Raw genomic sequence first — 46,060 nt, forward strand, 5'->3', positions numbered from 1 at the left:
GTACCTCGTTCATCATCGCACACCGGCTCTCAACGATCAAAAACGCCGACCTGATCCTGATGGTTGACGACGGTAAGATCATCGAACAGGGCACACACAGGCAACTGCTGCGCCAAAAAGGCCGTTATTACGCCCTTTACAGCCGCCAGTTTGAAAACGAAGAACAGGGCAAGATTTTCGCCCGGGCTTAAAAAATTAGATATGTATAACGATATCAAAAACCGTGAGACCTTTTGCAGAATCGAACCGATCAGCAAAGGTTTGTCGGGTGATGAAAAATTCGCCGTCGAAACCAATGACAGAAAAAGCTGTTGCTTCAAATAAAAACCGAATGAATTCGATGCGGCTTGCGCGGACATCGAATTCATAAAGTTGATGCTAGGTTCGGTGCATTGGTTTAGTGGTGCTCGTCATAAAATTCGTCGTAATCTTTCAGCATTGCCTTTAAAAGCTCCGGCGTGTTCAGCCCGTAGGGGCAGCGCCCCTTGCATTGGCCGCACCCCAAACAGTTGTCAATCAAATGCATCTGCTTATAATATTCCTCGGTGATAAGGCGTTGATAAGGCGAGCGGCGTAAAAGCATATTCATTCGGGCGGCGTTGTTAATCTCGATGCCGACGGGGCAGGGCATACAATATCCGCAGCCGCGGCAAAAAGACCCCGCGAGCTCCGCACGGTCGCGGTCTATCAAAGCCCGGAGATCTTCGGTCAGTGCTAAATCCTCGCCGTCCAACCGAACCCACTCGTCCAGTTCTTCTTCACGTTGTATGCCCCAGATCGTCGCGACATTCGGATATTGCCGCATAAACGCGGCGCAGGCGCGCGCGTTGGTCAGCAGCCCGCCGGATAGCCCTTTCATTGCAATAAAACCGATGTCCAGTTCGGCGCACTGCCGTACAAGTGCTGTTTCGCTCTCGGCGGCAAGGTAGCTGAAAGGGAACTGCAGCGTCTCAAAATTTCCCGATTCAACGGCCTGTTTCGCAACCGCGAACCGGTGGTTGGTGAGCCCGATATGGCGGATGTACCCCTTCCTTTTTGCTTCCAGCGCCGCGGCAAATGCGCCGTCGGGATCGTTTGGATCGGGGATCACGCCCGGGTTATGAAACTGAAAGAGATCAATATAATCGGTTTTCAGGTGTTTCAAGCTCAGCTCGATATGTTTCGTAACCGTCTGTTTATCCGAAGCACCGCTTTTGGTTGCGATGACGATATTTTGGCGTTGTCTGCCGGCAAAAGCGTTACCGATTTTTTCTTCGCTGTCGGTGTAGCTGTTTGCGGTGTCATAAAAGTTGATGCCATAGTCGTATGCCTTGCGCAATATCTTTACCGCCTCATCCATCGGCACGCGCTGGAGCGGCAGCACGCCGAATGCGGTGCGCGTGACCATTAGTCCGGTTCTTCCCAAACGGAATTTTTCCACGATAAAAAGTCCTCTTTCTTGTTTTTACAACCGGCGTAAATACGTCAGCTAGATTTATTATAACGAAAAACTTCAACGGTTTCAATAAAAAGGAGCGAGAACGGTATGCCGAAACGTATTTACCCTTGTAAATAAAGAAAAAAGAGGTAAAAAATTATATGGAAAAAATGAATGAATTCTTTGCCGCACGCGTAGACAGTTATGAAGAACATATGCTCTCAGGCGTCGAAGGGAGCAAAGAGGCCTATATCAAGATGGCGCAGCTGCTCCCGAAGTCTTGCAAAAATCTGCTCGACCTCGGCTGCGGCACCGGCTTGGAACTGGACGAAATCTTCAAGTTATTTCCCGATCTCGATGTTATCGGAATCGACCTCACGCAGGAAATGCTCGATAAACTGATGCAAAAGCATCCCGACAAGCATCTCAATCTGATCTGCGGCAGTTATTTCGACGTCGACCTCGGCAAATCCGAATATGACTGCGCGGTCTCGTTTCAGACCCTGCATCATTTTTCGCATGAGATCAAAATCGGACTGTATCGCAAGCTCATAGATGCTCTTAAACCGGGCAGCTGCTATATCGAATGCGACTATATGGTCGAAACGCAAGAGGAAGAAGACCTGTACTATTCCGAGAACGCGCGTAAGCGAAAAGAGCAGGGCATCCCGGACGGAGAGTTTTACCATTACGATACGCCCTGCACGGTGCAAAATCAAATCGAAATGCTCCGAACCGCCGGATTTAAACATGTAGAAATGGTATTTCGCATCAGCTGCACGACCATTTTGGCCGCCGAAAATTTAATTTAGTAGTTTTTATAAACAATTGCCAATGAATAGTAAAGTGATTTTATGAAAGGAGTGAGAAGCATGATCAACATTTCCTATGCCGCGATCTGCGTCGGCTTTGTGAATGATGTGCTCCATGCAGGGTCTGTCAAGCAGACGGCGAGACCTGTATGGAGCGTAAAAACGGTGTAATTCTAAGTAATTTCGTCTTAGTCTTGCCGTCGTGTTTACCGACTCTGCATCCTTAAACCACAAAAACGATTAAGGAAGCGGGTCACATTATGACAAACACAAACACAATCAAACTCAAAGCATATAAAAAAGATTTCGATTATTCCTACACCTCCGACGCGTTTGCCACCAATGAGCTGCTAAAAACGCGTCCGGAACTTCTCGGTTGTGTCTATGTCCATTCCGAATATCGGGACACCGACGGCATCACCGCACTGTGTAAAGCCCAACAGGTTCCCTGTATTCAATCGGACAAGGCGTTTTCGAGCGTCAATCAAAAAGAAAACAGTTATATCCTCGGTGTTTTTCGCAAATACGAGAGTACTCTTTCGGACAGCGAACCCCATGTCGTACTGGTCAACTCATCCGATATGGGTAATCTGGGCACGATCATCCGAACGATTATCGGCATGAACGTGAAAAACCTCGTGGTGATCGAACCCGCCGCCGACATTTGGAACCCCAAAACGGTGCGGGCCAGCATGGGCGCGCTGTTTCATATCCGTCATGCGTCATTCAACGGTTTCGAAGAATACGCCGAGGCCTATCCGAATCACATGTTGTTTCCGTTTATGTTAGACGGAGAATTTTCCCCAGAAGAGACGCCGTCCTGCGGTCTGTTCTCACTCGTGTTCGGAAACGAAGCGACAGGATTGGACGCGAATTTCAAGCAACTCGGTCACAGCGTCAAAATCCCGTTAACCGACCGGATCGACTCGTTCAATCTAGCCTCTGCGGTCAGCATCGGCACCTACATCTTCGCCCGTAAAAACGGATTGATCTAAAGAAATTGTCATCAAATCGGCCCAAACATTCGTTCGGGCCGATTGCCTTTATTGAACCGTCAAACCTTTGCGGTGACTCTATCTTTTACTGCTTTGTTTTCATACAACCATTTCGCAGAATCGGTGAGGGTCTCAACTGCGCTTCGCGGGGAATAGCCGAGTTCGGTTTGAGCTTTGGTGATATTGTAATTGCAGTTGGAATTCAGCGTTTTGAGGGCAAATCGGGAAAACACCGGCTTTTTGCTGCGCACTTTGTAATAGAGCACACCGAGCTCGGAAAAGGCGTTCACAAACCAAAGAGGCAATTTTATCGGAATATTACGCCCGTAAAGCGGCGATAAAATCTCGAAAAGCTGAGTCACTGATACAACTTCTCCACCCAAGATATAGCCGTTTCCGAACTCAGATTTTTCAGCGATTTGTATCACTGCCTGCGCCACATCGCGGACATCGACAAAATTATAACACCCCTTAACCCGTGCCAATGTTTTGTTTGTAATAAAATCTAAAATCACTTGTCCGACATTTGAAATCTTGTAATCATACGGCCCGATCACTGCGGTAGGGTAGGCCACCGAGGCGTTTAATTTACCGTCTTTGGCAAGATCGAGAACATATTCGGTCGCCATTGCCTTGGATTTTCCGTAGATACCTTCGAGTTTTTCGGGATAAAAAGCACTGGGCTCGGTGATGGGTAAATTGGCATCGGGTTTGTAAATCGCATCCACGCTGCTTATGTAGACGAGCTTTTTTACTTGTTTTCGCACACAGATATCGGCGAGGATTTTCGTCCCTTCGAAATTGACCCGCATGACTTCTTCGGCATCCTCGTCGGTGATGGCGATCATACCCGCGCAGTGAATCACAATATCGTCTGCGGTCAGCAGCCGGTCGAGAAAATCCGGGTCGCAGAAACTGCCGACCGCGAGTTCTGCGTCGAGTCCCGCAATCGCTTCGTCGTCGTTTCGGCGCACGACTAAAATGACATCTTGATGGACGCCGCAGAGAATTCTCGCGACGTTGTTTCCGATATGTCCGGTTGCGCCGGTGACGACGAATCTGCTCATTTGAGTTCGACGACGGTCACACCGTCTTCCCCTTCTCCGTATTTTCCGAGCCGGAAGCTCCTGACATTCGGGTGATCTTTTAATAATTCATGCGTTGCACGCCGAAGCGTTCCGGTGCCTTTGCCGTGGATAATAGTAACCGTGGAAAGGTGATTGATTACCGCGTCGTCGATAAATTGTTCGACAATCGGCATGGCTTCCACTAATTCCATGTGTCGGATCATCACGCTGGTCTCGACCGAGCGGTCGGCCCGTGAGACACCCGAAAAACTTACATGTCCGTCATCTTTTCGCCTGAGCTTTTTATCAACAAGCCGGATTCGATTTTTTGCCACCTTGACCTTGCCCATGCCGATATCAACCGTGATTTTGCCTTTTCCTTCGGTGACTTCAACAACGGTACCATCCTTGTCGAAGTCGGGCAGATAAACGGCGTCGCCGACAGCAAGCGGGCGGGGCAGGGCGTAGTTTTCATCATAACGCGGTTTTTGCACCGGGTCGGCAATCTGCTCCATCTTTTTAATCTGGCTTGCGATCTCGTCTTTTGCGCGGCGGGCAAGTTCGTCGGGCTTGCTCTTATCCTCTTTACGGATAGCCTCGATCTCTTTTATCAGGCGATCATATTCAAAGCGCAGTGATTGGATGATGCGCAGTTGGTCGGCGCGTTGGCGCTCAAGCTCCTTGTCAAAATCGGCCTGCGCCTTCCTGAGTGCGCGGTCGTGGTTTTGCTTTTCGAGTTCGGCTTCGCGGCGGAGACGGCTCATCTCTTCGCTGTCGTTTTCAAGCTTTTGACGCTCGGTCTCGAGCTGTCGCATCACATTGTCGAGCTCAAGGGTCTTTTTGTCCATGACTTCTTTGGCGCGCTCGATGATTGAATCGCTGACGCCGAGTCGCGTTGAGATAGCGAATGCATTGGAGCTGCCCGGCACGCCGATCAACAATTTATAAGTCGGTTTTAAAGTCGCCACATCGAATTCGCAGCAGCCGTTGATCACGCCGGGATTGGTAATGGCATATTGTTTGAGTTCGGCGTAGTGGGTTGTCGCGACGATCTTTGCGCCTTTTTTGCGCAAGTCCTCCAAAATCGAAACAGCAAGAGCAGCGCCCTCCGCAGGGTCGGTTCCCGCGCCGAGTTCGTCGAGCAGTACCAAGCTCTTACAAGTGGCTTGTTCGAGTATTGAAACTATATTCGTCGTATGCGCGGAAAATGTGGAAAGCGACTGTTCGATGCTCTGTTCATCGCCGATATCGGCTAAAATCTTGTCAAACCAACTGATTTTGCTGTGTTCAGCCGCCGGTATCATCATTCCGCAGCCTGCCATCATACAGAAAAGTCCGACAGTTTTCAATACGACCGTTTTGCCGCCGGTGTTCGGTCCGGTGATGACCAGCGTATCAAAATCATCGCCGAGCCGCACATCGACCGGGACGACGATTTTTTTATCAATCAAAGGATGGCGTGCTTTTTTGATGTCAATGAGCCCGTCGTCGCCAAAGTCGGGCAGATAGCCGTTCATTGCAATACCGAGTTCGGATTTGGCGAAGATCACTTCCAATTTGACGGCGGCTTCGCAGCTCTGAATCAAATCATCGGCGCAGTCCCCGCAAAGACCGGAGAGTTCGGCAAGAATCCGTTCGATTTCGATCTGTTCTTTGCTTTCGAGAATCCGAACCTCGTTGTTGGCCTCGACCACCGCAGCCGGCTCGATAAAAAGGGTCGCGCCGCTTGCCGATACGCCGTGCACAAGTCCGGGAATATTCGTGCGGCACTCGGCTTTGACCGGCACCACAAACCTGCCGTCGCGCATCATGATGACTTGTTCCTGTAAGTATTTCGAATTGCCCGAGGAAGTGATCATACCGTTTAAACGGGTACGGACATTGTCTTGTGCGGTACGCATTTTTCGGCGGATATTGGCCAGTTCCGGGCTTGCTCCGTCGGAAAGGGTTTCCTCGTTGGCAACAGAGGTCTCAATCCGATCTTCAACATCTTTGTGGCTTTTCAGGGAAGAGAACAGCCGATCCAGAATGGTCTCAGTTTCGCCGCAGTTGCGCCGATAAATGATAAGAGTGCGCACTACGCGCATTGAAGCCGAAATCAACAATAGTTCGCGAATGGAAAGCGAACCGCCTGCTGAGGCGCGTTTCAATAAATCTGCGCGAAGAGACAACCCGTAAAAAGAAGGCGCTCCGAGCTTTAAAGACATCTCGTAAGCGCTGTCGGTCTGCTCTATCATCAGTTTTCCGGTCTCAAAGTCGCCGCAGGGCAACAAAGCAAGCGCCGCTTCCTTGGCTTCGGCGCTGGAACATTTTCCGGCGAGCATTCCGGTGATTTTATCGAATTCAAGAATTCGACTCTGTTTTTGTATGTTGTATATCATTGATACTCTCCTCAAACTCCAAAAGGGAGTTATAATAATCAAGCGCGGGGAGCTTCGCGTCGATGTAATATCGAATATAATATTCCGCAAGACGGGAAAAGCCCTCGGCGGCTTCACCCGTCAGTGTAAATGAAAACAGTCCTTTGGTATCATCGCCGATTGAAGCGCAAACCGCTTTTATTATCGGGGAACTGACCGCAACCGCACCAGCATGGGCAGCAGCGCATTTTTCACAGTATCCGCCGCCGTCCGCGACCGAAAATACCTTGATTTCAGAACTTTCGCAGCAGGCACAACGCTCAATTTCGGGTCTCCACCCGGCCAAAGCCGCAATTCGAAACTCCATCACGGCCTTGAGCAGCCGGATATCGCGCTTTTTGCCCGCAAGCAGGAACAACATATTTCCGAATAACGCATATAAAGAGGGGTCAACCTCACCCGAAAACACAGTCAGAATCAATTGTGCGATATACCCGGCAAGACAGTAGCTTTTTAATGACATCCGAAGTTCGAAAAATTGCTCCGTGATCTCGGCATCGTCAAGCGTATATCCCCCGGACGCGGCAAATAAGTCCATTTTTGAAAGCACAAAGGGCTCGGTTGCGGCGCAGAGTTTGTTTCGGGGATTACGTGCTCCGGCGGCATAAGCACGCAATAATTGGCCGTCCTCGCATATAATCCGAATCAAACGGTCGGACTCTCTGCGGTTTTCGGCAGTCAGAACGATTGCGCCGACGGTCCGTTTCATGAAAAGAATTTTCCTTTCTTGCCCCGAAGCTTGAAACGTATTTTCAAGTATTTAACCCTCAAAATTTAAGCCGAAGTTTTTAATCAACGCTTCATTTTCCCGCCAGTCGGGTTTGACTTTGACCCAGAGTTCTAAAGTGACAGAGACGCCGAAAAACTGTTTCAGTGTGTTCTGCGCAGATTTACGAATTTGTTTCAGCATCTGCCCGTTTTTGCCGATCAGCATGCCCTTGTGGCTTTCGCGCTCGCAATAGATATTGGCATCGGCGTCGATACCCTCGGGCGTCTCTTCAAAGCGCTCGATGACTACCGCAATACCATGCGGAACTTCCTGCTGCATGAATATCAAAATCTGCTCCCGGATGTATTCGGCGCAAATTACACGTTCCGGTTGATCGGTCAGTTCCTCGGGATCGTAAAGAAACGGGCCCGGCTTTGCTAACTTAGAAACGGCAGTGAGAATATCTTTCACCCCATAACCGGTGACGGCACTTACAGGGAGAATCTCGTTGAAAAGATACAATTTCGAAAAGACATCCATCTGAGGAATCATCAGCTCTTTTTGTTTCAAGAGGTCGATCTTATTAATCACCAGAATAGCGGGGAGCTTTTGCTTTTTCAGATTTTCGATAACTGAGATCTCGGCGGGCTTGGGCTTCTTTCCGGCTTCCACCACTAAAATCACGATATCGCTGCCCGAAGCGGCGTTTTGTATGCTCTTGACCATGTTGCGCGAGAGCGCGTCCTTGGGCAGCAGCAACCCCGGTGTATCAGTAAAGGCGATTTGGATGTTGTTATCGGTGTGAATACCTAAAATAGTTGTACGGGTCGTCTGGGGCTTTGGTGTGACAATGGCGACTTTTTGACCGAGTATGTTATTCAAAAGCGAAGATTTGCCCACATTCGGCGCTCCCGTGATGCAGGCAAAAGCAAATTTCGTTTCAGTTTGCTGTTCATTCATTTTATAATCATCCTCATAAATAGTAAAAGGTTTGCCTTTTATCTCGTCAGTCCCAGCCGTTCGAGGACTGCCTCTTCCTTTTCGCGCATCACGCGTTTATCCGCTTCGGTCATATGATCGTATCCGAACAAATGCAGCATTGCATGCACGGTTAAATAAGCGAATTCGCGCTGTGCGCTGTGGCCGAATTCCTCAGCCTGCACGAAAGCGTGATCTGCTGAAATCAAGATATCTCCGAGCATCAGACGGCCTGAAGCCGGGTTTGTGTCGAAGGTCTTTCCGTCAGACATGGGGAAGGAGAGGACGTCGGTAGAATTGTCGATGTTTCGATATTTATAGTTGACGCTTCGAATTGTCATATCGTCCATAAAGGTGAGGTTGACTTCAAACAACGCGTCATTCTTCTCAGCGGCTGCGATCGAACAGCAGCAGTCGCGTAAAAGAGCGCGCAGCGCCGCATCCGCCCGGAAAGTCGGATGGGTGTTATAAGTTGTTAAAATAACGTTTTTTCGCATGTCTGACCTTCCTTTCGCCGCTGCTATTTTTCTTCGTTTTGATATGCTTTAATGATCTCCTTGACAATCCGGTGGCGCACCACATCACTTTCATCGAATCTGGCCGAAGCGATACCGTCGATATTGCGCAGCAGCCGTATCGCCTGTAATAGTCCGCTGTTTTTGCGGTTTGCGAGGTCGATTTGCGTAATGTCGCCTGTGATGACGGCTTTTGAATTAAAACCGAGTCGGGTCAAAAACATCTTCATCTGTTCGCGGGTTGTGTTTTGGGCTTCGTCAAGGATGATAAAAGAGTCATCAAGAGTTCTGCCGCGCATATAGGCGAGAGGTGCGATCTCGATACTGCCGCGTTCAATATACTTGGCGCATGACTCGATACCCAGCATATCGTACAGCGCGTCGTTGAGAGGCCGTAAATAAGGATCGATTTTTTGTTGAAGATCGCCCGGTAAAAATCCGAGTTTCTCTCCCGCTTCGACGGCAGGGCGGGTCAGAACAATGCGTGAAACTTCATTTTTGGCAAACGCTGCGACCGCCATTGCAACAGCCAAATAGGTTTTTCCGGTGCCTGCAGGACCGACGCCCAAAACGATGGTATTGTTTTTGATCAGTTCGATATATTTTTTCTGACCGGCGGTCTTCGGGCGGACCGGTTTACCGCGCGGTGTGATGATGATGGTCTTATCGTCGGATAACTCCGTAAGCTGACCGGCTTTTCCCGCTGTCGTGACACTGATGCAATAATCGACCGTTTGATCGGTAATGGCTTGTCCTTTGGAAATCATCTTGTAAAGCGCCGAAAAGACATCGAACGCGTTGTCGACGGCTTTCTGCTCACCGGAGATTTTTAATTCTCCGCCGCGGTTGATGATGACGACGCCGAAACCCGATTGAACTGCCTGCAAATTGCGGTCCATTTCACCGCAAAGTGTCGAAACGCCTTCATAATGATCCATTGTAAAAACACGTTCGATGAAAAAAACCTCCCAACGACGTTTTCTGGGATTATTATATCATAATTCAATCATTCATACAATGGCCGAGCGGTATTATTTGCCCTTTTTGGAAATAAAATGAACGGGGTGAAACGGTATGAAAATGAGCGAAAAGACACAATCCATCACTTCTGCACTCGGAAAAGAAAGCGTCCAGATCAGCGTCTGCGGCGGGACGGTTGCTTTGATCGAGGGCTGTCTCGGCGTACTGGAATACAGCCGCGAAGCCATACGGCTTGCAACCGGAAAAAGTTCTGTCCGATTTTCGGGAGACGCTCTCAGCATCAGCAGTATGAATAAAAACTCGGTAGTGGTAATCGGAAAAATCACCAATATTGAGTTTTGCGGAGCTAAAAAATGTTGAAGTTAATTCGTTTTATCGTCGGTTATGTGGAATTCTCCGTCAAAGGGGGGTTTACCGAGAGGTTTTTGACGCTTTGTATAAATGCAGGAATAAAACTTTGGGGACTTACACAAAAAGATGATGAAATATGCGTTTGCGTACGGCGTTCATCGTTTAAAAAACTGCGCAAGCACCGTCGGATAAGCCATGTAAAAATCAAAATAATCTCCCGGCATGGTCTCTTTGAGATCTTGAGACGTTATAAACTTCGGGTAGGGCTCGCGGCAGGGGCGATTGTGTTTTTCGGATTGTTTTTTGTAATGTCACGGTTTATCTGGACCATCGAGATCAGTGGAAACAAGCTGTTCTCAAACGATGAAATACTCTATACGCTTGAACGATGCGGCATCACAACGGGAATGAAAAGAGCCGGATTTGATCCCAACACAGCAGTCAGTCACGTATATCTCGAAAACTCCGGCATTGCCTGGATCGCATTGAATATCAGGGGAACGACGCTCTATGTGGAACTGCGGGAACGCATATATCCTCCCGATATGCTGCCTCAAAATCGTCCTTGCAATGTGGTGTCAAATTTTACAGGTCAGATCATCCGAATGCGGGTATACGACGGGCTGCCGGAAGTTCATGAAGGTGACGCGGTGGTAAAAGGGCAATTACTGGTGTCAGGCGTTGTCGAAGACCGGGAAGGTAAGGTGCGGTATACCCATGCGAGAGCCAGTATCATCGGAACAGCGAGAATCGAAAAGCAGGTGACGATTAGTTATTCACAGACCCAAAAAACAATATCCGAAGACGAAAAAACGCGTTATGAATTCGGAATATTAGAATTGAAAATACCATTGTATATATCAAAACCGAATCTGACATACGAACGAAGCGAGACTGTGAAACGGCTGACCTTATTCGGAGCGGAATTTCCGATCTACATCCGAAAAATCACTTTTCACGAAGTGACCGTATGTGAATACACTCTGACCGAAGAACAGGCGCTTGCTTATGCAATGAGTGAGTTGGCATTATATGAAACCGGTGATTTGGCGGGCGCTGAAATTACCATGCGTGATATACAAAAAACCGAAACCGATCAAGGAGTGAACCTGTCGGTTATCTACACCTGCAAAATCGAAATGGCGGTTGAGCAGGAAATCAAGATTGAGTTTGAATGAGTATTTTCCAGGAGTCAATCAGTTTTTCAAGCGGCCAGGAGGCGTTTGCGGGACTGGTCGATGGAAGCCGAATGCTTTCAATTCCGGTTTTCGGATAGATTAATTTACGATACAGTTTACTTGATACAGTCCCGTTGGTGAATATTCTTTTTATCGGACAGCTTTTTAAAATCATACCGATATCGTTAGGGATAACTTTATCAATGCTGCTGTCGGACGAGCTCTCGATTTCGCACGAGGCAATTATATCCCACAGCGCAATATCGTGCGAGAGCAATAAAGACTTTTTTTCCGGGATTGTCTTCGGCGTTTCACACTCGAAAACAGCAGATATCACCCGCCAGAACCGATTTTGAGGGTGCCCGTAAAAAAAGCCCTGTTCCCGTGATTTCACCGACGGGAAGCTGCCCAGAAGCAGTATTGTTGAATTTTCACTGTATAAAGGCGGAATGGTATGAATTTGATTCAAATTGATGCCTCAGAAAGATTATTTGTATTTATTATATCACCGATGGTTTCCGAAATGAAATTTTACTTGATGTTTTTGACGGAAAATGTTATAATCCAGAAGCTCATAGTCATAAATCCTTTGATTGTGCGGTATTTGCGGAGGTGCGGTGTGGAATTCGGCCTAAAAGATAAAAAAGGCTTTCTGTGCGACATGGACGGCGTCATCTATCACGGTAATAAAATACTGGGGGGCGCATCCGAATTTGTCAAGTGGCTGTACCAAGCCGAAAAGAAATTTCTCTTTTTAACCAACAGCAGCGAACGGTCGCCGTTGGAACTGCGTCAAAAACTTCTTCGGATGGGGCTTGACGTAGGTCAGGAACATTTTTACACCTCGGCATTGGCAACCGCCAGTTTTATCGCTTCTCAGAAACCCGGCTGTACGGCATATGTCATCGGCGAAGCCGGGTTGATCAATGCGCTTTATGATCAGGGAATCACCATCAACGACATCAATCCCGATTATGTGATCGTGGGCGAGACCCGAAATTATAATTACGAAAATATCATCAGAGCCGTGCGATGCATTCAAAATGGCGCAAAATTGATCGGAACCAATCCCGATCTGACCGGACCGACGGAAGGCGGAGTCGTACCGGCGACTCGCGCGCTGATAGCGCCGATCGAGCTTGCGACCGGAAAACAGGCATATTTTGTGGGGAAACCAAATCCCTTGATGATGCGGACCGGTTTAAAACTGCTTGGCTGCGGAAACGAGGAAACTGTGATCATCGGAGACAGGATGGACACCGATATAATCGCAGGGATCGAATCAGAAATTGATACCGTGCTCGTGATGTCCGGCGTCGCTCAGCCGGATACCATTCAATCATTTGCCTACAGACCGAAATATATCTTTGAAAACGTAGGAGGAATTATTAATGCCGCGTGTGCCGATTGACCCCAAAACCCTGAAACCGATTATGCCCAAAACCAAAAAGAACCGAATCGGTTGGATAATTGCAGGCAGTGTTGTTTTATTAATACTGGTCATTGCCGCAATCAGCTATATCACTTTTGCAAATCGAATTCAAACCTACGATTTATATTTGAAATCTCCTGATTATTGTCAGCAGATTGCTGATGCGTTTGCTTCAAAAGCTGATTCGGCAGATGCCGTACAAATTGCGGCATACACCAATACCGCTTCTTACACCTACGGAACCGGGCATCAGGTAGACATCATGCTCCCCGGCGGAACAAAGGATGACGTCACGAGTTATAACAATTATAAAGATTTCTTTGATGCTAAAACAGCGTCACAAATCAATAAAACCTTCAGAACCTCAATCGCACAGATTATTTTATTTCAGCGTGATACAGCCAATAATCTTTATACTGTCAATTTTATTGAAGAGACGAATAAAATCGGATACAATATGATTCTTGTTTATGTGAGCCGGCCGTTGGGAGATCTTCAGGCAGCAAGAGATTATTTCGGGAATAAGGGCAAAAAGGTCTTTCAAATGATGTCCGATAACTGGTATTACGTACAAGATCTCGGAATTTCATGACTTTTCGCATGAGTTGATAATCAACAGAGAGATCGCGGAGAAAAAACAAACGCGATCTCTTTGCATATGAAAACCTAAACAGATTCACCTTAACCTTAAGAAGGATGGCAAAAAATGAATTATTCGCATATTGTATGGGACTTCAACGGCACAATTTTAGACGATCTTTGGGCCGGAATTATGAGTGAAAACATTCTTTTGCGCCGCCGCGGAATGCCGGAACTCAAAACGGTGCAGCAATATTATAACGTCTTCTGTTTCCCGATCAAAGCGTATTATGAAAAGCTCGGTTATGATTTTTCCAAAGAACGTTACGAAGATGTTGCCGAAGAGTGGATGAAAGAATACGAATATTTTAGTGGTTTTTCCTCCCTTAAAAACGGCGTCCTGGAAGCAGTCGGGCATTTCAAAGAACTCGGAGTGCCTCAATCCATTATTTCAATGAGCGAAGTGGAAATTATGAAGCGACAGATTTTTTCGTTTGGAATGACGGATTGCTTCGATGAGATTCTCGGCCTTGACAATAATCTGGCGCACAGCAAGCTTGAGCTCGCTCGCGAGTGGAAAGAACGCGTTAAGCCGCGAAAAGTCCTGATGTTGGGAGATACGACCCATGACATTGAAACCGCAAAGGTGCTCGGCGCCGACTGTATCCTGATTGCAGGAGGTCATCAGTCAAAAGAATGTCTTTTGCAATGCGGCGTACCTGTATTCGATTCTGCATCCGAATTGATTCAATATCTTTAATAATATAATCATACAATATAAAAAGCAACCCGAGTGAAATGATTTAGGGTCACTTCACAGACAGCTGCTTTTTCTGTATAATCAGTGTATAGTTTATTATAAGTTCCGTATTATATAATCCGAAAACTCGGCGCAGGTGGCGCCGGTGTCACGGCCTGTGATATTTATCTTTTTGTCGGTAAACATACAAAAATCTAAAGCTTTTTCAAGACGATCCGCTTCGGCTTGATAACCGATGTGGGACAGCAGCATGACCGTCGCGCGCAGCATGGAGCAGGGGTCGGCGTATTGTGCGCGTCCCTCATCGACCATACGGGGCGCTGAGCCGTGAATGGCTTCGAACATCGCATATTGCTTCCCGATATTCGCGCTGCCCGCGGTGCCGACGCCGCCCTGAAATTCGGCGGCCTCGTCGGTGATAATGTCGCCGTAGAGGTTAGGCAGAATAAAGACCTTAAAATCGGTGCGGCGTTTTTCATCTACTAGTTTTGCGGTCATGATATCGATGTACCAGTCGGTCACGCGGATATCGGGATATTCTTTCGCCATCTCCTGACACAGCCGTAAAAACTTGCCGTCAGTTGCCTTGATAACATTGGCCTTAGTGACGATAGCGACATGATCCAGATGATTGTTTTTTGCATATTCGAACGCGAGGCGGGCAATTCGCTGCGTACCCTGCGTGGTGGTCACGGTAAAATCAACGGCAAGATCGTCGCTGACATTGACACCGCTGGAACCGAGAACATACGAGCCCTCTGTATTTTCACGGAAAAAGGTCCAGTTAATGCCTTTATCGGGCACTTTGACCGGGCGGACGTTTGCAAATAAATCGAGTTCCTTACGCATGGCAACGTTCGCGCTCTCGATATTCGGCCACGGGTCTCCGGCTCTGGGGGTTGTTGTCGGGCCTTTTAAAAGGACATGGCATTTCTTCAGTTCTGCCATCACATCATCAGGAATAGCCTTGTTGACCTTGATGCGGTTTTCGATGGTCAAGCCCTCGATGGTTCTGATCTCGACTTTACCGGCCGCTACTGCCGGCGCCAGCAACTTACGGAGAACTTTTTCGGATTCGGCGGAAATGGTCGGGCCGATCCCGTCGCCTCCGCAGACCCCGATAATGATTTTATCAAGCTTGGAATACTCGATAAAACCTTGATCGGACTTCATTTGCTCGACTCTTGCGAGTTGCTTTACAAGAAGCTGTTCAAACTTGGCGCAGGCGTCTGTGATGGGCATTGTAAATATCCTCCGGACTTTGTTTTATTTTTTTACCGTGCTTTTTGACAAAAGAAGCAAATAGATTGTGCCGTCAGTTTCAACCATTTCGTTAAAAGTAAGAGTAATTTCAGCCGAATTTTTCAAATCAGTCGTGACGGTATTTCCGGTGACCGCACTTCGGATTGTTTTTAAAGTAGAATTATAAGCATCCTCTGTTGTAAAGATATCTCGATAAACATTGAATACGGCAGTGTATTTTCCGCTTGCGTCAGCAGAGAGGGATTCCAGCCGATAATAATAGGAATAACTCGGAAGCACGAAGTCAACATATAGAATGTTGTTGCCGCTGTTATAAATGAATCCCGTGATATCACTTGTAAAATTGATCTGAACTCCGAGATTTTTCTGTAAACTGTATTGAATTTCATGAAAATCAAAAAGATACATCGAGGCAGCAGAAGTTTGGGGATGACTTAAAGGTGTTGTTACACCCACAGCATAACTGATTAATTCATTTGCTCTCAATTTAGCCGGGCTTTCAAAATCAATTAACGGCAGAGTCGCCGAATGAAAGCGCGAAAGGATATCAAAATATTTTTCTCTCAGCGCAGTATCTACGGTAAACACAGACGCGGCTGAAGCTGCCGTCGGTTTGCCGGTTATCTCGTTTGAATTAATCATGGGAGCCAGTACTTTGTCTTCGGTTGCAGATGATGTTCCGGAAACTGTACTGACGGCTGATGAGCTTGCTTCGGAAGAATTCGGGGTACTTTTTTCTGAAGGTTTGCAGCCGATTAAAGCACTTGCAGAAACAATAAGCACCAAGACCGCACAAATAGTTTTTTTCAGCATAGGTTTACCTCCTGACTTTGGATGTATGATTGAGAAGCCCGCCGTCGACGAGAAGTTCTATATCACGTTCGGTAAATGACGGCTTTAATTCAATTTTTATATCGCTGCCTTCAACAGTCATGGTAATCGGTTTTTTTGCGATCAGTTCCTCTTTTAGATTTGGCATTGAGAGTATGCTGCCTTGCGATATTTTATCATAATCGTTCGGATTAGTGAACTCTAAAGGGAGAATTCCGCTGTTGATGAGATTGTCGCGGTGCATACGGGCAAAGGTTTTGGCGATAACAGCTTTGACGCCAAGATAGAGCGGCACAAGCGCCGCGTGCTCTCTTGACGAGCCTTGCCCGTAATTTTGTCCGCCGACGATGATGCTGTTTCCATACTCCGTCGCCCGTTTTGGAAATTCGGGATCGATTTGAGAAAAACAAAACTCCGACAACTTCGGAATATTGGAGCGGAACGGGAGAATTTTTGAACCGGCGGGCATGATATGATCGGTCGTAATATTATCCCTGACTTTCAAAGCGACAGCGGCTTTCAAAGCATTCGTAATCGGAGCGGATGTCGGCAGCGTTTTGATATTGGGGCCTTTGACGGTCGAAAGCGATGCAGCGTCTTTTTCGCTTTCGGGTTCTTCGATCATGTTGTCATCGGCGAGAAATCGTTCGGGTATTGAGATATCCGGATCAAATTGTAACTCAGTAGGATCGGATAAAACGCCTTCAAGAGCAGAATATGCGGCGGTCTCGGGACTAACCAAATAAATTCGGGCGTCTTTGGTTCCGCTGCGCCCCTCAAAGTTACGATTAAAGGTGCGCAGAGAGACGCCGCCGGAACTCGGGGATTGGCCCATCCCGATACAAGGTCCGCATGCAGATTCCAGAATACGGGCGCCCGAGGCGATCATATCGGCTAACGCTCCGTTTTGTGCAAGCATCGTAAGAACTTGTTTCGAGCCCGGCGCAATGCCGAGTGAAACCGTCGGGCAGACCGTTTTTCCTTTAAGAATCTTTGCAACAGTCATCATATCGGTATAAGAGGAATTCGTGCAGGAGCCGATCAAAACTTGGTCGATTTTAATCTTACCGATTTTTTTAACAGTTTCAACATTGTCGGGGCTGTGCGGTCTTGCTGCCGAAGGCATGACAGAAGAGAGGTCGATTGAAAGGGTTTCGTCATAAACGGCGTCCGAATCAGCAGAAAGCCGAATCCAATCCTTTTCGCGGTTTTGAGCTTTTAAAAATGCACAGGTGACTTCATCGGAGGGGAAAATCGATGTTGTTGCACCGAGCTCAGCGCCCATATTGGTAATGGTTGCACGCTGCGGAACCGAGAGTGTTTTGACACCTTCGCCGCTGTATTCAATGATCTTTCCGACGCCGCCTTTGACGGTCATTATGCGTAATATCTCAAGAATGACGTCCTTCGCGCTGACAAAGGGGCGAAGTCTACCCTTTAAAATAACGTTGACGAATTTGGGAACTACGATTGTATAGGCGCCGCCGCCCATGGCGACCGCGACATCCATGCCTCCCGCACCCATTGCGAGCATCCCAAGACCTCCGCCGGTGGGTGTGTGACTGTCCGAGCCAAGCAGAGTTTTTCCCGGAATGCCGAAGCGCTCCAAATGAACCTGATGACATATACCGTTTCCCGGTCTGGAATAAAGCAACCCGAATTTTTTGGCTGCACTGCGGATAAAAACGTGATCGTCGGCATTTTCGAATCCGGTTTGGAGGGTATTGTGATCAATATATGCGACTGAGAGTTCGGTCTTTACACGGTTTAGTCCCATGGCTTCGAATTCAAGATAAGCCATGGTACCGGTAGCGTCCTGTGTCAAGGTCTGGTCAATGCAAATACCGACACGGTTACCGGCCTTCATCTCCCCTTCAGAAAGATGGTTCAAGATGATTTTTTGCGCTATGGTATAACCCAAGAAAAACACTCCAAACGCGATAAAATACTTAAAAAGTATAACTGCGCGACTCCGTTTTGTCAATACGCGAAAGCGTGATTACAGCATAGCGCCGCCATGTGACAGAATCATGAAAAAATGATGTAATAATTGGGACCGATAAGGCTAAACAGACCATAAAATTAAAATAATATCTTCACAAAAACAACGCAAAGTGATATTATTATTTTAATAGTATTTTCGAAGGAGGAATTGTCATGAGCAATATTAACATTTTGATTGCAGACGACGAAGTACGTATTAGAAAACTACTCGCGGATTTTCTGCGAAAAGACGGATATATGGTTGTTGAGGCTAACGATGGGGAAGAGGCGCTTGAAAAATTCTCTTCGAATAAAATACATTTGATCATTTTGGATGTTATGATGCCGAAAATGGATGGTTGGGAGGCACTCACGCAGATTCGTAAAATATCGAGTGTTCCGGTCATCATGCTTACCGCTAAAACCGAAGAATATTATCAGCTCAACAGCTTCAGACTTGGTGTTGACGATTATGTTCCGAAGCCTTTTTCGCCCGGCGTTTTAATGGCAAGAGTAACGGCTTTACTGCGCCGGAGCGGTGCCATCAATAATTCGAAAAAAGTCTTCGGAACTTTGGTTATTGATGACGCAGCCCGAAAAGTCACATTAGATAATGAGGCAATTGACCTTACGCCCAAAGAATACGACATGTTGAATTTTTTAGCTTCAAATTCAGGCATTGCGCTGTCAAGAGAACAAATTCTCAATTCTGTTTGGAGTTTTGATTATTTCGGCGATCTGCGCACTGTTGATACCCATATCAAACAGCTTCGTTCCAAACTGGGTTCTTACGCCGATAAAATCTGCACCGTTAGAGGAATCGGTTATCGATTTGAGGTCGATAAGGATGCTTAAAAGCATACGAGCAAAACTCTACTTGCTTTTCATAGCGATGGTGTCATTGCTTGTTCTTTTGACGCTGTTGCTGAATACCGTACTTTTACCGAAATATTTTCAATCAAAACGCGAAAATGTTTTACGCGAAAGTTATATAGACACAATATTGGCTATTAATGACTATTCGATATCTGCAAAAATGCAATTAAGCGCATTAGAGAGTAAAAACGGCGTTCGGATATACATCACAGACCCTTACAGCAATGTCATTTACGGCAACAGGGATTCCTTCCTTTATACAAATATATATAATCCGGAAGATTTAATCTCTAAAAAAGATGCTTTCAATAATAAACAAAAGATTCAGGGTATAGATACCGATAATGCGCAGATATACATTTACAATGATAATAACAGTAAATTAAAACATTTGATTTTATTCGGCGTTTTTGATTATAGGTATGGCTTTTATATAGTGTCTATTGACACTACTGTGGAAGCGATCAACGAAAGCGTACAAATTTCTAACAACTTTTTAATATACAGCACATTTTTTACGATGTTCATCGCCGGGATTGCTTTTTACTTTTTGTCGAGCAAATTCGTCAAACCGATTCAGGAAATCAACGCGGTCGCCAAGAAGATCACGATTCTCGATTTTTCGGAAAAACTCAGACATAAATCAAAAGATGAAATAGGGCAGCTTGCATTGAGTATCAATCAACTGTCCTCTCAGCTTGAAGCGACGATTACAAATCTCCAGACAGCGAATATGCAGTTGAAACTCGATCTTATAAATAGGGATAAGACCGATCAGATGCGCAAAGAATTTATCTCCAATGTATCTCACGAATTAAAAACCCCCATCGCATTGATATTGGGTTATGCGGAGGGCTTAAAAATCGGCATCAATGAGGGCGAACGGGATTTTTACTGCGAAGTCATAGAGGACGAGGCCAACAATATGAGTAAACTGGTCTCCCGTCTGTTATATGTCTCACAATTGGAATCCGAGGCCATGAAGCCGGACATGTCTCGGTTCGAAATCAATGCACTTATCAATACGATTCTTGATACTTTAAAAATTCAATTCGAAGAAAAAAACATTAAACCTGTAGCGGAATATTCTTTCAACGGTGAAATATGTGCTGACATCGACCAAATCCGGCAGGTCATCACAAATTATTTAACCAACGCCATTCATCATTGTGGCGGTGAATTGAAAGTGTGCATCAAAACCGAGCACACCGAAGCCGGCAGATTAAAAGTGAGCGTTTTTAATACCGGCGAACATATCCCCGAGGAGTCACTGCCACATGTCTGGGAGAGCTTTTATAAAGTGGATAAAGCCAGGACCAGGGAATACGGCGGTACCGGGCTTGGCCTATATATCGTCAGTCAAATTATTACTAATCACAACGGAAAATTTGGCGTTGAGAATGTAGATGACGGCGTCTTGTTCTGGTTCGAACTTGAAATCTAATGTACAAAAAATTGCGGCCGGCGAATACCCGGCCGCATTTTATTGTTTCCAAAGAATCGGTTGAATTTGTTTTCCTGCCAATGCCAATTCAAGCGACGGAATCAGCATGGAAAAGACTGCAACCACAGAACGTGGCTTATTATCGGGGTTATCCTGTGAGATCGGGATAAAAAAGACGTTTCTTGTATTCAACAATGCTCCGATATTCTTCGCGGTCCCAGACAACGCATCGTTGGTGGAAATACCGATCAACAAGGGCCGCTCGTTACGAAGATGCGATTTTGCCGCATGTGTGACAGGCGTATCGGTGATGCCGAGAGATATTTTTGTCGTTGTATTACCGGAACAGGGCAAAATCACCAAAATATCCAGCAGTTTTTTCGGCCCTATCGGCTCTGCGTCGTTAATGCTGCAGATAATCGGTTTGCCGCATATTTCTTCAATCTTTTTGCGAAAATCCTCCGCTTTACCGAATCTGGTGTCTATAGAAGCGGCGTTGAATGACATAATAGGGACAACCATGCGGCATTTTTCCTTTAATTCGGCAAGACATTTCAACGATTCTGCTAATGTACAAAAAGAACCCGTCATAGCATATCCGACGACGGCATCCGAAAGGTTCATTTTCTCACCTCTCTTTTTTCAACAATTCAAGAATGGTTTGGTAGAGATAATTCGCTGCCGAGATTGGAGCAGTCTTGCCGGGTAGAGAGAGTGCCCAGATCGTTTTTCGCCCGAGTTGTGCCGCTGCTGCAAAGTCGATGCCTCCGGGTTTTGAAGCCAGGTCAACAAACAGACAATCGGGTTTTGAAGCCGTTATGATTTCTTCGGTCAAAATAACTGCCGGAACGGTATTAATCACAGCGTCCATATTCCTGATTTCAAGCGGTAAGCTTTCGTATTTAACAGGTACAATTCCATGAACTTCCATCCACGCAAAGTCGGATTCTTTTCTTGCGGAAGCGAAAACGCGCGCTCCGAAGTATTTCAAATATTGCGCAAGGGTCTTTCCGATTTTTCCGTATCCGGTAATCAGGATATTACATCCGCTGATCGTCTTTTTCAATTCGGAAATCAAAACACCGATGCAGCCCTCGACGGTCGGAAGGACAGTCAGGATTTCAAGGCGTTCCGAAGCATAATAATCAATTGCTTTTAGCCCAATAACTTCGCATTTTTCCGTGAACCATTGTGGGAGCATGCCGCCTAAAATCAGTTGCTTTTTATGTAACTTGAGCAGCAGCTCATACAAAGTCGGTATCTGTGAAATATCCGCGCCGATGCGCCTCAGGTACGATTCCGAGACATTGATGTGCGAACCGTTGCTGACCGCCGGAAGCGGCAAAACAAGCACATCACAGTCGGTGATCGTTGAAAAAAAGTCAGCGTCGGAATCATTATGGAAAACACCTGTTGCATCATAAGCATCGGTCTTAAATTTATCGGTCAACAATTCAAAACGTTTATCGCCTCCGATTACGGCGATTTTTAATTTCATATTCATCGCATCTTCCTCCCTAATAATGACCGCTCTTTCGATAAGATCAAATTTGATACCACATAGTATGAACATATGCAAAACCGTGTGATTGAAATAGACAGCGCAAAAGTGTATAATTTTTTTATAGGAGGTGAGGTCATGATCGAGATCGGAAAACAGGCGCTGACGGCTCTGACATTGCTCAAACAAGCAGGTTATCCGTCGTATATTGTCGGCGGCTGCCTGCGCGACTTGCTACTCGGTAAAAAAGCTCAGGATTATGATCTTGCCACCCCTGCGACACCGCAGCAGACGCTTGTGGTTTTTAATGGGTTTTCCTGTTTTCGGCAGGGTGAAAAATTCGGCACGATCGGCGTTTTGATCGGCGGAGAGAAATTTGAGATCACGACTTATCGCAGCGATATCGGTTATACCGACGGCCGCCATCCCGATCTGGTCGTGTTTACCGGTAATATCCTCGATGACCTCTCCCGGCGTGATTTCACGATTAACAGCGTCGCCTGCGGAATTGACGGTGAATTAATCGACCCATACGGCGGATTGGCAGACATTAAAAATAAAATACTTAAAGCAACCGGAGATGCGAAAATTCGTTTTAATGAAGACGCACTTCGTATCCTACGGCTGTTCCGGTTTTCAGCTCAGCTTGGTTTTGAGATTGAAGACAACACTCTCGGAGCAGCAGTTCAATATAAAACCAAGCTTTTGTCAATTTCAAAAGAACGGATCGGGACGGAATTTCTTCGGCTGCTCTCCTGCGATTGTGCATATCCGTTGAAACTGATGTCCGAAGAAGGTATCCTTGAAATCATCGGTATCAATCAAGTCAGAGAGACAAAGCAGATACAAGCTTGTCCGAACGATTCGATTCTGCGGCTTGCAGCATTGATATATCTCTCTCAATCTGATCCCAAAAGGGTCTTTGCGGCCTTAAAACTCTCCAACGTTCAAAAGGAACTTTGCAATACTTTTTTAAATGAATTGTCAAGAACGACTTATCAAAGCAAGACGGAATTCAAACACAATTTTATATCGCTGGCACCGGAACAATGGAAAACGCTTTTACTTGCCGAAGCAGTGCTCGGGCAGGATATCGGCGCGGTATGGGATTATGTTGATCAAATTGAATTTGGCAAAGAACCCTATCAATTATCCCAGTTGGCGTTAAACGGAAATGACTTACGCCGGATGGGTTACGAGGGTAAAGAGATCGGAAGAGCACTTAAAAAAACCCTCGATTATGTTTTGGAACATCCTCGTGAAAATACAAAAGAAAAGCTTTTGAACTTACTTCGAAAGTAAGGCTCCTGTAAAAAATTTTTACCTCGTCACGTTATCAGAGCGAAATTCGTCAGACCATAACTGAAAAATATCGGGCTAAAAAAGCAAAAGCGCCGGCGGTACGCCGGCGCTTTATATCTATTCTTGAATATGTTTACTTCGTCCCGAAGATCCTGTCACCCGCGTCTCCGAGTCCGGGTACGATGTAGCCGATATCGTTGAGTTTTTCATCTACGCACCCGCAATAAATCTGGACATCAGGGTGCGAAGTTGCAAGGCGTTTGATGCCTTCAGGCGCGGCGATGATCGACATAAATTTGATTTGAGTGCAGCCGCGCTGCTTAATAAAGTTTATTGCCGCTTCCGCGGAGCCGCCGGTCGCGAGCATCGGATCAAGGACGATGACAATACGGTTTTGAATATCGTCCGGCAATTTGCAGTAATATTCGTGCGGTTCAAGGGTTTCGTGGTCCCGGTAAAGGCCGATGTGGCCGATCTTTGCGGAAGGAACAAGCGCCAGGACACCGTCAACCATCCCCAGACCTGCCCGCAAAATCGGTACAAACGCCAATTTTTTACCGGAGAGAGCTTTTGCCTTCGTCTCTGCCATTGGGGTTTTGATTGTGATTTCCGTTAACGGGAGGTCGCGCAGCGCCTCGTATCCCATCAGCATTGCAATCTCGCTGATCAGCTCGCGGAACTCCTTAGAGCCGGTGTTCACCGAGCGCAGAATCCCGAGTTTATGGTGAATCAGCGGGTGATCCAATACTGTTACGTTATTAAACATTGTACACGCCTCCTATCAAATTGTCGGAATTATAACAAAAAAGCGCCATTTTGTCAATGTAAAACGAATATATAGCCAAATATTTTCAGATACGTTTATCAAGCTTTTCGGTAAGAGCAGGATATCTGTCATAAAATGTCTCTTCGTCAAGCATATTTCGGATGTCGGCAAGCAAGTGATTATAAAAACTCAGATTGTGGATTACCGCAAGGCGCATCGCAAGCATCTCTTCGGCTTTGAACAGATGGTGCAGATAGGCGCGTGAAAAGTTTTTGCAAGTGTGACATCTGCAATTTGTATCGATTGGAGCATCGTCGTTTTCATATTTGGCGTTAAACATGTTGATCACGCCTTCAGAGGAGAACAGATGTCCGTGCCTTGCGTTGCGCGAGGGCAGTACACAGTCGAACATATCAATTCCGCGTGCGACCGCGTTCAGGATATTACCCGGTGTGCCGACGCCCATCAGATAACGCGGCTTTTCAAGCGGCATATGCGGTTCGATCGTTTCGATGATGTCGTACATCATCTCGGCAGGCTCTCCGACCGCAAGCCCCCCGACAGCGAGTCCGTCAGGGTTGATATTGGCGGTCTGCTTCATATTTTCGATGCGTAAATCCTTGAAGGTTGCGCCTTGATTGATTCCGAATAACATCTGGTCGGGGTTGACCGTATCGGGCAGTTTGTTCAAGCGGGCGAGTTCGATTTTGCAGCGTTCCAGCCAGCGCACGGTCCGTTCGCTCGAGGCCTTGGCATAGTCATATTCGGCGGGGTTTGCCACACATTCATCGAACGCCATTGCGATTGTTGAACCAAGGTTGGATTGGATCTGCATACTCTCCTCGGGTCCGATAAAGATTTTACGCCCGTCGATGTGGGAGGCAAAGTGCGTGCCCTCCTCGGAAATTTTACGCAATTTTGCCAACGAAAACACCTGAAAACCGCCGCTGTCGGTCAGAATCGGGTGCTGCCATCGGGTGAATCCTTGCAGCCCGCCCGCATTTTTTACAATTTCGTCTCCGGGGCGGAGATGCAGGTGATAAGTGTTGCACAGCATCACCTGGCAGCCGATTTGTTCAAGGTCAAACGCGTCCAGCCCGCCTTTGATTGCCGCCGCCGTGGCGACGTTCATAAAACAGGGTGTTTCAAAGCTGCCGTGCACGGTCTCAAAGTGACCTCTGCGGGCACTGCCGACGGTTTTTATAACCTTGAACTCATTCTTCATGCCGCATTCTCTCCCTATATGAATAAACAAGCGTCGCCGAATGAATAAAAACGGTATTCTTCCTCAATGGCGTGTTGATAGGCTTTCAACGTGTTCTCTCTGCCCGCAAACGCCGAAACCAACATAATCAGCGTGCTCTCCGGCAGATGAAAATTTGTAATCAACCCGTCGATGACGCCGAATTGATATGGCGGGTAAATGAAAATATCTGTAAAGCCGATGTCATTTATAATTTTGCCGTATTTCCGATACACCGATTCCAGTGTTCTGCAGCTTGTAGTTCCGACCGAGATCACTCGTCCTCCGGACTGTTTGGTGCGGTTTATCGTCTCTGCCGCTTGTTCGGGCAGCACATAATATTCCGTGTGCATCAAATGTTTCGTAATGTCGTCTTCCTTTACGGGACGAAACGTACCGACACCGACATGCAAGGTAAGATATGCGATCGAAACGCCTTTATCTTCAAGCGATTTTAAAAGTTCGGGCGTAAAATGAAGCCCCGCAGTAGGTGCGGCTACCGAACCGGGTTCTCGGCTGTAAACAGTTTGATAACGGTCGGGATGATTTAAATGCTCGTGAATATAATGGGGCAGGGGCATTTCGCCGATCTTGGCGAGCAACTCCATAAAGTTGCCGGCGTAGAATAGTTTTACCAAACGATTACCATTATCCAACACTTCCAAAACAGTTGCGCGCAGTTCATCGTCCCCGAAAATGAATTCCGCACCGGGTATCGCTTTTTTGCCGGGTTTGGTCAATACCTCCCATGTATCATTTCCTCGATCACGAAGAAGCAAAAATTCGATTTTACCTCCGCCTGTGGCGGTTTTTCCATAAATTCTCGCAGGCAGTACTTTGGTGTCATTTAACACCAGACAATCGCCTTTATTTATAAATTCGCCGATTTCATAAAATCGCCGATCTTGGTATTCTCCCGTGTTTTTATCGACGACAAGAAGCCGGGAAGCTGAACGGTCAGCGATGGGGGTCTGTGCGATTCGCTCAGGCGGGAGATCATACCAGAAGTCATGTTTGTGCATTTTAAGCCCCGTTTTCCGTTTGACATTGATGCGTTTAGATGATAAAATACTGTCAATCAAAATATCGGCCGCATATACTTATTTTGCGGCGCTTTGATTATACAATACAAAAAAGAAAAACACAATCGGCAGAGGAACCGAGATGAAAGTTTGAAAAATAGATTTTTCAAACTAAATATACAGAAGGATGGTCTTGAATATGAAAACCTATCGAGTGGGCATTTTGGGATGCACGGGCATGGTCGGACAGCGCTTTTGCTGCTTGCTGGCAAAACACCCTTGGTTTAAAATCACTGCGATAGCAGCCAGCCCCCGTTCCGCCGGTAAAAAATACGCTGCGGCGGTCGGCGAACGTTGGGCGATGCCCTGCGAAATCCCCACAGAAGTCGAGGATATGACTGTGCTTGACGCATCAGATATCAAGACCGTTACATCGATGGTCGATTTCGTGTTCTGCGCCGTCGATATGAAAAAAGATGAGATCAAAGCGCTCGAGGAGGCCTATGCCAAAGCTGAGTGTCCGGTGATTTCGAACAATTCAATCAATCGCACCGTCGGAGATATTCCGATGATTATTCCGGAACTCAACCCTCACCATGCCGATATTATCCCGATTCAACGCAAACGCCTTGGCACCAAAAAAGGTTTTATTGCGGTGAAATCCAATTGTTCGATCCAAAGCTATATCCCCGCTTTGATGCCGCTCGATCCCGTCTACGGGCTCAAAGATGTGTTGGTTTGCACCTATCAGGCAATTTCCGGCGCGGGCAAGACCTTTGACTCCTTCCCCGAGATGGTCGACAACGTGATTCCGTATATCGGCGGCGGCGAAGAAGAGAAGAGCGAGGTCGAACCGCTCAAAATTATGGGTAAAATCATCGACGGTAAAATCGTACCCTCTTCAAACGTCAACATCACCGCGCAATGCATCCGCGTACCGGTCACCGATGGTCATTTAGCGGCGGTATTTGCACGTTTTGAAAAGAAACCAGACCTCGATCAGATTAAAAAGATTTGGTACGAATTCACCGCAGAACCGCAAAAACTCCATCTTCCGTCGGCTCCGAAACAGTTTTTGCACTATTTCGAAGAACAGGATTATCCCCAGATCAAACTGCACCGCGATCTCGAAAACGGCATGGCGGTTTCAATCGGCCGTCTGCGCGAGGATTCTCAGTACGATATCAAATTTATCGGTCTTTCCCATAATACCCTGCGCGGGGCAGCGGGCGGCGGCGTCCTGTGCGCCGAACTGCTCTGCGAAAAAGGATATATCTGAGCAAAGCATTGGGGCGATCCTGTGTGATCGCCCATAAATCTACATAGGAGTGATCTTATGAAAAAGCTGATTTTCAAAGGCGCGGGCGTCGCCATTGTCACACCGTTTAAACCAGACGGCAGTATCAATTTTGATGTCTTTTCAAAACTGATTGAATTTCAAATCGCAAACGAAACCGATGCAATTATCGTATGCGGCACAACCGGTGAGTCGGCAACCATGACAAATGACGAACAGGCGCGGTGCATAGAATTCGTTGTCAAAAAAGTGAACGGGCGGGTACCGGTCATCGGCGGTGCAGGCACCAACAACACCGCACATGCACTGGAGCTGGTAAAAACCGCAGCCGGATTAGGCGTTAATGGTATTTTAAGCGTGACGCCGTATTATAATAAAACTACGCAGGAAGGGCTTTATCGCCATTTCACCGCGATTGCGGACGCCGCGGGTGATGTTCCGGTCATTGTTTATAATGTGCCGGCCAGAACCGGGCTGAACATCATGCCCGAGACCTATGCCCGCCTCGCCAAGCACCCGAACATCAACTCGATCAAAGAGGCTAACGGCAATTTACCTGCAACGATAAAGACCCTCGATTTATGCGGTGACGAAGTCTATATCTACAGCGGCGAAGATACCGTGATTATCCCGATGCTCTCAATCGGCTGCATGGGCGTTATCTCGGTGCTTTCCAACATCTGCCCAAAAGAGACGCACGACATGTGCTCACTATGGTTTGCGGGCAAAGTCGAGGAATCTGCAAAACTGCAAATCAAATACAGCGACCTTGTCGCGGCGTTATTTTGCGAGGTCAGTCCAATTCCTGTCAAAACAGCGCTTAAACTCATGGGCTATGAGGTCGGAGATTGCCGGCTTCCGTTATGTGAGATCGGCGAGAGCGCGAAAAAACAACTTGTCGCATCAATGCAAAAGTTCGGCCTGATCGGCTGAACGTAGTTGTCAATATCAGTGCCTTTTAATAAAGTCGAATGCAGCCTGAGTTGGAAATTGTGATATAATATTCATTCTTGTCCGGATTGCGTTATTCGTATCCAGATTCGAAAGGACGTAAATGAACAATGACGGGAATACTCATCAGCGGTGTCAACGGAAGAATGGGGTCAATGGTTGCGGAAGTTGTCTCTTCCCGCAAGGACTGCTTTGTCTGCGCGGGAATGGATATCAATACTGCCAAAAAACAGGATTTTATGGTTTTTGCACCGGGGAAATATGAGGGCGAAGCCGATGTCATCATCGACGCTTCTTTTGTCGATGGCACACCGGCACTGCTGGAATATGCAATCCGCCGCAATTTGCCGTTAGTCATCATGACAACGGGTCATAACGATGCACAGATGGCATTAATCAATGAAGCTGCAGCAAAAATCCCGATATTTAAAAGCGGTAATATGTCGGTTGGGATTAACATCCTTTCCACACTTGTCAAAAAGACCGCAGAAATAATCGGAGAGACCTTTGACATAGAAATCGTTGAAGCACACCATAATAAGAAGGTTGATGCGCCGAGCGGAACCGCGCTGATGCTTGCAAAATCCGCAAGTGAAGGCCTGAAGGAGATGCCGGTTTACACTTATGACCGGCATCTGCAGAAAAAAGCCAGAGACCACGAGGAGATCGGCATTCACAGCATCCGCGGCGGTACGATTATCGGCGACCATTCGGTAATTTTCGCCGGAGAAGATGAAGTTTTGACACTTTCCCACAGCGCCGGCAGCAGAAAAATGTTTGCTGCGGGCGCAGTCAATGCCGCGTTGTTTTTGGTTCAACAAAAACCCGGTCTGTATGATATGAACAATTTAATCGGAGGACTTTTATAAATATGAAAATGAGCTTGCATTTGATAATGAAAAAGGTTTTTATTTTTGTTGTTTTATTTGCTGTAGTCATATTATCCGGCTGCTCAAAAGTTTCGGTTTCGAAGGTTTCGGAGGCATCAAAAGCCTCGGCGGTATCTAATAACAGTAGAGTTTCCTCAGTGAGATCGACGCTAAGTTCTCCTTCAAGCGGTGTTTCTCTTACCAATGAAAACTCATTTGAAGTCAACTTGATGACGACTACCGACTGGCAGGCGTTTGAGGATGCCGGCAGTTCCGGAAAAAAAGCCTTTGCATTATCTTTTCCTGATAACTGGATCCGCGATGCCGAGGGCGCTTCCACTTTCCATGATAAAAACACCGGCATCAAAGTTTTCGAAGCTGTGGCGGTGGTAAAACTATCTGCAGGATTTGATTTCACCGGTAGCTTTTTAAAGAAGAACTTCGAAGACTCGTTAGCCGGTACTTCGGTGATCGGTGAAATTAAGATTGGGAAATTGGCAACGTCAAATGGTGAAAAGACTTACGCGATGGTCATCCAAAGCGTTGTTCCGGAGGGCGGGGGAGAAATCCGAATTGATCGCTGGTACCCTTATTTTTGTGTGATCGTTGACGGCGATTATGCTTACAGCATGCAGTTTTATAGTTTGGCCGATCCGACTTCGGGCAGTAACGGTTCTGCGTTATTCCTTGATATTTTGAAAACATATAAGGGTATTTCTTAAAAAAGTTGCACAGATAAATTTTTACAAATTATGCACATTTCATAAAATTCATCCCAAAAAAGCCCATAAATGCTGAAAATTTACAATAATAAACAGATCGGCTTAATGCACCTGTTGACAAGGTGAGAGCTTTGTGATACTATTTTCGCATGCCACTGATCGAATGCGAATGTGTTCCCTTGGTGTGTTTCACACGGGTGTCAATGCTGTTGTATCCGCAGGGCAAATTATTTAAAGCGAGGAAAATCCATGTACGAAGACAAAACTCTTATTTGCAAAGATTGCGGCGCTGAGTTCGTGTTTACAGCTGGTGAACAGGAATTCTATGCTACCAAAGGCTTTGTAAACGAACCGCAGAGATGCAAGTCCTGCCGTGACAACCGCAAGAATGCCGCCAGAGGTGAGCGCGAGATGTATGATTGCACCTGCGCAGAGTGTGGCGCTACGTGCAAAGTTCCGTTCAAGCCGCGTGACGACCGTCCCGTGTATTGCAGCGATTGCTTTGCCAAGAGAAAGGCCTAATCGCCTAAAATGCATTTAAAGGCCCTGCCGAAAAGCAGGGCCTTTGCGTTTTTAACGATGCTGATTCCTCCGTTGAAAACGGTTTATTCATATCCTTTTTGGCTGTTTTTCGATTCATCCTTGATTTCTTCCCGCATGTCTCTTAAGGCAGCGCTGCGGCGTTTGTTTTTATCTTCAAGTTCATTTTTAGTCTTTTGTTCGTCGCTCTTTGCCATCATATCGCGGGCTGCTTCCATATTGCTCAGTGTGCTCGTAATGGCTTTTTGAATTTTTGTCGCATTATCTCTTCGATCATCCGGTTTGCTTTTCATATCTGCTATATGCTCCTCTTCCTTAAATAAGGTTTTCATGAATAATTGTTTCCGTTGTTTACATTAAAATACGAGGAAGAATTTAAAATCATAAGTTGAGAAAATGACCGTGCTATACAATTTTGTAGCTTTTTGATTGAAATATCGATTTAAAATCCGATTCTCCCCGGAAATCAATATGAATAGTTCTGTCTCTCCGGCAGGCTGTGATGTCCAAAACGAGACCACACCAGGCAATATTTGTGACTTTTATAAAATCCAAGCATTCCGGAATGTTCGGTTCAATCGTCACATGATCGGCTTTGGGTTTATATCCTAAGAACCCGTAGAGGATGGACTGCATTGGCAGTAAAGACTCAAAGAACTCCGAAGTAATGCCCAAACCTCCGCCTACATTGCCGCCCTGCAAATTCAGCTTTTTACTTTCATAATAGGGTTTATATCCTCCGGATCTGCAGACCTCATCATACCAGTCGAGAATTTCGACTAACCGCTGCCAGGCGTCATCAGCTCCGTATGTCTTAATCCTTGCCATCAGGTCGAAATAGGAAAACGCGAGTGCAGCGCCTCCGTTTTGTATCTGTTCACCGAACTTTAAATCATCGGCGTTATAGCCGAAAAACCAATAATCGCGGTTATTAATCGTGTTGATAAGCGGCGCAAAAGTATAGCGATAGATTTCCGATCCCTGTGCAGCATCACCATCTAACATGCGTCTTCCGCTGATCCAATCCATCACCGAGCGAAAATGCTCTTCGGTTGAAAGCCCGGAATGCAGAATTTCCAAATTCGAAAGAATATTACCCACATCGTGGGCGATACCGTGGATATCGATCCCGCTGACAAAACGTCCGGTTTTGTTGTTGAAAAAGAGCTCGTTGGCTTTCTGTCTGACATCTTCCCGATGACTGATTAAAAAATCCGGATCATACGCCAGATAATCCTCCTCAATATTCCATTCGGGATGCTTTAGAATCATCTTTTCAATATCGATCATCTGACCCAGTGCGTCGTAATAATAAGCCGTGGCATATGCGTCGTAATAGCCGTACGGCAAAATATCCAGCCAATTGTTCGGGATGCTGCCGCTGCAGTCCCTGGCACGTTTTCCTGAGCTGTCGGTCCGGATGGGGCTTGTGCCGTCGTGACCCACCCAGGTGGTCTTCACAACATTTTCTTCGAGCGTGTGGTGGTCATGCATAAATCCCCGCAGTGCAAGCCGCATACGGGTAATATTACGTCGCAGAAAGTCGAGGTCTCGGGTCTGATTAAAATAATCTGCGCAGCCCTTTAAATAGCTCGTGTTATTGATATTATGCCTGGTGTCATAATGCGAAAACAAAGCAATCACGGTCAATACGCCACCCGGTTCACGGTTTCCGAGTGATATACGCAGTTTTTTAATGATCCCTTTCCATCCCGGATGCCGATAAAGCGGCAGCATTGGGTAGGATCGATCAACAACATCCTCATCGTTCTTCAGCTCGTCCCGGTTGGGGCAAGGTGTAAAGTACATTTTATTTACAGCTGTATAATCCTCGTCATTTTCGGTTTGCCATTCCAAATACGGCTCGTTGTAGCTGATATTCTCTCCGTACCAGCGAATCTGCATAAACGGCGTCTGGCGGGTATCGATTCGGCAGTCCGGCGTGGTAAAAGATGCGAAAGATTTATTCACGCTCAGGTGAAGTCCCTCTCTGTCAACGTCCTTGTTATCGAAACCATAATTGGTGAAACCTTTATCGTCAGTCAGATTCTTCGGACTGAAAGCCATTCCGTTCGGCGTCCCGTGTTCACCAGGTTGATTGTGAAAAGAAAAATGCCATCCAAAGCCACCGTCACCGCTTGTCCAGAGCGGAAAAGGCCATGCGCGGTTGTGAGTATAAAAGACCCCTTGCCGCGTCTCGACATAGCCGTCCGGCCCGATTTGGCGGGTCAGAAGCGACTTTTTCCACAATGTCTGCATTCTGTGTCGGATATTATCGGTCTCTACTGCTGGCCACAACTCGCATTGGCACATCCAATCGTCCCAGAGGGTGGCTTTCGGGCCGCTGGGAAGCTCCGGATACATCGGAAAGCCGTCGTACCCTTTGAGCCAGACGTCCCACTCAGGACCGTAGGGCAGGGCATGCTGCCACATCAGATTGCGGGCGAGTTCGGAATATCGTTGCTTGTCCCCGAGGAAAAAACGCGGGAAATCCTCCGGCGGCGGCACGGGTTTATCGGCATTTTTATATTGCTTCATAAATGTCTCCTTGATGGATTCAAGATAATTTTACTATAGCATTTCACATCTTTCGAGTCAACGCATCCCGGATCACATAATTCTGTTTGAATTGAAAACCGATTAAATGTGTGTTATGATAAACATATAAGATTTTTATAAAGCGATGGGAGAGAAACCATGAACATACGCGGAATTCAAAAAATGACTCTGATCGATTATCCCGGACAAATCGCCTGCACCTTGTTTACGGGCGGTTGCAATTTCCGCTGTCCGTTCTGTCATAACGCCGGTCTCGTGATCAATCCCAACGACTCTGAAATCATATCGGAAGATGAAATTCTAAGATTTTTAAAGAAACGCGTCAATCTGCTCGACGGCGTTTGCATCTCAGGAGGGGAACCGCTTTTACAAAGCGATATCAACCGATTTGCCGGTGATATTAAAAAGCTCGGATATGCTGTGAAAATCGATACCAACGGCGCATTCCCCGAACGATTGAAAGAATTGGTCGAGAGCGGAAATATCGATTATGTCGCAATGGATGTTAAAAATTCGCAATCAAAGTACGCCATGACCGTTGGTACCGATGATTATTTTTTGCCGGCCGTCAAAAAGAGCGTAGAGTATTTGAAATCCGGCGTGATCAATTTCGAGTTTCGCACAACCGCCGTCAGGCAGTTTCATACCTCGGTGGACTTTGATGAAATCGGTAAATGGATTCAAAGCCCGCACACTAAATGGTATTTGCAAAATTTTTGTGATTCGGGAAATATTATCGGCAAGGGCTTTTCGGGATTTAAGCGTTTTGAGCTCGAAAACTTTCTTGAAGTCATGAAAAAATATGTCCCGCACACCGATTTGCGTGAAATTCGATAAAACTATATGTAGTATTAAATTAAAAAATATTTTCAACATATTGTGTTTTGGGTATTGACAGACCTCAATGCCTGTGTTATTATGGCTTTACCGGTTTCACCGAAGCATATTTTAAAAGGAGAAAAGCCATGTATCAGGTTATCAAAAGAGACGGGAAAATTGTCGAATTTAATATCTCAAAGATATCAGCGGCAATTACCAAGGCCTTTGAGGCACAAAACAAACAATACAATTCCGACATCATCGACCTGCTGGCTTTAAAAGTTACGGCGGACTACGAGCCCAAGATTAAAGACGGAAAGGTCAGCGTCGAAGACATTCAGGACAGTGTCGAAACAGTTCTGATCAAATCAGGCTACGACGATATCGCCAAGTGCTACATCCTTTATCGCAAGCAGCGCGAGAAGATCCGCAACATGAAGTCCACGATTCTGGACTACAAAGAGCTGGTGGACAGCTATGTCTATTTGACCGACTGGCGCGTTAAAGAAAATTCCACGGTTACCTATTCGGTCGGCGGATTGATTTTGAGCAACTCCGGCGCAATCACGGCGAATTATTGGCTGTCTGAAATCTATGACGAAGAAATCGGCAGCGCTCATAAAAACGGCGATATGCACATCCACGATCTCTCGATGCTCACCGGTTACTGCGCCGGCTGGTCGCTGCGTCAGTTGATCAAAGAAGGCCTCGGCGGTATTCCCGGTAAAATCACGTCCTCCCCGGCAAGCCATCTTGCCACACTGTGCAACCAGATGGTCAACTTCCTTGGCATCATGCAGAACGAATGGGCGGGCGCGCAAGCGTTCTCCTCGTTTGATACCTATCTCGCGCCCTTTGTCAAAGCAGATAGCCTCTCGTTCCGCGATGTCAAAAAGTGCATCGAATCTTTCATTTTCGGCGTCAATACACCCAGCCGTTGGGGCACTCAAGCGCCTTTTTCTAATATCACCCTCGACTGGACAGTCCCGAACGACCTCGCCGAATTGAATGCCATTGTCGGCGGCAAAGAGATGGATTTTAAATATAAAGACTGTAAAAAAGAGATGGACATGGTCAATAAGGCGTTTATCGAGATCATGATTGAGGGTGACGCTAACGGACGCGGGTTCCAATATCCGATCCCGACCTATTCAATTACCCGTGATTTTGACTGGTCCGACACCGAAAACAACAAGCTGCTGTTCGAGATGACCGCCAAATACGGCACTCCTTATTTCTCGAACTATATCAACAGCGATATGGAGCCCAGCGATATCCGCAGCATGTGCTGTCGCCTGCGCCTTGATCTGCGCGAACTGCGTAAAAAGTCCGGCGGTTTCTTCGGAAGCGGCGAGAGCACCGGTTCGATCGGCGTCGTCACGCTCAATATGCCGCGTATCGCCTATCTGGCGACCGACGAAAAAGACTTTTACCGTCGTCTCGACAAGATGATGGACATCGCCGCGCGCTCCCTCAGCGTCAAGCGCACGATCATCACCCGTCTGTTAAATGAGGGTCTTTATCCCTATACCAAACACTATCTCGGAAACTTTGACAACCACTTCTCGACCATCGGCCTGATCGGTATGAACGAGGCCTGCCTGAACGCCAAATGGGTTCGCGAAAATCTGACCCACGACAAAGCCCAGCAATTTACCAAGGATGTACTTAACCATATGCGCGAGCGCCTGTCCGATTATCAGGAGCAATACGGCAATCTCTATAACCTTGAAGCCACTCCGGCGGAATCGACGACTTACCGCCTTGCCAAGCATGACATCGCGCGTTATCCCGACATCATCACCGCCGCAGAACCCGGCTGCACGCCTTATTATACCAATAGTTCGCACTTACCTGTCGGCTACACCGAAGACATCTTCGAAGCGCTTGACATTCAAGACGAACTTCAGACACTGTATACCTCGGGCACGGTTTTCCATGCGTTCTTAGGAGAAAAGCTGCCGAGTTGGCAGGCCGCTGCGGCGCTAGTCAAAAAGATCGCAGAGAATTATAAACTCCCGTATTACACCCTCTCGCCGACCTATTCGGTCTGCCGTACCCACGGTTATCTCGAGGGCGAGCAATTCGAATGCCCCGAATGCGGCGAAAAGACCGAGGTCTACAGCCGTATCACCGGATATTACCGCCCGGTGCAGAACTGGAATGACGGCAAGACGCAGGAGTTCAAGGACCGCAAGCTCTACGATATTCCGAATTCCAAACTGAAAACCGAGGGCAGGGCACCCGGAACCGATAAAGCACCTCAGCAAGCGGCCAGCTGCGACGGCGATTCGATTCTTTTGTTTGCGACCAGAACCTGCCCAAACTGTAAAATAGCCGCGACTCTTCTCGACAAAGCAGGGATCCAATATGAAAAGCTTTATGTCGAGGAGAACAACCAGCGGGCAAAAGACCTTGGATTGAAACAAGCCCCGGCTTTGTTAGTCACCAAAGACGGCAAAACCGAACGCTACCTCAATGTCTCGGAGATCAAGCGCTATTTAGGCGCTTAGCGGGCGTAGCCTGCATACGGCATTCTGCCGCTTACAAACGCGTTGAAGTATATGCGAAATTTAACTTTGTAGCGCGTTTCATACCTTGTGTGTTGAATGTTTCATTCTTCGTAATATCCGCACCTTTCATACCTTCGAAAGGATATATAAAATATGTATGACATCATCATTATCGGCGGAGGTCCTGCCGGACTGACGGCGGCAATCTATGCCCGACGCGCCAATAAAAGCGTCCTCATCCTTGAAAAAGACGGTTTCGGCGGTCAGATGACGCACTCTCCGAAAATCGAGAATTTCCCCGGTTTCACCCAAATCAGCGGCAACGAGCTTGCCGACAAAATGGTGGAACAGGCAATGGCACTCGGCGTTGATATCGAAATCGAAGAAGCGCTCGAAATCACCGCAGACGTCAATTTAAATAAAAAGATCGTCAAAACCGATTTCGGAACGCATGAGTGCTTTTGTGTTATCACTGCGATGGGTGCCAAACACAGGCTGCTCCGTGTTCCGGGCGAAGACAAATTTGTCGGAGACGGTATCTCGTTCTGTGCGGTCTGTGACGGCGCATTTTATGCCGGAAAACGCGTAGCGGTCATCGGAGGCGGCAATTCTGCTTTGCAAGAAGCCATTCTGCTTTCGGAACTCTGCTCTGAGGTGACCATCATCCAAAACCTCGACTTTTTGACCGGTGAGGAAAAGCTTCAGGAATCCGTGCACTGCAAAGCGAACGTTAAAATCATTTTAGGTACGGTTATCAAGGAGTTTTTCGGAGAAAATGAGTTCGAAGGGTTGGTCACGCACCGCGAGGCGGACGGTTTTGAAGAGACCCTCAAATTCAACGGCGCTTTCGTCGCCATCGGACTTGCGCCCGAAAACGGCATCATAAAAAACTTTACCAAGCTTGATAAAGCCGGATACGTCATTTCCGACGAAAATTGCCTGACCGATGACGAAGGCATATTTGTCGCTGGCGACTGCCGTACAAAACGAATTCGTCAGATCACAACTGCGGCGGCGGACGGCGCAACGGCCGCACTTGCCGCTTGCCGGTATCTCGACCATCAAAAGGAATGCACTGTCAAATAAAAATAAAGGAGCAATCATTTGAACCTGCCATACGCCGATCTGCATATCCACTCATTCTATTCTGACGGAACCATGTCTCCCGAGGAGATTCTCAACGAAGCGGTGAAAAACGGCGTCGGTCTGCTCGCGGTTGCCGATCACGATATCTTGAAAGGGTCTTCGCAATTGAAGGCCCTTTCTCTGTTTTCCTCGGTCAAATGCATTTCCGCCGTTGAGATCGATACTTACGACCACGGAGAAAACGTTCATGTTCTGGCCTATGATCCCGATTTTTCAAACACCGAGTTTATTCGTTTCGTAGAACAGACAAGAAAAAAGTTAGATCAAATCAGCGAACGTTTGATTGAACGCATGCAGCAGGAAATTTCGAAAGTTTCCGTGGAGGAATTTCACCGATTCGTATATCTGACGTCCGGCGGCGGCTGGAAAGCGCTGCACTATCTTTTGTCAAAAGGTCTGACAACCGAGTTAACGGAAGGTATTAAATACTATTCGCAGTTCGGCTGTACCTATGAGCAAACTGGTTATGACTCGGTCGCAGAAGTCTGTCGCGTCATCCATGCGGCGGGCGGAAAAGCAATACTTGCTCACCCCGGCCAATATCGTTTTGAAGAACCCTTGAATACGGTTTTGGAACAGTATCTTTCCGACGGCATCGACGGGCTCGAGTGCTATTACCCGAAGCACAGCGAGGAATTGACTGGGCAGTGTTCGGCATTTTGCCGTCAGCACCAATTGATGATCACAGCCGGTTCGGACTGCCACGGCACATTCACCGGTGCGCCGATCGGTTCAACAAAAACCCTGATTTCCGCACTACAGCTCGGAAATTTGGCAGAAAATGCTTGACAAACCGCTTTTACCTGTGCTACTATAACTCCGGAAGTGAACCCATAGGGTATCACCTACTATTTTGAACTTTAACCGAGGAGGGATATGCATGAAAGACACGATCAATTTCGGCAACACAAATATCATGACAAATGCCTGCCTCGGAAATTGCGATTAAACGATAACTACACATATCGTTCAATCCAGATCCGCAGTTGCAAGCTGCGGATTTTTTCGTGTCTGTGTGCGCCGAAATCGTGTTTTAATCGAAACGGCAGGCCCGAAGGGGAAATAAACCAATGTCAGACATCCGTTTATATTTTAACGGATATAATTCACTAAGCGAATACCCGAAAAACCTCGCACGGGTGACCGCAGTACAACGTGAGCGGTACGAAATCTTCTGCGAACAGGGCGAGACCTTTGCACGCCTAAAAGGCAGTGCCTTCTTTTGTAAAGACACACTCTATCCCACGGTCGGCGATTTCGTCACCATCGTCTACAACGAACTCGGCGATTCGCTGATCACCGAAACACTCGCGCGTAAAACCTTCTTTTCTCGTGCCGACCCGGACCCGGTCAAACCCGCTCAGGCCGTCGCAGCCAATTTCGATTACGTCTTTATCCTCAGTTCACAAAACCGCGATTTCAACCTCGGGCGGCTTGAGCGCTATCTCACGCTGGCCTACCACAGCGGAGCACAACCGATCGTCGTTTTAACCAAATCCGATCTCTGCGACAATCCCGAGGAGCACATACAGGCCGTCAACGAAATTTCGTTCGGTGTTCCGGTGCATTCGATCAGCGTTGTCACCGGTGAGGGTATGGATGCTTTAGGCGAATACCTGAAACCGGGAAAGATGATCGTTTTCCTCGGTTCTTCCGGCGTCGGAAAATCCAGTTTGATCAATGCGTTAGCCGGAGAAGAACTGATGGAAATCGGCGAAATCCGTGAGGACGACGACCGGGGCAGGCACACGACCACTCACCGCCAGTTGATGTTATTAAAAAACGGCGTCATGGTCATCGATACGCCCGGTATGCGCACCATGGGCATGTCCGACGCCACCGACGGTCTTTCGGGGTCGTTTTCGGATGTCGAGGCATTTCTCGGGAAATGCCGCTTCGCCGATTGCAAACACCGTAGCGAACCCGGCTGCGTCATCCGAAATGCCATTCGGACAGGAGTTCTGACGCAGGAGCGTTGGGAGAGCTTTGAACGTTTAAAGCGCGAAACCGGTTACGGAGAGCGCAAAGCCCGCCTGACCGCCAACCGTTATGAAAAAAACGCCGAGCGCGAAAAGCTGGAACGCCTGAAAAGCAAGCAAAAGAGCAGGGAGGATGACGACCGATGGATATAAACTATATTCCGCTTGATCAAAACAACCCGGAGCAGTTCGCAATATTTTGCGAACTGCTCACGGAATACGACGCCGAGATCGATCATAAATCGTTAGCCGAACAAAACAAAGAGCGGATTAAACGAATAGCCATGTATATTTTCAAATGTGCAGAGCGGGAAGACAGTTGGCTGGAATTACTTTATGTGAAGAGTAATCTCATCGGTTTTCTGTTCTATGAAGTCGACGACGGCTCATATGGAGCACCCGAAACCCTCGGTTATGGCTTTATCCGCGAGTTTTATATTCGCCCCGAATACCGCAGGCACGGCTTGGGGAGCATTTGCTTTGAAAAAATTGAAAATACCTTCCGAAAACGATGTGTAAAGCAGATGTGGCTTACGTGCGAAACCGAAGCAGGCGCGCCGTTTTGGCGATCTCTCGGCTTTTTGAATACCGAAAAACGATGTCAGAAAAACGATATCGATATCTATGTAAAGCCAATTGGATTTACACGTGCTGAAAAAGAATTGTCCCATTTCGGCGTTCGTTTCAGCGAAATTCAGGAGCTTCAAGACAAAGACGGCGTGTATGTCTACCGCATCAAAGGTGAAACACCGTACGTATTAAAGTGCTTCGAAAATGCCGAACATAAGCGCGAGATTGAATACTATCGGCTGCTTCAATCCCTCGGCATCAAAACCGTCAAAGTGATCGATTCCAATGAAAACGCACTTTTGATGGAGGACATCTCCGAAAGCAAAACCCATCGGTTAGCGGCAAAAGGAGACATGGAAGACCCCGACATCATGCGGGTATTGGCGAAATGGTACAGCGAACTGCACACAAAGGGCAGGCCGTATGTCCGCGATTTCGGTGCAAAATTATATTGCGAGACCGACGACATCACACCTGAAAATCTCCGCATGGTCAAAGAAAAGACCCAAACGGCGAACGACCCGGTCTGGGCATTGATTGAAGAGCATTACGGTAAACTACGGGAATTGATTGACGACACACCGAAAACGTTGACTTACAACGACTTTTACTACACCAATATGGTTGTGGCTAAAGATAAGAGCGAGGCTTACATGTTCGACTATAATTTTCTCGGAAAAGGATTTCCCTGCGCCGACCTCATCAATGTCACATATGATCTTTCCGATTCCGCAAAAACGGCTTTCTTAAAAGAATACGGTGTATATGATTCGAAAGAGATGTCACTGGCCCAAATCACCGGAATCCTGTTTACTTTGATCTTCGCCTGTAAACGACGTGAAGTAATGCCCGATTGGGCAAAACAGGAACTGAAAAAATTGACCGATGGCGATTTATATTCCCTATTAAAAACCTTTTTAATTTTAATTCAGGTACAATAATTCACACCGGATTTACGCTAGAACGCGCATTTTCGGTGTTTTCCTTTTTAAAAAGGTTTTCTTTCCATGCGATTTGTGATATGATAATAGAAATCTGTCCGAAAGGGAACGAAACATATGAAAGCGATTATCTTTACATCAAATACGGGATATACGCGCAAATACGCGCAAATAATGTCGCAAAAGACCGGATTTCCGGCTTATGAGCTGTCGCAGTCAAAACATTTATTATCCGAATTGGACGAAGTTGTCTTTATGGGCTGGATGATGGCGGGTTCTGTGCAAGGGTATAAAGAAGCGGCAAAACACTATAAAATTATCGCCGTCTGTCCTGTCGGGATGGCTCCGAATGCGGACGGCATCGGGAAAAAAGCCGCTGAGACCTTTGAGCAGCGCGGAACGCCCGTTTTTTATCTTCAGGGCGGTTTTGACATAAAAAAGCTGCACGGGATTTATCGATTGATGATGAAGTTCATGATCAATCTCGTCAGTAAAAAGATCGCCAAAAAACCGGAGAAAACCCCGGCAGACCTCGAAGCATTGAGTGTATTCGAAAACGGATTTGATGCCGTAAAGGAAGAAAATCTTACACCTGTGATTGAATACATTACAAAAAAATAGTGTATACCGACAGTGTACGGAGGAGTAACCGGTATGAAAACAGTATTACACCAGACCGATCTGTTTCATTATCACCAGGACCCCGACGACCATTGGGATTTGGCCTGTCAGTTCGCGCTTGCCTATCTCGGCGAAATCGATCTCAAAGGCATCATTATCGATTATCCCGAAAACAATCCATTCGGAGATCCCGCGCTCTTGTCAGTTGGGCAATTAAACCGCATCACGGGAAAATATGTCCCCGTCGGCACAGGCCTTTCGGCGAAGCAGATAAAAGAGCGTGATCAAATCAGAAATAACGGTGCGATCCGGTTAATTTTAGATACGCTTAAAAACTCTCCGGAACCGATATCTATCCAAATGGTCGGCTCTTGCCGGGATGTCGCCGTTGCTGCGCAGGAAGCTCCTGAATTGTTCCGAGATAAATGCAGCGGGATCTATCTGAATGCGGGGAGCGCATTTGAATCAGAACACCTTGAATTTAACGTTTCGCTCGATCCCACTTCTTATCGTGCCATGTTTGAGCTTCCTTGCCCGGTCTATTGGTCGCCATGCTTTGAAAAACTCGGCGTCAATAAGGGCGAAGGGATTTACGGCACGGTCTTTCGGTTCCGCCAGGACATGATTTATAACGACCTTTCACCGTCGGTGCAGCGCTATTTCGATTATGCCATTGGCCGGGAAGACAGCCGGAAATGGCTGCGATATCTCGAACGACCGGCTGATGAGAAAATCTCTGCCTATGTTAAAAATGAAATCCGTCATATGTGGTGTACCGGCCCGATTTTTCACGCTGCCGGAAAAACCGTCACAACGGAGGGCGAAATCACCGATCTGTCAAACCTGTCCGCACAGTCGATTTTTAAATATGTTCCAATCAAAATTACCTGCACTCGAGAGGGCAGAACCAGTTGGCAAGAGGCCAAAGAGCCGACCGATCGGTATATTTTCAAAATCACCGACAAAAGCAAGTATCAGAATGTCATGATCCGTGCAATGAAAACATTACTGTGTAAACTGCTTTAAGAAAGAAGTATAAAAATGACCGATATATCAAAAGAAGAAATTTTAAAACAATACGAAACCGTATTGAACCGTATAAAAAACATCCATATCAAGTGTTTTCCGGGGCATCCCGAACCCGTGTTTTTAATCTCGGATGCTTATCCTGGTGTCTGGCTGGAACACGCCTACGACGCAATCGCCTGGGCGGATTTTTGCCCGGAGATGGCTTTTGTTGCCCGCGCACAAGTCAATCTGTTTCTCGATAATCAAAAAGAAGATGGGCAGTTCCCGTGCTTTGTGCTGGACGAGTCCAACCCGAATACCAAAAATTACGGCCACCTGATCGGCTTCGGCCAACTGCAGGAGTGCGTCTCTTTCACGCGCCTGTGTTATGAAGCGGCTCTGCTCAACCGGGACGATGAATTGATGGAACGGTCTTATCGGAAATGCGTTGCCTGGGACGCTTGGATGTGCCGCAGCCGCATGACAACTCAAAACCGCCTTGTCGAACTTTTCTGCCTGTTTGACACCGGCCACGACAATACCGACCGACTCGCCGGAATTAGGGGCGGCTGTCCGAATGGAGACGCCAAAAACTGCAACGAGAGCGATGATTTACCCTTAATCGCGCCGGATATGAACGCGGTTTTTTACGGTTCCCGTATGGCATTGGCGGATATGGCAAACCATCTCGGGAAGACGAAAGAGAGCGCGGTATGGCGCGAAAAAGCCGATAATGTCAAGCAGGCATTGATCGAAACTTGTTATGATCCCGAAGACGAATTTTTCTATGATGTTGATCGGCATGGCAACAAGCGCAAATATAAAACGATCCATATCTCCAATTTGTTTTGCGAGCATGTGTTGGATCAATATATGGCTGATAAAATTTATCATCGGTACCTTAGAAACGAAAAGGAATTCTGGACACCTTATCCAATGGCTTCGATGTCAATATCCGATCCCAACTTTAAAAAAGAGCGCGAAGGCAATGACTGGAGCTATTTTTCGCAGGGCTTGACCGCATTGCGCGCCTTGCGCTGGATGAATTTTTACGGGTACGGAGCGGATTTGGAAGACCTGATGTGCATCTGGACGGATGCGCTGGTTCGTTCTCAAACCATGAAATTCTCTCAGGAGCTTGATCCGTTTACCGGAGAGATGTCCAAGGGTTGTGAGTGGTATTCCGCAACAATGCTCTTTTTTATCCACAGTGTAAAGCGGCTTCTTGGTAAATAAAACGCCAATCATTGACAATTCGCTATAAATCGTCTATAATGTTCTCACAAATTAAAATTTGGAGGGAACATCATGTATTGTCCGAATTGCGGTTCCGAGTTGTCCGACAGCGCCAAGTTTTGCCATACCTGCGGACAAAAAATCATTTCCGCAGAAAAATCAGCTGACGTACTGCTTTCATCAAATACACCCGCAGTAGAACAGATACATATTACCGAATCCAAAAAGAAAAACAAACCGACCGGAATCATCATCGGAGCGGCTTCGGTTGTCGTTGTGTCAATCGTAGTTGTTGTGATCATCCTCACCGGCGGTTCTCCGGAATATAAAAACGCTGTCACGCTGATGAAATCGGGGCAGTATCAAGAGGCGATTGCGGCTTTCACAGCGCTTGATCCCGAATATAAAGACATCGGTGAAAAAATCGAGGAATGCAATAACATCATCGCTTATCAAGCCGCAACCGATCTGATGAATTCGGAGCAATATCAGGCAGCCGCGGACACGTTTCTTGCACTCGGGGACTATCAGGACAGCGCTCAGCTCGCTCAAACCTGCACGCAAAACGCCACTTACGAAAACGCGTTGGCGGCAATGAATGCAGGAGATTACGAGACCGCAAAAACCGCTTTCCAAGGTCTCGGCACCTTCAAAGACAGTACCGCAATGTTGGCGGAATGCGAAAAGGGTATCAAATATAATCAGGCAGTCGCCTTGATGCAGAGCGGCGATTATGACAGTGCAAAGGTCATTTTAAAATCCCTTGGAGATTATAAAGACGCAAAAGAATTGATTGAGCAGGGCAGCCTCGAACAGCGATACGAAAAGGCGTCAAATTTGATGGATGACGGGGATTACGAAAAGGCAATGACGATTTTTCTCTCTCTCGGCGATTACGAAGACAGCGCCTCAAAAGCGAAAAAATGCAAAAATATCATCGATTATAACACCGCGAAAAAGCTTTTTGATACAGGAAATTATGAGGCCGCAAAAACCGCATTCGACGCACTGGGGAGTTATACCGATGCAAAAGAGATGGCGATAAAATGTCAAAATAATATTGATTACAATAAAGCGGTCGCTTTGAAAGCATCCGGGGATCTTGAAGGAGCAGCAAAAATATTTATCACACTCGGAAACTTCAAAGATTCATTCAATCTCGCAAAAGAATGTCAATGCTCGGTGGATTATAATAAAGCGGTTGGCTTGATGGGGCAAGGTAATTATACGGGGGCTGCCGATTTATTAAAATATGCCGCTTCTGTCAATTATAAAGATTCCAAACAATTATTGTTGGAATGCACCAGCAGAGACATTTATTTCGAAGCGGTAGCCGCTTTTAATTCTAAAAAATTCTTTACCGCTTATAAATTATTCGGTAAAATTGCAGATTATAAAGACGCTGCGGATTATGCCGACAGATGTATCCAAAACAAACCGTCCACCGGCGAATTATATCATAATAATTCATACTATCAGGCACAAAACGAAGTCACAATTATATCGAATGTCAGTAAAAGCATCTACATAAAAATTTATTCGGGTACAACGCTTGTCTCTACAATCTTCTTTAACGGGAAAGGATCGGTTACGATCTCACTTCCGAATGGATCGTATAAAATCAAGGAGGCTTACGGAGATACTTGGTTCGGGACGGAAGAGATGTTCGGCGATAAAGGATCTTATGCAATTTTGACTTTTAACGGAGGTTCCGAGACACTTACTCTTTCAAATAATATTTTAAAACTGACAATCGGTACTACATCTGGAAGTAATGTAGGAAGCAATGATCAAAATTGGAATAATTTCTAAGGGTCTTGACTAGAACAGAGGGTTATCACGGAACAATTTCAAGAGGATGTGG

At 46.8% G+C, this 46,060-nt stretch carries 44 protein-coding genes; 26 read left to right on the top strand and 18 right to left on the bottom strand.

Annotated elements, in window-relative coordinates; genetic code table 11:
• A partial coding sequence (locus PKH29_05080) for a hypothetical protein (protein ID HNX14209.1) occupies window positions 1-191 on the top strand: 191 nt, incomplete at its 5' end.
• A gap of 206 nt (window positions 192-397) precedes the next feature.
• Here PKH29_05080 and PKH29_05085 read toward each other — a convergent pair.
• Window positions 398-1,420, bottom strand: a complete 1,023-nt coding sequence (locus PKH29_05085; protein HNX14210.1) for an aldo/keto reductase — start codon at window positions 1,418-1,420, stop codon at window positions 398-400.
• A gap of 158 nt (window positions 1,421-1,578) precedes the next feature.
• On the opposite strand from PKH29_05085, the gene PKH29_05090 reads away from it, so the two are divergent.
• Both PKH29_05090 and PKH29_05095 read left to right on the top strand, forming a co-directional pair.
• Window positions 1,579-2,229, top strand: coding sequence for a class I SAM-dependent methyltransferase (locus PKH29_05090; protein HNX14211.1), 651 nt, complete (start codon window positions 1,579-1,581; stop codon window positions 2,227-2,229).
• 260 nt (window positions 2,230-2,489) lie between these two features.
• Window positions 2,490-3,224 (top strand): RNA methyltransferase, encoded by a 735-nt coding sequence (locus tag PKH29_05095; GenBank protein ID HNX14212.1) that lies wholly within the window; start codon window positions 2,490-2,492, stop codon window positions 3,222-3,224.
• A gap of 59 nt (window positions 3,225-3,283) precedes the next feature.
• Here the strand turns inward: PKH29_05095 and PKH29_05100 are convergent, their stop codons facing one another.
• The 6 genes from PKH29_05100 to PKH29_05125 are packed head-to-tail and all read right to left on the bottom strand — an operon-like array spanning window position 3,284 to window position 9,851.
• On the bottom strand, window positions 3,284-4,291 hold the full coding sequence (locus PKH29_05100) for an NAD-dependent epimerase/dehydratase family protein (protein HNX14213.1): 1,008 nt from the start codon (window positions 4,289-4,291) through the stop codon (window positions 3,284-3,286).
• Window positions 4,288-6,672 (bottom strand): endonuclease MutS2, encoded by a 2,385-nt coding sequence (locus PKH29_05105; GenBank protein HNX14214.1) that lies wholly within the window; start codon window positions 6,670-6,672, stop codon window positions 4,288-4,290. The genes PKH29_05100 and PKH29_05105 overlap by 4 nt, the downstream gene beginning before the upstream one ends.
• On the bottom strand, window positions 6,635-7,420 hold the full coding sequence (recO, locus tag PKH29_05110) for a DNA repair protein RecO (GenBank protein ID HNX14215.1): 786 nt from the start codon (window positions 7,418-7,420) through the stop codon (window positions 6,635-6,637). Before recO ends, PKH29_05105 begins: the two co-directional genes overlap by 38 nt.
• Before the next feature lie 51 nt (window positions 7,421-7,471).
• Window positions 7,472-8,380: a GTPase Era gene (era, locus tag PKH29_05115; GenBank protein ID HNX14216.1), complete on the bottom strand. Its 909-nt coding sequence runs from the start codon at window positions 8,378-8,380 to the stop codon at window positions 7,472-7,474.
• A gap of 38 nt (window positions 8,381-8,418) precedes the next feature.
• A complete protein-coding gene (gene ybeY, locus PKH29_05120) occupies window positions 8,419-8,895 on the bottom strand; it encodes an rRNA maturation RNase YbeY (GenBank protein HNX14217.1) in 477 nt (158 codons plus the stop codon).
• Window positions 8,896-8,918: 23 nt separating this feature from the next.
• Window positions 8,919-9,851, bottom strand: coding sequence for a PhoH family protein (locus tag PKH29_05125; protein ID HNX14218.1), 933 nt, complete (start codon window positions 9,849-9,851; stop codon window positions 8,919-8,921).
• Window positions 9,852-9,993: 142 nt separating this feature from the next.
• Here PKH29_05125 and PKH29_05130 point away from each other — a divergent pair, with 142 nt between their 5' ends.
• On the top strand, window positions 9,994-10,254 hold the full coding sequence (locus PKH29_05130; GenBank protein HNX14219.1) for a YabP/YqfC family sporulation protein: 261 nt from the start codon (window positions 9,994-9,996) through the stop codon (window positions 10,252-10,254).
• Window positions 10,248-11,423: a sporulation protein YqfD gene (locus tag PKH29_05135; protein ID HNX14220.1), complete on the top strand. Its 1,176-nt coding sequence runs from the start codon at window positions 10,248-10,250 to the stop codon at window positions 11,421-11,423. Before PKH29_05130 ends, PKH29_05135 begins: the two co-directional genes overlap by 7 nt.
• Here the strand turns inward: PKH29_05135 and PKH29_05140 are convergent.
• The gene (locus tag PKH29_05140; protein HNX14221.1) at window positions 11,404-11,892 is read right to left on the bottom strand and encodes a DNA-deoxyinosine glycosylase; all 489 of its coding nucleotides are present in this window, start codon (window positions 11,890-11,892) and stop codon (window positions 11,404-11,406) included. The genes PKH29_05135 and PKH29_05140 overlap by 20 nt on opposite strands.
• 192 nt (window positions 11,893-12,084) lie before the next feature.
• Here PKH29_05140 and PKH29_05145 point away from each other — a divergent pair, with 192 nt between their 5' ends.
• From PKH29_05145 to PKH29_05155, 3 genes are all read left to right on the top strand, one after another.
• Window positions 12,085-12,834: an HAD-IIA family hydrolase gene (locus PKH29_05145; GenBank protein HNX14222.1), complete on the top strand. Its 750-nt coding sequence runs from the start codon at window positions 12,085-12,087 to the stop codon at window positions 12,832-12,834.
• A gap of 22 nt (window positions 12,835-12,856) precedes the next feature.
• Window positions 12,857-13,447: a hypothetical protein gene (locus PKH29_05150; GenBank protein HNX14223.1), complete on the top strand. Its 591-nt coding sequence runs from the start codon at window positions 12,857-12,859 to the stop codon at window positions 13,445-13,447.
• A 114-nt stretch (window positions 13,448-13,561) separates the two neighbouring features.
• Window positions 13,562-14,194 (top strand): HAD hydrolase-like protein, encoded by a 633-nt coding sequence (locus PKH29_05155; protein HNX14224.1) that lies wholly within the window; start codon window positions 13,562-13,564, stop codon window positions 14,192-14,194.
• Window positions 14,195-14,290: 96 nt separating this feature from the next.
• Here the strand turns inward: PKH29_05155 and PKH29_05160 are convergent, their stop codons facing one another.
• Genes PKH29_05160 through PKH29_05170 form a run of 3 tightly spaced genes read right to left on the bottom strand, consistent with a single transcriptional unit; the run spans window position 14,291 to window position 18,209 of the window.
• Window positions 14,291-15,436 (bottom strand): isocitrate/isopropylmalate family dehydrogenase, encoded by a 1,146-nt coding sequence (locus PKH29_05160; protein HNX14225.1) that lies wholly within the window; start codon window positions 15,434-15,436, stop codon window positions 14,291-14,293.
• Window positions 15,437-15,460: 24 nt separating this feature from the next.
• Window positions 15,461-16,270 carry a hypothetical protein gene (locus PKH29_05165; GenBank protein ID HNX14226.1) on the bottom strand — a complete coding sequence of 270 codons (810 nt, stop codon included), beginning with the start codon at window positions 16,268-16,270 and terminating at the stop codon, window positions 15,461-15,463.
• A gap of 4 nt (window positions 16,271-16,274) precedes the next feature.
• Complete coding sequence (locus PKH29_05170) at window positions 16,275-18,209, bottom strand: aconitate hydratase (protein ID HNX14227.1); 1,935 nt, start codon at window positions 18,207-18,209, stop codon at window positions 16,275-16,277.
• A 236-nt stretch (window positions 18,210-18,445) separates the two neighbouring features.
• Here PKH29_05170 and PKH29_05175 point away from each other — a divergent pair, with 236 nt between their 5' ends.
• Entirely contained in the window at window positions 18,446-19,126 is a 681-nt protein-coding gene (locus PKH29_05175) for a response regulator transcription factor (protein HNX14228.1), read from the top strand.
• A gap of 457 nt (window positions 19,127-19,583) precedes the next feature.
• Window positions 19,584-20,591: a HAMP domain-containing sensor histidine kinase gene (locus PKH29_05180; protein HNX14229.1), complete on the top strand. Its 1,008-nt coding sequence runs from the start codon at window positions 19,584-19,586 to the stop codon at window positions 20,589-20,591.
• A 39-nt stretch (window positions 20,592-20,630) separates the two neighbouring features.
• On the opposite strand, the gene PKH29_05185 is transcribed toward PKH29_05180, so the two are convergent.
• On the bottom strand, window positions 20,631-21,215 hold the full coding sequence (locus PKH29_05185) for a dipicolinate synthase subunit B (GenBank protein HNX14230.1): 585 nt from the start codon (window positions 21,213-21,215) through the stop codon (window positions 20,631-20,633).
• A gap of 4 nt (window positions 21,216-21,219) precedes the next feature.
• A complete protein-coding gene (locus tag PKH29_05190; GenBank protein HNX14231.1) occupies window positions 21,220-22,095 on the bottom strand; it encodes a dipicolinate synthase subunit DpsA in 876 nt (291 codons plus the stop codon).
• A gap of 135 nt (window positions 22,096-22,230) precedes the next feature.
• On the opposite strand from PKH29_05190, the gene PKH29_05195 reads away from it, so the two are divergent.
• Window positions 22,231-23,394: a hypothetical protein gene (locus PKH29_05195; protein HNX14232.1), complete on the top strand. Its 1,164-nt coding sequence runs from the start codon at window positions 22,231-22,233 to the stop codon at window positions 23,392-23,394.
• A 133-nt stretch (window positions 23,395-23,527) separates the two neighbouring features.
• Here the strand turns inward: PKH29_05195 and upp are convergent, their stop codons facing one another.
• From upp to queA, 3 genes are all read right to left on the bottom strand, one after another.
• Complete coding sequence (gene upp, locus PKH29_05200) at window positions 23,528-24,160, bottom strand: uracil phosphoribosyltransferase (protein ID HNX14233.1); 633 nt, start codon at window positions 24,158-24,160, stop codon at window positions 23,528-23,530.
• Window positions 24,161-24,245: 85 nt separating this feature from the next.
• On the bottom strand, window positions 24,246-25,385 hold the full coding sequence (gene tgt, locus PKH29_05205) for a tRNA guanosine(34) transglycosylase Tgt (protein HNX14234.1): 1,140 nt from the start codon (window positions 25,383-25,385) through the stop codon (window positions 24,246-24,248).
• A 14-nt stretch (window positions 25,386-25,399) separates the two neighbouring features.
• Entirely contained in the window at window positions 25,400-26,425 is a 1,026-nt protein-coding gene (gene queA / locus PKH29_05210) for a tRNA preQ1(34) S-adenosylmethionine ribosyltransferase-isomerase QueA (protein ID HNX14235.1), read from the bottom strand.
• A gap of 199 nt (window positions 26,426-26,624) precedes the next feature.
• Here queA and asd point away from each other — a divergent pair, with 199 nt between their 5' ends.
• The 5 genes from asd to PKH29_05235 all read left to right on the top strand — a co-directional run bounded on the left by asd (window position 26,625) and on the right by PKH29_05235 (window position 30,786).
• Window positions 26,625-27,704 carry an aspartate-semialdehyde dehydrogenase gene (gene asd, locus PKH29_05215; protein HNX14236.1) on the top strand — a complete coding sequence of 360 codons (1,080 nt, stop codon included), beginning with the start codon at window positions 26,625-26,627 and terminating at the stop codon, window positions 27,702-27,704.
• A gap of 57 nt (window positions 27,705-27,761) precedes the next feature.
• The gene (gene dapA / locus PKH29_05220; protein ID HNX14237.1) at window positions 27,762-28,655 is read left to right on the top strand and encodes a 4-hydroxy-tetrahydrodipicolinate synthase; all 894 of its coding nucleotides are present in this window, start codon (window positions 27,762-27,764) and stop codon (window positions 28,653-28,655) included.
• A gap of 128 nt (window positions 28,656-28,783) precedes the next feature.
• The gene (gene dapB / locus PKH29_05225; GenBank protein HNX14238.1) at window positions 28,784-29,542 is read left to right on the top strand and encodes a 4-hydroxy-tetrahydrodipicolinate reductase; all 759 of its coding nucleotides are present in this window, start codon (window positions 28,784-28,786) and stop codon (window positions 29,540-29,542) included.
• 2 nt (window positions 29,543-29,544) lie between these two features.
• Window positions 29,545-30,264 (top strand): hypothetical protein, encoded by a 720-nt coding sequence (locus tag PKH29_05230; GenBank protein HNX14239.1) that lies wholly within the window; start codon window positions 29,545-29,547, stop codon window positions 30,262-30,264.
• Between the two features lie 249 nt (window positions 30,265-30,513).
• Window positions 30,514-30,786, top strand: a complete 273-nt coding sequence (locus PKH29_05235) for a zinc-ribbon domain containing protein (protein HNX14240.1) — start codon at window positions 30,514-30,516, stop codon at window positions 30,784-30,786.
• 83 nt (window positions 30,787-30,869) lie between these two features.
• On the opposite strand, the gene tlp is transcribed toward PKH29_05235, so the two are convergent.
• Together tlp and PKH29_05245 are read right to left on the bottom strand one after the other, a co-directional pair.
• Complete coding sequence (tlp, locus tag PKH29_05240; protein ID HNX14241.1) at window positions 30,870-31,097, bottom strand: small acid-soluble spore protein Tlp; 228 nt, start codon at window positions 31,095-31,097, stop codon at window positions 30,870-30,872.
• A 112-nt stretch (window positions 31,098-31,209) separates the two neighbouring features.
• A complete protein-coding gene (locus PKH29_05245) occupies window positions 31,210-33,342 on the bottom strand; it encodes a hypothetical protein (protein ID HNX14242.1) in 2,133 nt (710 codons plus the stop codon).
• Between the two features lie 159 nt (window positions 33,343-33,501).
• Between PKH29_05245 and PKH29_05250 the strand changes: the two genes are divergently transcribed.
• The 10 genes from PKH29_05250 (at window position 33,502) to PKH29_05295 (ending at window position 46,008) form a co-directional block, all read left to right on the top strand.
• Window positions 33,502-34,200: an anaerobic ribonucleoside-triphosphate reductase activating protein gene (locus PKH29_05250; GenBank protein ID HNX14243.1), complete on the top strand. Its 699-nt coding sequence runs from the start codon at window positions 33,502-33,504 to the stop codon at window positions 34,198-34,200.
• A gap of 128 nt (window positions 34,201-34,328) precedes the next feature.
• Window positions 34,329-36,695: a ribonucleoside triphosphate reductase gene (locus tag PKH29_05255; GenBank protein ID HNX14244.1), complete on the top strand. Its 2,367-nt coding sequence runs from the start codon at window positions 34,329-34,331 to the stop codon at window positions 36,693-36,695.
• Window positions 36,696-36,848: 153 nt separating this feature from the next.
• Window positions 36,849-37,781 carry an FAD-dependent oxidoreductase gene (locus PKH29_05260; protein ID HNX14245.1) on the top strand — a complete coding sequence of 311 codons (933 nt, stop codon included), beginning with the start codon at window positions 36,849-36,851 and terminating at the stop codon, window positions 37,779-37,781.
• Window positions 37,782-37,799: 18 nt separating this feature from the next.
• Window positions 37,800-38,630, top strand: a complete 831-nt coding sequence (locus PKH29_05265) for a PHP domain-containing protein (GenBank protein HNX14246.1) — start codon at window positions 37,800-37,802, stop codon at window positions 38,628-38,630.
• A 281-nt stretch (window positions 38,631-38,911) separates the two neighbouring features.
• Window positions 38,912-39,973, top strand: a complete 1,062-nt coding sequence (gene rsgA / locus PKH29_05270; GenBank protein ID HNX14247.1) for a ribosome small subunit-dependent GTPase A — start codon at window positions 38,912-38,914, stop codon at window positions 39,971-39,973.
• On the top strand, window positions 39,964-41,331 hold the full coding sequence (locus tag PKH29_05275) for a GNAT family N-acetyltransferase (protein ID HNX14248.1): 1,368 nt from the start codon (window positions 39,964-39,966) through the stop codon (window positions 41,329-41,331). The genes rsgA and PKH29_05275 overlap by 10 nt, the downstream gene beginning before the upstream one ends.
• A gap of 117 nt (window positions 41,332-41,448) precedes the next feature.
• On the top strand, window positions 41,449-41,952 hold the full coding sequence (locus PKH29_05280; GenBank protein HNX14249.1) for a hypothetical protein: 504 nt from the start codon (window positions 41,449-41,451) through the stop codon (window positions 41,950-41,952).
• A gap of 33 nt (window positions 41,953-41,985) precedes the next feature.
• Window positions 41,986-42,978 carry a hypothetical protein gene (locus tag PKH29_05285; GenBank protein ID HNX14250.1) on the top strand — a complete coding sequence of 331 codons (993 nt, stop codon included), beginning with the start codon at window positions 41,986-41,988 and terminating at the stop codon, window positions 42,976-42,978.
• Between the two features lie 15 nt (window positions 42,979-42,993).
• A complete protein-coding gene (locus tag PKH29_05290) occupies window positions 42,994-44,196 on the top strand; it encodes a trehalase family glycosidase (protein ID HNX14251.1) in 1,203 nt (400 codons plus the stop codon).
• A gap of 72 nt (window positions 44,197-44,268) precedes the next feature.
• A complete protein-coding gene (locus PKH29_05295) occupies window positions 44,269-46,008 on the top strand; it encodes a zinc-ribbon domain-containing protein (GenBank protein ID HNX14252.1) in 1,740 nt (579 codons plus the stop codon).
• Window positions 46,009-46,060: the final 52 nt, after the last annotated feature.

The sequence above is a fragment of the Oscillospiraceae bacterium genome, assembly GCA_035353335.1.
GTDB lineage: Bacteria > Bacillota > Clostridia > Oscillospirales > JAKOTC01 > DAOPZJ01.

Excerpts from the sequence above, each read along its gene's own strand:
- PKH29_05090 (HNX14211.1), top strand. The coding sequence starts at position 1,579 with ATGGAAAAAATGAATGAATTCTTTGCCGCACGCGTAGACAGTTATGAA.
- PKH29_05095 (HNX14212.1), top strand. The coding sequence starts at position 2,490 with ATGACAAACACAAACACAATCAAACTCAAAGCATATAAAAAAGATTTC.
- PKH29_05100 (HNX14213.1), bottom strand. The coding sequence starts at position 4,291 with ATGAGCAGATTCGTCGTCACCGGCGCAACCGGACATATCGGAAACAAC.
- PKH29_05105 (HNX14214.1), bottom strand. The coding sequence starts at position 6,672 with ATGATATACAACATACAAAAACAGAGTCGAATTCTTGAATTCGATAAA.
- recO (HNX14215.1), bottom strand. The coding sequence starts at position 7,420 with ATGAAACGGACCGTCGGCGCAATCGTTCTGACTGCCGAAAACCGCAGA.
- era (HNX14216.1), bottom strand. The coding sequence starts at position 8,380 with ATGAATGAACAGCAAACTGAAACGAAATTTGCTTTTGCCTGCATCACG.
- ybeY (HNX14217.1), bottom strand. The coding sequence starts at position 8,895 with ATGCGAAAAAACGTTATTTTAACAACTTATAACACCCATCCGACTTTC.
- PKH29_05125 (HNX14218.1), bottom strand. The coding sequence starts at position 9,851 with ATGGATCATTATGAAGGCGTTTCGACACTTTGCGGTGAAATGGACCGC.
- PKH29_05130 (HNX14219.1), top strand. The coding sequence starts at position 9,994 with ATGAGCGAAAAGACACAATCCATCACTTCTGCACTCGGAAAAGAAAGC.
- PKH29_05135 (HNX14220.1), top strand. The coding sequence starts at position 10,248 with ATGTTGAAGTTAATTCGTTTTATCGTCGGTTATGTGGAATTCTCCGTC.
- PKH29_05145 (HNX14222.1), top strand. The coding sequence starts at position 12,085 with ATGGACGGCGTCATCTATCACGGTAATAAAATACTGGGGGGCGCATCC.
- PKH29_05150 (HNX14223.1), top strand. The coding sequence starts at position 12,857 with ATGCCCAAAACCAAAAAGAACCGAATCGGTTGGATAATTGCAGGCAGT.
- PKH29_05155 (HNX14224.1), top strand. The coding sequence starts at position 13,562 with ATGAATTATTCGCATATTGTATGGGACTTCAACGGCACAATTTTAGAC.
- PKH29_05160 (HNX14225.1), bottom strand. The coding sequence starts at position 15,436 with ATGCCCATCACAGACGCCTGCGCCAAGTTTGAACAGCTTCTTGTAAAG.
- PKH29_05165 (HNX14226.1), bottom strand. The coding sequence starts at position 16,270 with ATGCTGAAAAAAACTATTTGTGCGGTCTTGGTGCTTATTGTTTCTGCA.
- PKH29_05175 (HNX14228.1), top strand. The coding sequence starts at position 18,446 with ATGAGCAATATTAACATTTTGATTGCAGACGACGAAGTACGTATTAGA.
- PKH29_05185 (HNX14230.1), bottom strand. The coding sequence starts at position 21,215 with ATGAACCTTTCGGATGCCGTCGTCGGATATGCTATGACGGGTTCTTTT.
- PKH29_05190 (HNX14231.1), bottom strand. The coding sequence starts at position 22,095 with ATGAATATGAAATTAAAAATCGCCGTAATCGGAGGCGATAAACGTTTT.
- PKH29_05195 (HNX14232.1), top strand. The coding sequence starts at position 22,231 with ATGATCGAGATCGGAAAACAGGCGCTGACGGCTCTGACATTGCTCAAA.
- upp (HNX14233.1), bottom strand. The coding sequence starts at position 24,160 with ATGTTTAATAACGTAACAGTATTGGATCACCCGCTGATTCACCATAAA.
- tgt (HNX14234.1), bottom strand. The coding sequence starts at position 25,385 with ATGAAGAATGAGTTCAAGGTTATAAAAACCGTCGGCAGTGCCCGCAGA.
- queA (HNX14235.1), bottom strand. The coding sequence starts at position 26,425 with ATGCACAAACATGACTTCTGGTATGATCTCCCGCCTGAGCGAATCGCA.
- asd (HNX14236.1), top strand. The coding sequence starts at position 26,625 with ATGAAAACCTATCGAGTGGGCATTTTGGGATGCACGGGCATGGTCGGA.
- dapA (HNX14237.1), top strand. The coding sequence starts at position 27,762 with ATGAAAAAGCTGATTTTCAAAGGCGCGGGCGTCGCCATTGTCACACCG.
- dapB (HNX14238.1), top strand. The coding sequence starts at position 28,784 with ATGACGGGAATACTCATCAGCGGTGTCAACGGAAGAATGGGGTCAATG.
- PKH29_05230 (HNX14239.1), top strand. The coding sequence starts at position 29,545 with ATGAAAATGAGCTTGCATTTGATAATGAAAAAGGTTTTTATTTTTGTT.
- PKH29_05235 (HNX14240.1), top strand. The coding sequence starts at position 30,514 with ATGTACGAAGACAAAACTCTTATTTGCAAAGATTGCGGCGCTGAGTTC.
- tlp (HNX14241.1), bottom strand. The coding sequence starts at position 31,097 with ATGAAAAGCAAACCGGATGATCGAAGAGATAATGCGACAAAAATTCAA.
- PKH29_05245 (HNX14242.1), bottom strand. The coding sequence starts at position 33,342 with ATGAAGCAATATAAAAATGCCGATAAACCCGTGCCGCCGCCGGAGGAT.
- PKH29_05250 (HNX14243.1), top strand. The coding sequence starts at position 33,502 with ATGAACATACGCGGAATTCAAAAAATGACTCTGATCGATTATCCCGGA.
- PKH29_05255 (HNX14244.1), top strand. The coding sequence starts at position 34,329 with ATGTATCAGGTTATCAAAAGAGACGGGAAAATTGTCGAATTTAATATC.
- PKH29_05260 (HNX14245.1), top strand. The coding sequence starts at position 36,849 with ATGTATGACATCATCATTATCGGCGGAGGTCCTGCCGGACTGACGGCG.
- rsgA (HNX14247.1), top strand. The coding sequence starts at position 38,912 with ATGTCAGACATCCGTTTATATTTTAACGGATATAATTCACTAAGCGAA.
- PKH29_05275 (HNX14248.1), top strand. The coding sequence starts at position 39,964 with ATGGATATAAACTATATTCCGCTTGATCAAAACAACCCGGAGCAGTTC.
- PKH29_05280 (HNX14249.1), top strand. The coding sequence starts at position 41,449 with ATGAAAGCGATTATCTTTACATCAAATACGGGATATACGCGCAAATAC.
- PKH29_05285 (HNX14250.1), top strand. The coding sequence starts at position 41,986 with ATGAAAACAGTATTACACCAGACCGATCTGTTTCATTATCACCAGGAC.
- PKH29_05290 (HNX14251.1), top strand. The coding sequence starts at position 42,994 with ATGACCGATATATCAAAAGAAGAAATTTTAAAACAATACGAAACCGTA.
- PKH29_05295 (HNX14252.1), top strand. The coding sequence starts at position 44,269 with ATGTATTGTCCGAATTGCGGTTCCGAGTTGTCCGACAGCGCCAAGTTT.